The sequence below is a fragment of the Nonomuraea sp. MTCD27 genome (genome assembly GCF_041950495.1).
Taxonomy (GTDB): Bacteria; Actinomycetota; Actinomycetes; order Streptosporangiales; family Streptosporangiaceae; genus Nonomuraea.
The window spans coordinates 1-56,341 of sequence record NZ_JBGNUW010000031.1 but is presented as its reverse complement, the minus strand read 5'-3'; the positions used below and the strand labels follow the sequence as shown (position 1 = coordinate 56,341).

The window sequence follows — 56,341 nt, the reverse complement described above, 5'->3', positions numbered from 1 at the left end:
GTCCTGACGGGACTTGAACCCGCGACCTCCACCTTGACAGGGTGGCGAGCACTCCAAACTGCTCTACAGGACCTTGCTTGTCTTGCGTTTCGTGCTGTTTGCGCTCGCTTAGCTTACCAGCTCTTCGGTGGTCTTGGACCAGCCGTTTTGCGGGTGCGCCAAGCGCTCGCAGTGCCCCCAACGGGATTCGAACCCGTGCCGCCGCCTTGAAAGGGCGGTGTCCTAGGCCGCTAGACGATGGGGGCTCAGGATTCCCTGTCGCCTTCCGTCGGAGACCTCTGAAGCATAGGGGACGATTGCCCTTGATGCCAAAGTGGCGGACCGGCGGCCGGCGATGGTGGTGTGCCGCCGATCGTTCCCGTTGGCGACGGGGCGCTCGTTGGCTCTGGGGAAATCATACGTTGTGGGTCGGGCTCCACGTGACGCTGGATGTACACCGACTGCTCCCCCAGCCCGCCCAGCGTGATGTCGTCCCAGGCCTGCAGGCGCTTGGTCTCCTTGTCGAAGTACAGGACGGACGCCTGGACGGGGGTGGGCTGGGCGTGTTCGAGGGCGCGCAGGCCGGCCCCGCCGGTCGAGCCCTGGATGAGCATGCGGGTGCCCGTCGGGAGCATGGTCGTCTTTCGCTCGTGCGTGTGGCCGGCGAGGATCATGGGAGCCGCGCCCGAGAAGCCGCGCCCGATGTCCGGGTCGTGTACGGCGATCAGGTCCGCCTTGCCGACCTTGGCCAGGTGGGAGCGGGCGAAGCGGCCGAGGGCCGCCGGGTCGGAGTCGACGGTGACGGATTTGTCCGGGGTGAAGCGCGGGTCGCCGAGGCCGTAGATGTTCAGGCCGGCCACCTTCTGGGCCCTGTTGTCCAGGACTATGGCGTTCTTCTGCTTCTCCACGGCCTTCTGGGTGGTCATCGAGTCGTGGTTGCCGCGGACGAACACGTACGGGATCTTGAGGGTGCTGATCTCGTCGACGAACTTGTTCTCGGCCTTGGTGCCATGGTCGGAAATGTCGCCCGTGTCGACGATCACGTCCACGGCGAACTGGTCCTTGAGCGAGCGGATGACGTTCCAGGCGATGGGATTGATGTGGATGTCGGAGATGTGCAGCACCCGGATGCTCTTGGGGTCGGCGTCGTAGAGAGGCAGGGTCGAGACCGTGTCGTACAGCTTCGAGACGTTCGTGACGAGTTTGGTGAGCTGAGACCGGTACGACTCGAACTTCGTGACGATCGACTCCGCGCTGCCGACAAGTGACGGCGCCGCGGCCACCAGCCCCGAATAGCGCGGCTCGACGAGCGAGCTCGGGCGGAAGGTGAGAGCGGCCAGGACTCCGGTGCCCGCGAGGGCCACAGAGGCCGCCAGGAGCCCCAGGAGAGCCACTCTCGGGCGCCTGAAGACCATCAGGACGGCGATCAGGGCCCCGGCCCCGGCACAGAGCAGCGAGCGGATGACGAGGGCGCGGACGCCGTCCAGGAGGTCGCTCTCGATCACGTCCGGCAGGCGGTCGGCCAGGCGCGGGTCCTCCAGGAGCGCTTTGGCGCGGTCCTGGTCGATGTTCTCCAGCGTGATGCGCAGCCTGAGCGGCGCGTCGTGGGTGCGGAAGGTGAGGGTGCCGAGCGGGCTGGCGTCCACCACGGTCTCGCCGTTCCAGGCCGGTCGGAGGGACATCCCGGTCTCCACCGGCCCCACCTGGGAACGTACGGTGCCGCTGAAGAAAATGCCCAGCCAGGCGCCCACCGCGGCCACGAGGAGCACAGCCGCGATCCTCGCACCGCGCGATCGAAGGATTGCCTTTGACCTGTGTACGAACTTCATACAGCTTCTTGCTTACCTGACTGAGGGGGCAGAATGGCAACTGTGATCGAGGTCTCGCGGGAGAAGTTCGAGGAACTCGTGGCCGAGGCGTTGGACACGATTCCTCCGGAGCTCACGCGCGCCATGAGTAACGTCGTCGTCACTGTCGTCGATGATCCGCCGGAGCCCCACCTGCTCGGCCTGTACACCGGTGTCCCCCTCACGGAACGCGGCGACTGGTACTCAGCAGTCCTGCCCGACCGCATCGAGATCTACCGCAATCCGATATGCCAAATTTGCGACACCGAGGACGACGTGGTCGACGAGGTACGCATCACGGTGGTCCATGAAGTCGGGCATCACTTCGGCATCGACGACGCCAGGCTTCACGAATTGGGCTGGTAACCCTTTGCTTTTGGTTGGCTGCTTTGGGTTGCGGCCCGCCCCGTCGGTCGGGCACCTTAGGTGACATAGCGAGCACCCTGAGTCAGGCACAGCGGAGTCCAATGGGGGCCATGCGGGCGCGACGGCCGCCGGGACGGCATCGCCGTGCCGGAGAAGCACCACAAGTCACATATCGCGAAGTCATCGCCGTCAGGGAGTTCCGGGCGCTCTGGTACGGCCAGGGCCTCTCGCTCCTCGGTGATCAGCTCGCGCAGGTGGCGCTCGCCGTGCTCGTCTACGACCGCACGCGTTCGCCCCTGGCCACGGCTGCGGTGTACGCGCTGACCTACCTCCCCTCCATCGTCGGCGGACCGCTGCTGGCCGGGCTGGCGGACCGGTTCGCGCGCAGGGGCGTCATGCTGACCTGCGACCTCCTCCGGGCCGTGCTGGTGGGCGCGATGGCGATGCCGGGCATGCCGTTCCCGGTGCTGTGCGCGCTGGTGTTCCTGGTGGTGCTGCTCAGCGCGCCGTTCTCGGCCGCCAGGGCCGCGTTGCTGCCGGAGGTGCTCGAAGGCGACGCGTACGTCATGGGCTCGGCTCTCCAGAACATGACGAACCAGGCCGTTCAGATGCTCGGTTTCGCGGCGGGCGGAGCGTTGATCGCCACCATGGGCCCGTACCGCGCCCTGGCTCTGGACGCCGCCACGTTCCTCGGATCGGCGCTGATCCTGATCTCCGGCGTGCGCCGCCGCCCCGCCGCCCACCGCGACGGCACCAGGCCGTCCATGTGGGCGATGACCAGGGGCGGGGCCCGGCTGGTCCTCCGGTCGCGGAAGTTGCGCACGCTGGTGCTCTTCGCGTGGCTCTGCGGCTTCTACATCCTGCCTGAGGGCATCGCCGCGCCCTACGCGGCCAAGCTGTACACGGGCGGGCTGCCGGTGCCGGTGATCACCGGGCTGCTGATGGCGGCGATGCCGGCCGGGACGGTGGTGGGGGCGTTCCTGTTCAGCAGGTTCGTGCCGCCGGCACGGCGGCTGCGGCTCATGGGGTGGATGGCCATGCTGAGCTGCGCGCCGCTGATCGTGACCGCGATCCGGCCGCCGCTGGCCGTGGTACTCGCGGCGTGGGTCCTGTCGGGGATCGGCGGGGCGTACCAGCTCGCGGCGAATGCCGCCTTCGTGCAGTGCGTACCGGCCGAACGTCGCGCCCAGGCGTTCGGCCTCGTGCAGTCAGGATTGATGGCCGTGCAGGGGATCGGCATCCTGGTGGGCGGTTTCGCGGCGGAGAGACTCGGCCCCGAGCCGGTGGTCGCGCTGGCGGGGATCGCCGGGGTGATCAGCGCGGCCGTGCTCGCCATGATCTGGACCGAGTCTCGCGACAAGCCCGCCCGGGTGCGTGCCCAGGCCGCCGCCTGATCACTGCTGCGGCTTCTGCTCGCCGCTCCAGTCCGTCGCCGCCTTGTTGGCCTGCTGCTTGTTGATCAGGTCCTGGACGATCGAGGTGTCGTGCTCCTCGTCGGGCATGAGGAGCCAGCCGATCGCGTAGATCCCGACGCCGACCCCGCCGAACAGCGTCGCGATCGCCAGCGCGATCCGCACCAGGTTGGCGTCGATGCCCACGTACTCGCCGACACCGGAGCAGACGCCCGCGATGATCCTGCCCTTGTGGGTCCGACGCAGCTTCTTGACGTTGTATTCGCTCATGCCTCAAGACTGCCCGCCGCCCCGGTGTTCGCACATCAGGATTGCCCCTGGTAGAACCCTGGTAGTCCCCTATATGAGGAGAGGACCCGCGATGGACGACCTGCTGCGCCTGGACGACCGGCTCAACCCCGACCAGCGGCTCATCCGCGACACGGTCCGGTCGTTCGTCACCGACCGCATCCTGCCGCACGTCGGGGACTGGTTCGAGGAGGCGGTCTTCCCGGCGCGCGAGCTGGCGCCCGCGCTCGGCTCGCTCGGGCTGCTGGGGATGCACCTGGAGGGGTACGGCTGCGCGGGGACGGACGCGATCTCGTACGGGGTGGCCTGCCGCGAGCTCGAGGCCGGCGACTCCGGCCTGCGCTCCTTCGTGTCGGTCCAGGGATCGCTGGCCATGTTCCCCATCTGGCGTTACGGCTCCGACGAGCAGAAGGACGAGTGGCTGCCCCGGATGGCCGCCGGCGAGGCGATCGGTTGCTTCGGCCTGACGGAGCCGGACCACGGTTCGGACCCGGCCAACATGCGGACTTATGCCAAGAAAGACGGATCCGACTGGATCCTCAACGGCTCCAAGATGTGGATCACCAACGGCTCCATCGCCGACGTCGCCGTGGTGTGGGCCCAGACCGACGAGGGCATCCGCGGCTTCGTCGTACCGACCGCCACGCCCGGCTTCTCCGCCCCTGAGATCCACAAGAAGCTGTCCCTTAGGGCCTCGATCACCTCGTCCCTCTACTTCGACGACGTACGCCTGCCCGCCTCCGCCGTCCTCCCCGGCGTCACCGGCCTGCGCGGCCCGCTCTCCTGCCTCTCGGAAGCCCGCTTCGGCATCATCTGGGGCGTCGTCGGCGCCGCCCGAGCCTGCCTGGAGGCGGCCGTCGACTACTCGAAGACCCGCGTCCAGTTCGACAAGCCGATCGGCGCCTTCCAGCTCACGCAGGAGAAGCTCGCCTGGATGTACGTCGGCACCGCCCAGGCCGGCCTGACCGCGCTGCACCTGGGAGAGCTCAAGGACGCCGGGCAACTGGATCCGAGGCAGATCAGCTTCGGGAAACTGGCCAACGTACGCGCGGCCCTGGACATCGCCCGCCAGGCTCGCACCATCTTGGGGGGTAACGGGATCACGCTGGAGTACCCTGTGATCAGGCACATGAACAACCTGGAGAGCGTGCTGACGTACGAAGGCACCCAGGAAGTCCATACGCTGGTGCTGGGGGAGGCGCTGACGGGCCTGGCGGCTTACCGGTGATGGAGGCGTCGCGGACAGGGCGGTAATCTCTGTACCCTTGCTGGTGCGAGGGGCGTTAGCTCAATTGGCAGAGCTGCGGACTTTTAATCCGTAGGTTCCGGGTTCGAGCCCCGGGCGCCCTACCACTCTCCACCTCGAATCCCGCTTCTGAGCTGGGGTTTCGCCTTGCGGTGGGCTGGGTGCCGGGTGCAGTCACAGGCCACCGGAAGCAGCCGTGTGCCACCCTTCGCGGAATATACGCGGAATCGATCTTGACGCGTTTCCCCTGGTCGGGATAGGCATTCGGATGAGTACTTCGGGGACTCCGCGACAACGACAAAGGACCCCGAGATGTCCCGGGGTCCTTCTGGCCAGAGGCCCTGTCACGCGGCATCGAGGGCAGTCAGGATGCGCTGGTTCGCGATCTCCCGTTGACCGTCGATGCACTTGGCGTAGACGCGCAGGAGGACGTCCACGCCGTGCCCTGCCCGTTCGGCCGCCTCAGGGGCGTGAACACCGGCATTGAGCCACAGCGACACGGCCGCGTGACGCAGGTCGTAGGGACGGGCCGCCAGCGGTGAGGCGACCTGGTCGGGTGTGAGCGCGTAGGTACGGGCCTCGCGCCAGACCTTCGACACCGTCGAGCCGGGGAACGGCTTACCCGTGCTGGTCCGGAACAGCCGACCATCCTTGGACACCCCGTGGTGTTCGATATGGCGACGAAGGATCTCCACCAGTTCAGGCGGGATCGCTATCGGGCGAGTCTCCTTGTCGCGATGCTTCAAGCCGCGTTCGTCGTGGCTCTCGCCCGAGTCGGTGTAGCGGCTGTTGCTCTCCGGCCGGGTCTTCTCCAGCGTGAGCAGGCCCCATCCCTTCTCGGGCAGGTAGCAGTCCTTCTTACGCAGGCCCGCAGCCTCACCGGGACGAAGGCCGCCGAAGTACATGCACGCGAACATCGCCGCCATCATCGGTCCCCGACTCTTGCCCACGTAGGTAACCGCGACCAGCAGCTCGCGGGCCTGATGCGGGTTGACCACCGAACGACGGTCCACTTCGCCATTGACCTTGGCCTTGCGGAACTTGACCTTGTGCAGCGGGTTGGCCGACAGCTCCTCCAGCTCTACGGCGTATTCCAGGACGTGATGGAAGACCGCCCGCTTGCGCCGGTAGGTCAAGCGGCGGCGCGGCGCGCCGCCGTACCTCCAGCCCTCCGCCCGCCCGCCGTCCGGGCGTGCGGCCTGGGGGCCGGTCCCGGACGGCGGCGGGACGCCGGGCCGGGCACCGCACGCCGGCCCCGCCGCACTTCCCGAACGCGCCGACCGGGGTTGCCACACCGCCGCACAGATGCAGCCCTACGATCGCCACTGCATGGCTGGACGCCGCACATGGTTGGGGGCGATCGACGATCCAGGGTTCGTTCCTCGGCCTGGCTCACCGAGGAACGTGGCTGATCACCGCGTGCAGTCGCCCGGCTCAGCCCGCTGGGCCACGCCCACGTGAATTTCCTGGGCCGCTATGCCATCGCTTCGTCCGGGCCTTCCGAGGGACTGCGCGAACTCGGCGAGATCCCGGATCTTCCCGAGATCAACAGCGGCGCGGTGCGAAGGGAGAGCTGACGGACAGCCTTCCCCGTGGGAGCCGATCAGCGAGTCAGGTCTGTGTCGCGTTCAACGAGGTAGACGTTCGTCAGCTCAGGCAGAACTCGTTGCCCTCGATGTCCTGCATCACGAGGCACGACTCGTTTTCTTCATCGGCGGGCAGGAGCCGCACGCGTTTCGCGCCGAGAGGGATCAATCGTGCGCATTCGGCCTCGAGGGCTGCCAGGCGCTCTGCACCGACGAGTCCGGTGCCGACCCGCACGTCAAGGTGCAGCCGATTCTTGACGACCTTGCTTTCGGGGACGCGCTGGAAGTACAGCCGCGGACCGACACCCGAGGGGTCGCTGCATGCGAACCATGAGTCCCGCTGCTCGGGCGGCAGCGTGCGATTGAAGTCGTCCCAACTGGCGAACCCCTCAGGCGGTGCCGGCGCGACGTACCCCAACACCTCGCACCAGAAGCGACCGACACGCTCAGGCGAAGCGCAATCGAAGGCGACTTGAATCTGCTTAACGGATACCATGGGAAAATCCTTCCATAGATCACTATGCATACCGTAATCGCCCACCGTGCACCCCGGCCGGATTGGCGAAGTCCTGAAAAGATCCACAGCGCCAGTCTGAACGCCTCGCCCGTCGAAGGGTTGCGAGATAACCTTCGTTATCTGGCAAGACCAAGATCGAATGGCCATGGTGAGCAGGGAATCATCCCTCGCCTTGCGCGATCCTGACGCCGACGACTCCGACGACGAGGATTGATGGGATGCCCCCGCGCCGGGTCCCGAACATCTCCGCGCCCAGGGGGTGCCCGTCAAGGACGAGGACGTATGGGCGGTTCCATCAGGGTCGGGTGCGCGCTGAAGGCGGTCGTCCAGGTAAGCAAGATCCGGAACATGTGCGGATTATGACCAGCAGTCGACCAGGACTACGGCGCGAAACCCAAGGTCATAGCCGCAGCGGCCCGAAGATGGACCTTCCACAGGCACAACGCTTGGCGGCGGGGGACGCGCCAGCGATCGTGAGCCCGCCCCTGAGTTACAGATGAGCCGGGTCGGCAACCGGAGTCGTCCCGCTTACGGGGACGGTCAGCGCGCCTCCGTGCGCCTGATCACGGCGTTCGGTACGGCCCGGCCTTCGGATTCGCCCGCTTCCTCCAAAGGGAGCCTGCCAACGGCATCATCCCGGGTCGGCTCAGTGCCGCACGCGTACCGCACACGCACGGCCGGCGGGCAGGCGTAGAAACCGCTGCGAGAAAGGCGTCTCGCAGGCGAAATTTCTCGCCCTCCAACGGCATGCTTGTCAGCGATTGGGAACCGGCGCTTGAGTCGACCCGAGCTATAAGGATATTGCCAGTAAGACATCGCCCGCGCGGCGTGAACAAGTCTCCGAACGTGAAACACGGATACGCGGGTGGATCTACGCGCAATAGCGCAGCAGGCCCTTTCGGTATGGCGGCAGAGCGAGGGTTTCCAGGGTGCCTTATCGGAGGTGTCGAGGGGCTATGCGGAGAGCAAGTTGCCCTCGTCGGTCGCAGGCCATCGCCATCGCAGCCGGCGGGAGGTCTTGCGTGCGGCCGCCAGCACCAGTTTCGCGCTCGCATCCGCCGCCGCCTCGCGGCACACCGTGGGCAGGACCGAGGTGTAGGTGCCGGCCGTGAGCACGATGCTGGAATGGCCCAGCATGCCCTGCACCATCTTCAGGTCGGTGTACGCGGCCGGGGACAGGCTGGCCGCACCGTGCCGTAGATCGTGCAACCGGATCGGTGGCAGGCCGCTGGCCACGACGAGAGCGTGGAACCGGGCCGTCAGGTAGACAGACAAGACGGTCCAGCGGCCGTTCATGACGCGAGCCCGGCCGATGGTCCAAGGCTGGGTGAATTATTCGAACTCAGGAAGCTATCCGGGCCAAGGCCCGGCCCAGCAGACGGCTAGGTATCCGAGGACAGGCACGCTTTCGCAGTCTTGTTCCCCTCGAATCCGGAAGCAGGGATCTTGGCTGACGGTTTTGGAAGAGGTGGTGTGGAAGCGGCCTGAGGTTTCTTACCGTCACTGAGATATCGGATTGGCGATGGCCCACGGATAGCAGATCAACACGGTTAAGTGGGTTCGCGAGTCTGGTCTTCTGTGTCGGGAGGACGGCCGTTGCGAACGCTGAGGTCTGTTGGGCGCGTCTTCGTGGGCGCGTCGCTGACGGTCGCTGCAGGGATAGCGATCAACCAGATCCTGGCCGACGGGACTCTGAGCTGGAGCTGGGGATATCTGGCTCTGGTGTTCACAGTCCTGGGCGCCCTGATCCAGGCGGGAGCAACTCCTGTAGCGTCCGGGGACGGCACTAGGGTACGGCGTGGAAGAGGGTCGCAGCGCGATTATCTGCGGCGGGTGCAGGCATCGGTTGACCAGATGGAGACGATCGGACTCCTTACCCAAGCGGAGTTCGTACTGCAGGCCCGGCAGGTCTACGTCGACGTGATGCTGCAGCCCCGAACCGTGGCCGATGCCGTGACTGACAGTGGTATCGGCCCCACCACTCCAGCGGACGGGGCTGCCGCCACAGCTCGGCGGGCGTCGCTGGAGTCGTTCCTGGTCAAGGGACGCGCACTGGCGGTGCTGGGCGCCGCCGGATCAGGGAAGACCACGCTAGCGCGCTATACCGCATTGGAGTTGACCGAACGACGGTGGCCGTGGCAGAGAGAGTTCTGGCGTCGTCGGCGGATCCCAGTCCTGCTGTACCTGCGTGACCATGCCGAGGCCGTCACGGACGGCCGGCCGCGGGACCTGGCTCAGGTGGCGGTCCGTGCCCGATGGCTGGATGGCGTGATCCCGGCCGAGTGGCTGGAACGGTATTTGTCGCGTGGGCGGTGCGTGGTGCTCCTGGACGGGCTAGATGAGGTTGTTGACGCCGGGGACCGAGGCCGCGTGACACAGTGGGTGGAGGCGCAGATCGGCCGCTATCCCGGCAACTCCTTCGTCATCACCTCTCGTCCGCTGGGATATGACACCAATCGGCTGGCCAGGGCCGATGTCTTGGCGGTGCAGCGGCTCACCAGTGACCAGATCCAGGGGTTCCTGCACGACTGGTATCGGTCCATCGAGCAGCGCGCTCGCCAGGGCGATCCGCACGAGATCGACCGGGTCGCTGTCCAGGCCGCCGACGACCTTTTGCGCCGCATCAGAGGCCTTCCCGCGCTCTACGATCTGGCCGCCAACCCACTGCTCCTCACCATGATCGCCAACGTGCACCGATATCGCGGCAGCCTGCCCAGCAGTCGCGCTGCCCTCTATGAGGAGATGTGCCAGGTCCTGCTCCACCGCCGCCAGGAAGCCAAGAACCTCACTGACGAACTCGCCAGCCTCGACGGTGACAAGAAGGAACGCATCGTCCAGGAACTCGCCTTGCACATGATGCGCCGAAAACTTCGTGACATCTCCATCGAAGACGCCCAGCGCGCGATTCGCCCCGTCCTGGAACGCACCGCTCCCACCCTCACCCCAGCGGCGTTCCTCACTCATGCCCGACGCAGCGGCCTGCTCCTGGAACGCCGGCACAAGCGCTACGGCTTCGTTCACCAAACGCTGCAGGAGTACTTGGCCGCCGCTCTGATTTCCGATCATCGCTCCCGCCGCAAGCTCCTGAGCGACAACGTCAGCGACCCCTGGTGGCGCGAAACCACGTTGCTGTGGGCCGCCCGCGCTGATGCCAGCCGCGTCGTCCAGGCATGCCTAGCCGCCCGCACCGTTCCCGCGCTGCACCTCGCCTACGCTTGCGCAGCCGAGGCCCGCGAACTCGACCCCACCCTGCGCGCCCAGCTCGACCAGTTACTAACCATCACGCCTACCGATCCCGAACAGATCCGACTCCTAGACGGTGTCGCTGCCGCCCGCGCCCTGCAGGACACCCACGTCCTCGACGACGGCACCCGCATCTGCGCCCATCCTGTCACCGCCGATCTATGGAACCGCTACGCCGCCCGTATCTCCACCAGATCTGCCGGCTCGACGACTGGACCCGCCGTCGGCCCATGGACCGCCGACATCACCGACTTTCTTACCTGGCTTCACACCCTGTTCACCGACGGCACCAATTATCGGCTGCCCACTACCGACGAAGCCCGACAGGCCATCAGCAGCGAGCTCTACTCACCGACAATCAGCCTGTGGGCCAAAGACACTGGGACCGATGACTACCCTCGCCTCATATCTCCCGCTGTAGATCTTCACCCCCATCGGCCCACCCCTCAGCAGATCAGCGCTTACCCCGATCTGATTCTCGATCACACTCATCTCTTCCTCCGCCTCTTGTTCCCACGCTCCGCTCTCACCTTCACCCAACTGGTCGCCTACAGCCGCTCTCGAGAGCTGACCCGCCCTCAACGCCAACTTCTCCACAAGCTCGATATCGAGATCGCCCTTGCCCTCGCCCGCGACCCTCCACTTAGCGCGGTCCGCGCCCTCGCCCAGGACTTCTACCGCGCGTCCGGCCTCGACTTCACCCATAACTTCGACCGCACCCGCGCTCGCACCCTCGCCCGTGATCGCACCAGCACTCTCGCCCTCGCCTTTACCCGTGACCGCGCCCTTGCTCTCGACCTGAACCTCGACCTAGACCCTGCCCTTGCCCGTGCCCTTGATCGTGACCTCGATCTCGACCTGGACCGTAGCCTTGATCGTGACCTCGGTCTCGACCTCGCTTTCGCTCGTGCGGCTGCCGCAAGCGATCTGGGATTCCTGGATGTAGGCACTGTTGTAGTCCTCGGCCGGGCATGCCTTCAATTGATTCGCAGCCGCACCACACACGCGGCCGCGACCGGCGCGAGAATGCGTAGGCGTAAGGCAGGAGGAGCATCCCTCACAGAGTTCCTCCGTAACGAATTAGGAGCGGTCTCTACTTGGTCTCCAGCCGATGACCCAGCTGCGGCCTTGAAGGACGCCTTGTCCGTCGCGACGAGGATCGGTGCGGCGGAAACGAGGGCTTTGGTCGAAAACGCGTTGCACCTTGCTAGTCCACTGTGGGATCGAAGTCGCCCAATTCGCCAGAGCGACATGGTCCTCGCGGCCACTTTGGTCCTGGCGGCCCTGACCAAGAGCGCGCAAACAGCGCCGGATTCACGGCTGCCCCGAAGCCTGCGTGGTGTGCTGTCCACGCTGATCGCGCTGACCCCAAACGCCGACCTTACGGACACGACAGTACGAGACAAGCTACTGGTCCTGGTACGAACCTGAAGGCCTCGGCAGGCACCCTCATCCTCACGCGGCGGTTGAGAAGTTCGCGGCGGTACGACTGCACCCACTTCCACGATCGATTTCACACCCGGCTCTCAGCTTGATGTGCAACCCTTCCTGTTCTGGTGCTCGGTGAGCGTTTCGGCGCGTTTGGTGGTCTTGCCCACGTCGTGGTGACGGGCTCGTATCCGGGCGCGCGGCACGCCCGAATTACTTAACCGAAGTCAGGGGAATTTCTTTTCTGCGGCGATCGTCTCGTACGCCCGGGTTGGTTCACCGACGTTGTCGTCGTCTCGAACTCATCGGGCGAACCAGCCACACGGGCCGCCTACTCTGAGAAGAGGACACAGCGAGGCGTGTCAGCGGGAGGCGATCCGCATGCCGAGCCAGAGGGACGAACTGGCCGAACGCCGCTTCGCCAAGCTCGTCGAACAGGTCAGGGTGATGATGTCCGCCCGCCTCAGACCGGAGTACCGCGGCTTCTACGGTCAGCTCGTTCTTGCCCGTGAGGCGGTGGCGGAGTTGGGCGAGCCGGCCGACGTACGGCGGGCGGCACGGGCGGCGGGACACCGGCTCGGCTGGAAGGTCCGCACCTATGTCGCGCACGAGGGGACGCTCGTCGTCATCGACGATCGCGACCCGCCGCAGGAGGTGCGCGAGCTGGCGTCCCGCCGTTCAGCCGAGGCGGTGTCGGCCGTCATCGCCGGCGCCCAAGCCGAGGTCCGCATGCTCCGCACCAGCGCGCCCGGCGATCCCTCCACCGGCCCGGGCGACCCGGGCGACGTGGGCGACCCGGGCGAGGGCCGCTGAACGACCGCCCGTTAAGGCCGGGCCGGGCCAGGCCGAGCCGGGCCGGGCCGGCAGTCGCCACGGGTTCGAGCTTCGGGTGCCCTACGGAGCGCCGAATCGGTCACGCATCGATGCCGGGTATCCGGAGTGTGGTGCGGGTGTTCGGCTACTGCGCACGTCGGCGGGCGGGGTGCAGCGCGGTCGGCCGTCACGCGCCGCAGCCGGTGCCTTCCAGGGGTTCTTCAGCGGGTCGACGTCGGTGGCTGCCTGGTCAGCGCAGCTTCCGGAAGGTTTCCCGGATGTCGCCGGTGAAGGCTTCGGGGTTCTCGTAGTGGACGAAGTGGCCGCCCTTCATGTGGGCGTTGACGTTGATCACGTTGAAGGCGTCGCGGGTGGGGCCGTGCTCGAAGGCGGCGATGCGCTCCTCGACGGTGTTGACGCCGGGCGGGTAGGCGTCGCCGAGGAGGAAGGTGAAGCCGGCCGGTGCCTCGACGGTGGGCCGGCGGTCGTGGGAGGGCACCCACGGGTAGCGCACCGCGTTGCGGTACATGCGGATGGAGGAGCCGATGGCCTGGTTCACCCAGAAGGTGGTGGCCTCGGTGAGGATGAAGTCACGGGGGAAGTTCGCCTCGAAGTCGCCGCGCTTGTCGCTCCACTTCTTCCACCGCCGCAGCAGCCAGGCGAGCATGCCGATGGGCGAGTCGTTCAGGCCGTGGGTGAGGGTGGAGGCGTCGAGCATGTGGACCGCGACGTGGGAGGCGTAGGTGTTGACGAAGTTCTCCAGGCCCGCGCGCAGCTCCGGTGTGGCGTCCTCGGGGATCTTGGCGCCGTCGGTCAGGTCCCAGAAGCGCTCGTTGGCGAACATGCCGGGCGGCAGGTCCTGGCCGTAGTGCAGGCCGATGATGCTGTCGGCGTACTTGTGGCCGAGCGCGCTGGTGACGAGGGCACCGTAGTCGGTGCCCGCCGCGGCGTACTTGTCGTAGCCGAGCACCTCGGTCATGAGCTTGTGCATGATGTCGGCGATCTTCCAGTAGTTCAGGTCGCCCCTGCCGACGGGGGTGGACCAGGCGAACCCGGGCAGGTCGGGGATGATGACGTCGAAGGAGTCGGCCGGGTCGCCGCCGTGGGCGGCGGGGTCCGTCAGCGGGCCGACGAGCGGGAGGCTGAACCCGCTGGACCACGGCCAGCCGGAATGAACGGCGAGCGGGATCGGGTTCGGGCCTTTGCCGCGCACGTGGTAGAAGTGCACGGGCGTGCCGTCGATCTCGACCTTGTACTGGTCGTAGGTGTTCAGCCGCTGCTCCTGCGCCCGCCAGTCGAAGCCGTCCGCCCAGTACTCCACGAGCGGCTTGAGGTAGGCGGTGCTGATCCCGTAGTACGCCTCCTCGTTGTCCAGGTCGTCGAAGAAGCGAGTTCTCCTCAGACGGTCCTCGAGGTCGTCCAGGACCTCCTGGGGGACGGCGATCTTGTACGGCTCCAGCGCGCTGGGCCTGTTGTTGTTGCTGCTCATGGCAAGGCTGCTTTCGCGTAGCGGTGGAAGTGAAGGTGCTGTCCGGCAGGCGGAGCACCTGCCGGCGTTCTGGTCGTGCCGTGGCCGGGTGCGACCGATGTGGGTGGCGTCAGCCGGTGAAGTCCAGGCGGACCCGGGTCTGCTTGAGCTCGGCGATGTACCAGGAGCCGTTCGTCCTGACGAAGCGCGCGTGGTAGTGGCCGAAGCCGTGCATGCCCCTGAAAGGGATGTCCTCCGACACGTCGGCGTCCTCGGGCCGGGTGATGATGTCCTCCATCGCCCATACGCCGTGGGCGGCGGTCGCCGAGTCGACGTCGATCTCGTCGGAGAACAGGTGGTGGACCAGGGTGACGCCGGGGCCGCCGCCGGCGCCTACCGTGGCGGCGATCCCTGCCCGGCCCTCCATGTGCAACCAGACCGACCCGTCCGGCTTGTGCGGGGTGAACGTGCCGTCCGGCGTGAACAGGTTCGCCAGGTCCTGCCAGCGCTGAAGATCCGCGTACCGGACGTAGCGCGCCATCAGACGACGAAGCTCCTCGGTGATGCTCAGACGCTCAATGGCATCCACAATCGATCATCCCATCGTTCGACTTCCGTTCTGGACCAAGTGGTCCACTCATCATCGGCAGCACAGAATGGACTGGCAAGTCCAGAAATCGAGGGCGGCACGGCCCTGCGTCATGCCTGCTCAGCCACCGATGCGGGACGATCACCGCACATCTGCTCATATGAGCAAAATCCGGCTCAAGTGTTGCACGGAGGTTAATACGCGACTTACGGTGCGTTACCTACGTCACATACGGAGGCCCCAATGCGCGCATTCCGGTCGCTCACAATTCCCGCTCTCCTCCTGATCACCGCCCTTTCCGCCTGCTCGGTGTCCACCAACCCGGGCGGCTCCACCGAGGGCCCGCAGCCGGACGGTCCGGTCACCATCGGCTTCAGCCAGGCCACCCAGCAGTCCCCCTTCTACGTCCAGCTCCGCGAAGGGGCCGAGGCAGCCGCCAAGAAGGCCGGCGCCACGCTCTACTTCGCCGACGCGGGCGGCGATGTCACCAAGCAGAACAACGACATCCAGGACCTCCTCACCCGCCAGGTCGACGTCCTGCTCATCAACCCCGTGGACCCGCAGGGCGTACAGCCGGGCATCGCCGCGGCCAAGGCGGCCGGCGTCTCGGTCGTGACCGTGGACCGGCCGGTGCCCGAGGGCGCGGTCGCGCATGTCGGGCGGGACAACAAGGCGATGGGCGCGCTCGTCGGCAAGCGGCTCAGCGAGCAGCTCGGGGCCAAGGGCGGCAAGGTCATCGAGATCCGCGGCGATGCCGGTGGCGCCGTGGCGCGCGACCGCAGCGCCGGGTTCCACGAGGCGGTGGCGGCCAACCCCAAGATCAAGATCGTCGAGGGCCCGTACTCGGACTACGTCCGCTCCAAGGCGGTCACCGCGATGCAGGACCTGCTCCAGGTTCACCCCGACGTGGCCGCCGTCTACGCGCACAACGACGACATGGCGCTCGGCGCGTTGCAGGTGCTCAAGGAGAACGGCAAGGACAAGGTCCTGGTCTCCGGGGTGGACGGGCTCATGGAGGCGGTCAAGCAGATCCCCTCCGGCCAGTACGTCGCCACCGCGCTCAACGACCCCATCTCGCTCGGCTCGAAGGCCGTGGAGACGGTGCTCAAGGTCCAGAAGAAGGAGCAGGTCGAGCCCTCCATCGACGCCGGCACCGCACTGATCGACACGGACAACGCGGCCCAGTACGCCGGGACCGGCGAATTCGCCGAGGCCTCCAAGTAATCCAAGGAGAGAGAAGGATGTCGGAAACCATGCAGGCCGCGGTGCTCCACTCCCCTGGCGACATCAGGGTCGAACAGGTACCCGTGCCCGAACCGGGCCCCGGCGAGGCGCTCGTCCGTGTGGCGGCCTGCGGGGTGTGCGGCTCTGACATTCCACGCATGCTGCGCGCGGGGGCCTACCACTTCCCGATCATCTGCGGCCACGAGTTCTCGGGGCACGTGGTCGCGCTCGGCGACCGCCTGGCCGCCACCGGCCGGGTCCGCGAGGGCGACCTGGTCACCGTGCCTCCGCTCATCCCCTGCCACGCCTGCGCCCCCTGCAGCCAGGGCCACTTCAGCCTGTGCAAGGACTACGGCTACTTCGGCAGCCGCAGGGACGGGGCGTACGCGCAGTACGTCACCGTGCCGGACGAGAACCTGATGGTGCTGCCCCCCGACCTCGACCCGCGCGCCGCGGCCATGCTCGACCCGGCCGCGATCGCGCTGCACGCCCTGTGGCGCACCCGGATGCGCGGCGGCCGGCGGGTGGCCGTGGTGGGCGCCGGCCCGATCGGGCTGTTCGCCGTGCAGTGGGCCAGGATCGCCGGGGCGTCCGAGGTGCTGGTCATCGAGCTGAACGAGCGGAAGGCCGCCATGGCCGCCGAGGCCGGCGCCACGCATACCGCGACCAGCGCGGAGGAGGCGGCCGAGCGGGCCGGCGACGGGTACGACGTGGTCATCGAGTCCGCGGGCGTGCCCGCCACGGTCGACCAGGCCGTGGCCCTGGCGGCCCGGCACGGCGAGGCGGTGTTCATCGGCATCCCGCACGACCCGGTGGTGCTGCCGAAGGCCACCTTCAGCTCCTTCCTCCGCCGCGAGGTCACCTTGCACGGCGCCTGGAACTCCTTCTCGGCGCCGTTCCCCGGGGAGGAGTGGCGGGTCGCCGCCAGGGCGCTGGCCTCGGGCGACCTCGCGTGGAAGTTCATGATCACGCATGAGCTGGGGCTGGACGCGCTGCCCGAGACGATGGTCAGCCTCGGTGACCGGTCGATCTTCAGCTCCAAGGTCCTCTTCCTGCCGAACGAGGAGTGACGATGACGGCTTTCCTCGCTCTCGATCTGGGGACCGAAGGCGCGCGGGCCGCGGTCTACAGCGTCGAGGGTTCGCCGATGGGGGCGGGCGACGCCTCGTACCCGACGAGTTTTCCGCGGCCCGGATGGGCCGAGCAGGACCCGGACGACTGGTGGCGGGCGAGCGTGCACGCCGCCCGCCAGGCGCTCGCCGAGGCGGGTCACCCGCCCATCGCCGGCGTCGCGGTGGCGACCACGGCCTCGACGGTGGCCGTCCTGGACCGGCAGGGTCGCCCCCTGCGGCCGGCTCTGCTGTGGATGGACGGCCGGGCGGGCGAGGAGTCGGCGCTGACCGCCGCGACCGGCCATCCGGTCCTGCGCTACTCCGGCGGCTGCGACGCGGTGGAGTGGCTGGTGCCCAAGGCCATGTGGCTGGCCCGCCACGAGCCCGGCACCTACCGCGCCGCCGCGCGCATCGCCGAGGCGGTGGACTACATGGTGTGGCGGCTGACCGGGCGGTGGGTGGCTTCGCGGATGAACGCCGTCTGCAAGAGCAACTACGACCCGCGCGGCGCGGGCTCCCCGCACGACCTGTACGCCTCGCTCGGCATCGGCGACCTGGCCGGCAAGCTGCCGGACGAGGTCGTGCCCGTCGGTGACCCGGTCGGGCCGCTCGGCGCGCCGGCCCGCGAGGAGCTCGGCGTCACCGGTCCCGCCGTCGTCGTGTCGGGCGGCATCGACGCGCACCTGTCGCTGCTGGCCATCGGCGGCGCCCCGGCCGGGCGGGTGTCGATCGTGTGCGGCACGTCCAACGCGTTCGTCACGGAGATCGACGAACCGGTCTTCCCGCCCACCGTCTGGGGGCCGTACCCGGACGCGCTGCACACGGGCCGCTGGCTCGTGGAGGGCGGCCAGGTGAGCGCGGGATCCGTGCTGGCCTGGGCGGGCGAACGGCTCATCGGGCGGCCGCGGGCCGAGCTCGGCGGGCTCATCAAGGCCGCGGCGGCGCTGCCGCCGGTCGAGCACGGGCTGATCGTCCTGGACTACTTCATGGGCAACCGCACGCCGCTGCGCGATCCCCGGCTCCGGGGCGCGGTGCTCGGGCTGACCCTGGCCAGCTCTCCCGAGCAGGTCTACCGGGCGGCCGTGGAAGGCGTCGCGTACGGCACCCGCCAGGTCATCGACTCCTTCACCGACGGGGGGATCGCCGTGGACGAGGTCTACCTGTCCGGCGGCATCCGGCACAACGAGCTGTGGCTCCAGACGACCGCCGACGTGCTCGGCCGGCCGGTCCACCTCGTCACCGGCGACAACCTGACGCTGCGCGCCTGCTCGGTGCTGGCCGCGGCCGGCACCGGCCGGCACGCCTCGCTGGCGGAGGCGGCGGCACAGTACGCGCCGCGCGTCCGCACGGTGGAGCCCGTCGCCGGACACGTGGCGGCCTACCGCGGCGGCTACGCCGACTACCGCGCGGCGACCGCCGCCACGACGGAGATCTCCCACCGGCTGAGCGAACCGGGAAGGGGGGCCGGCTCATGAGCGACGACGACCAGCTCTACCAGGTGGCCGTCCGCTACTACGAGAGCGGCGAGACCCAGGAGCAGATCGCCCACGCGATGCACCTCACCCGCTGGAAGGTGGGACGGATGCTGGCCGAGGCGCGCGAGGTCGGCATCGTGCGGATCGAGGTGCTGCATCCGCGCTCCCGGGTGGGCGCCCTGGAGCGGGCGCTGCGGGAGCGGTTCGGGCTGCGGGAGGCCATCGTGGTGGCGGGCGGCGGCAGCGACGACGACGAGCAGGTCCGTGACCGGGTGGCCGCGGCGGGCGCCGACCACCTGGCGGCGATGCGGCCCGTACCCCGGCTGATCGGTGTCTCCTGGGGACGGACGCTCGACCGGCTGGCCGGCGGGCTCACCCCCGGCTGGGCGACGGGCGTCAACATCGTGCAGATCAACGGCGCGCTCAGCCGGTCGCGGCGGCCCACCAGCGCCCAGAGCATGGCGAGCCTGATCGCTCACCACGGTGGCGGCACCGCGACGCTGCTGGCCGCGCCGGCGATCCTGGAGCAGCAGAGCACCCGGGAGGTGCTGGAGAGCGACCGATCCGTCTCGGACGTGCTCGCGCTGGCCGCCCGGGCGGACCTGTTCCTGTTCAGTCCGGGCGGCATGGGCAGCGACTCGGTGCTGGTGGACTCGGGTCAGGTCGACGCGGACGACCTGGCCAGGCTCGCCCGCGCCGGTGCGGTCGGCGACGTGCTGGGCCGTTTCATCGACGCCCGCGGCCGGATCGTCGATCCCGCCCTGGACGGGCGCACGCTCGGCCTGTCCCTGGACGTCCTGCGCTCGGCCGCCGCCTCGGTCGCGCTGGTCAGCGGCAGGGCGAAGCGGGCGGTGTGCCGGGCCGTCGTCACCAGCGGCCTGTGCGACGTGCTGGTGACCGACGACCAGAACGCGACCCATCTGCTGGAGGAGTCATGACAGAGCGGCTGCGCATGACCGGGATCGTCAAGCGTTTCCCCGGCACCGTCGCGCTGGACGGCGTGGAGCTGAGCGTCCGCCCCGGCGAGGTCCACTGCCTGCTGGGCGAGAACGGGGCCGGCAAGAGCACCCTCATGAAGATCCTGGCCGGCTCCTACCGGCCCGACGAGGGCACGATCCTGCTGGACGGGCAGCCCTTCAGCCCCGCCACCCCGCACGCGGGCCTGGCGGCCGGCATCGCGGTCATCTACCAGGAGCTGGACCTGCTGCCCGACCTCACCGTCGCGCAGAACCTGCTGCTGGGCCGCTCCCCGCGGCTGGGCCCGTTCGTACGCCGGGCACGGCGCGCGCGGCTGGCCCGCGAGGCGCTGGACCGGGTCGGCGCCTCCTTCCCGGTCACCACGCCGGTCAGGGCGCTGCCGATCGCCGCCCAGCAGCTCACCGCCATCGCCAAGGCGCTGACCGCCGACGCGCGGGTCATCGTCATGGACGAGCCGTCGGCCACGCTCGGCGAGAGCGAGCTGCTCGCGGTGTTCGAGGTCATCCGGTCCCTCACCGCGGAAGGACGCTCGGTGATCTTCATCTCGCACCGCATGGACGAGGTGACGGAGATCGGCGACCGCGCCACGGTGCTGCGCGACGGCCGCACGGCCGGGGTCTACGACCTGGCCTCCACCGGGCCGGACGAGCTCGTGGCCGCGATGATCGGTGAAGCGGGCGAGCTCGTGGGCGCCACGGACCGGCCCCTGCCCGAGGGCGAGCCGCTGCTGCGCGTCGAGCGGGCCCACGTGCCGGGACTCCTCGACGTACGCGGCGTCGAGGTGCGGCCCGGCGAGGTCGTCGGGCTCGCCGGGCTCGGCGGCGCGGGCCGGTCCACGCTGCTGCGCGCCCTGTTCGGCGATCTGAAGGCGCAGGTCACGGCCCATCTGGACGGCCGCCCGCTCAACGTCGCCAGCCCGGCCGCCGCCGTGCGCGCGGGCCTGGCGCTGGTGCCGGAGAGCAGGAAGGAGCAGGGCCTGATGCTCGGGCTGTCCGTCAGCCGCAACGCCGCGATCGGCGCGCTCGGCCGCCCGCCATGGCTGCTGCCGGGCCGGCTCGGGCGGCGTCTGACCCGTCCCGCGCTCACCGACCTCGGCGTCAAGGCGGCCGGGCCCGGCCAGCTCGTCGGCCAGCTCTCCGGCGGCAACCAGCAGAAGATCGTGCTGGCCAAGTGGATCACCCGGGGCGGGATCCGGGTGCTGCTGCTGGACGAGCCCACGCGCGGCCTGGACGTCGGCGCCAAGGCCGACCTCTACCGCCAGGTGCGCCACCTGGCCGACCAGGGCGTCGCGGTCCTGCTCGCCAGCAGCGAGCTCAACGAGCTGACCGCCAACGCCGACCGTATCCAGGTCCTGTACGAGGGCCGCAACGTCGCCGCCTTCGACCCCCGCGTCAGCCCGGAAAGCGTCATCGCGCACACCGTCATCACAGGAGCCACACCATGACCGCATCCCTCGGGTCCACGGTGACCTCGACCGCCGGGCCGGAACGCGGCGGCCGATCGCGCCGCGGCGCCGACCTGATCGTCAAGTCCAATCTGCTGCTGGTCTTCCTCGCCTTGTGCGTGGTGGCGTCGCTGCTGGCGCCGCAGTTCCTGACCGGCCGCAACATCGCCAACCTGCTGCAGCAGTCGTCGCTGACCGGGATCGTGGCCATCGGGATGACCATGGTGGTGCTGACGGCGGGCATCGACCTGTCGGTCGGGAGCGTCGCCGCGTTCGGCGGGATGACCATCGCCCTGCTCATGGCCGCGGGCGTGCCGGTGCTGCCGGCGATCCTGCTCAGCGTGGCGGTCGGCGCGGTGTTCGGGGCGACGATGGGCGGGCTGTCGGCCTACCTGTCGCTGCCGTCGTTCATGACCACGCTGGCCGGGCTCACGGCCATCCGCGGCCTCACCTACCTGCTGACGGACGGCAAGCCGGCGCAGGCCGGGGGCTCGGAGGCGTTCCAGCTCCTCGGGGGCGGGTTCATCGGTTACGTGCCGATCGTCGGGATCATCTTCGTGGTGGTCACCCTCCTCGCCGCCGCGGTGCTGCGCGGCACCACGTTCGGCGAGTACGTCTACGCCGTCGGCAGCAACAAGGAGGCCGCCCGGCTGTCCGGCCTGCCCGTGCGGGGCGTGATCACCGCGGTGTTCGCCGTGTCCGGCGCGCTGGCGGCGCTGGCCGGGGTGCTGCTGACCTCCCGCCTGACCGTGGGCCAGCCGACCGCCTTCAGCGGGCTGGAACTGGACGCGATCGCGGCCGTGGTGCTCGGCGGCACCAACCTGTTCGGCGGCCGGGGCGGCGTGTTCGGCACGTTCGTGGCGGTGCTGCTGCTGTCGGTGCTGCGCAACCTCTGCAACCTGCTCGGCCTGGGCTCCTTCTTCCAGATGGTGGTGACCGGCCTCATCCTGCTGGTCGCCCTGGTCCTCAACATGCTCATCGAAAGGCGGGGGGCTCGTGCCTGACTCCGTTCCCGGCTCGTTGCGGGCCTACCTGCACGGGCTGCCCGGCGTGGACGAGGTCGGCGTCCGGCGGCGGGCCGCCGACCTGGCCACCCGGTCGATCAAGACCACGGCCAAGCGGTACGCGATCGACCTGGCCATCAGGATGGTCGACCTGACCACCCTCGAAGGGGCGGACACCCCGGGCAAGGTACGCGCGCTGGCCGCCAAGGCCGTGCGGCCCGACCCGGCCGACGCCACCGCTCCCCCGGTCGCCGCGCTCTGCGTGTACCCCGACCTGGTCGCGGTGGCCGCCGAGGCCCTGCGGGGCAGCGGCGTCGGTCTCGCCTCGGTCGCCACGGGCTTCCCCGCCGGGCGCACGTCGCCGGAGGTGAAGCTGGCCGACACGGCCGCGGCGGTGGCCGCCGGAGCCACCGAGGTCGACATGGTCATCGACCGCGGAGCGTTCCTGGCGGGCGACTACCGCAAGGTCTTCGACGAGATCGCGGCCGTCAAAGAGCGGTGCGGCCCGGCCCACCTGAAGGTCATCCTGGAGACCGGCGAGCTGGTCACCTACGACAACGTGCGCCGGGCGTCCTGGCTGGCGCTGCACGCCGGGGCCGACTTCATCAAGACCTCCACCGGCAAGGTCGCGCCCGCCGCCACCCTGCCGGTCACGCTGATCATGCTGGAGGCCGTCAGGGACTACCGGGCCGCCACCGGGCGGCAGGCCGGGGTCAAACCGGCCGGCGGCATCCGTACCACCAAGGACGCCCTCCGCTACCTGGTGCTGGTCAAGGAGATCGCCGGAGGCGACTGGCTGGACCCCGCGTGGTTCCGGCTCGGCGCCTCGACGCTGCTGAACGACCTGCTCATGCAGCGCACCAAACTCGCCACCGGCCACTACGGCGGGCCCGACTACTACACCATCGACTAGGGAGAGGCGTGGAGACCTTCGAGTACGCGCCGGCGCCGGAATCACGATCCGTCGTGGCCATCCGGCCGTCGTACGACCTGTTCATCGACGGCGACTTCGTGGCGGCCAAGAGCGGCGAGCGCATCGTCACCGTCAACCCGGCCGACGAGGAGCCGCTGGCCGAGGTGGCCGCCGCCGGCGACGCCGACGTGGAGCGCGCCTTCGCCGCGGCGCGGCGGGCCTTCGAGCGGGTGTGGTCGCCCCTGCCGGGCGCCGAGCGCGGCAAGTACCTGTTCAGGATCGCGCGCATCATCCAGGAACGCGCCCGCGAGCTGGCGGTGCTGGAGTCGCTGGACAACGGCAAGCCGATCAAGGAGACCAGGGACGTCGACCTGCCGCTGGTCGCCGCCCACTTCTTCTACTACGCCGGCTGGGCCGACAAGCTGGCGCACGCGGGGCTCGGCACCCGGCCCCTGGGCGTGGCCGCGCAGGTCATCCCGTGGAACTTCCCGCTGCTGATGCTCGCGTGGAAGGTCGCGCCGGCGCTGGCCACCGGGAACACCGTCGTGCTCAAACCCGCCGAGACCACCCCGCTGACCGCCCTCGCCTTCGCCGAGATCTGCCAGGAGGCCGAGCTGCCGCCGGGCGTGGTGAACATCGTCACCGGGGCCGGCGACACCGGCCGGGCCGTGGTCGCCCACCCCGGTGCCGACAAGGTGGCCTTCACCGGCTCCACCGAGGTCGGCAAGGAGATCGCCCGCGCCGTCGCCGGCACGGGCAAGCGGCTCACCCTGGAGCTGGGCGGCAAGGGCGCCAACATCGTCTACGACGACGCGGCGATCGACCAGGCCGTCGAGGGCGTCGTCAGCGGGATCTTCTTCAACCAGGGCCACGTGTGCTGCGCGGGCTCGCGGCTGCTGGTCCAGGAGTCGATCGCGGACGAGCTGCTGGCCCGGCTGCGCGCCCGCATCGAACGGCTGCGCCTGGGCGACCCGCTGGACAAGAACACCGACATCGGCGCCATCAACTCCGCGGCACAGCTCGCCAGGATCCGCGAGCTGGCCGCCGCCGGGGAGGCGGAGGGCGCCACGGGCTGGTCACCGCCGTGCCCGCTGCCGGAGCGCGGCTACTGGTTCCCGCCCACCGTGTTCACCGGCGTCACGCAGGCGCACCGGATCGCCCGCGAGGAGATCTTCGGTCCCGTGCTGTCGGTGCTCACCTTCCGCACCCCGGAGGAGGCCGTGGCCAAGGCCAACAACACGCCGTACGGGCTGTCCGCGGGGGTGTGGACGGAGAAGGGCTCCCTGATGCTCTGGACCGCGAGCCGGCTGCGCGCCGGCGTGGTGTGGTCCAACACCTTCAACGTGTTCGATCCCGCCAGCCCGTTCGGCGGCTACAAGGAGTCCGGGTACGGCCGCGAGGGCGGGCTGCTCGGGTTGGAGGCGTATCTCGATGTCTGAGCGGATCACGGTGACGCTGGAGGCGTACCTTGGCTGACATTTCCCCGCGCGTCGCTGTGCGCAGGACGTACAAGCTCTATGTCGGCGGCGCGTTCCCGCGCTCGGAATCAGGCAGGTCCTATCCCGTGACGTCCCCGGCAGGAGACCATCTCGCCAACGCCGCCCTCGCCTCGCGCAAGGACGTGCGCGACGCCGTGGTGGCGGCGCGCAAGGCCTTCCCCGGCTGGTCGGGCCGCACCGCCTACAACCGCGGCCAGATCCTCTACCGGATCGCCGAGATGATGGAGGGGCGGCGGGACCAGTTCGCCGACGAGGTCGCCGCGGCGGACGGGCTGGGCCGGGGCCGGGCGCAGGCCGTGGTCTCGGCGGCCGTCGACCGCTGGGTCTACTACGCCGGGTGGGCCGACAAGATCGGTCAGGTGCTGGGCGGGGCCAACGCCGTGTCGGGGCCGTACTTCAACCTTTCCGAGCCCGAGCCGACGGGCGTCGTGGGCGTTCTCGCCCCGGCCGGCTCCTCGCTGCTCGGGCTGGTCTCGGTGCTCGCGCCCGTGATCGCCGCCGGCAACACGGCGGTGCTGGTGGCGAGCGAACGCGCCCCGCTGCCCGCGGTCACGCTGGCCGAGGCGCTGGCCACCTCGGACCTGCCGGCGGGTGTGGCGAACGTCCTGACCGGTCGCCTGTCGGAGCTCGCCCCGCCGCTGGCCGGGCACGCCGACGTGAACGCCCTGGACCTGGCGGGCGCGGGAGAGCTCGCGGCCGAGCTGGAGGCCCTGGCGGCGACCACGCTCAAGCGGGTCCTGCGGCCCACCGGCGACGACTGGACCGACCCCGATCCCGGCCTGTCCCGCATCAGGCCGTTCCTGGAGGTCAAGACGGTCTGGCACCCCATCGGCCGGTGAGCCGCGGGAACGTCGAGAGCCGGCCGGAAGCAGGAGACGCACCCTAGGACAGCAGCCCGCGCAGGCCCTTGGCGAGGAACAGCATGCCGAAGATCAGGATCAGGAGCAGCGTGAGGGCGCCGTTGTGCTGGATCAGCCAGCCGCGCATGCGCTGGAGTCGCTGTTCGCCGCCGCCGCTGAGCGCGGTGGCATAGGGGGCGAGCACGCCGATGCTGCCGATGGCGACGAACACGGCGGCCAGGACCAGTTGCCGGCCGAGGGGCAGGGGCTCGTGGGCGGCGGCGATGGCGCCGCCGGCCAGGGAGGCCAGGTTGACCGGGTTGGCCACGATGAGCAGCGCCGCCACGCCGATGATCTTGGGGGTGGTCATGGTGTCCATGGCGGCGATCCAGCGGGGCACCTCGGGGGCCTTGCCCTCCTTGCGGCGGGCGGTCCTGCGGATGCCGGCGATGGCCAGCATGAGCAGGAGTACGCCGACGATCAGGGCGAGCCAGGCGACCCAGGTGGGCCTGGCGTGTCCCGTGGCGCCGGCGGCGCCCAGCAGGGCGATGAGGACGAGCAGCACGACCCAGCTGATGACCAGCCAGGTGGCCTCGAACAGCAGGGCCTTGGCGCGGCCGTTCGCACTGATCAGCAGGGCGATGACGGCCACGACCGGGAACGGTGAGACGATCAGGCCCAGGGTGTAGGGCAACATGTCGGCGAACGCCTTACCCATGGTCACTCTCCCGGTAGGCGGCGGCTGCCGCCTCGTTGGAGTCGTAGTAGGTGAGCTCGGTCAGGCCGTAGTGGGTCAGCAGGTGGCGCAGGGGGGTGGTGGCGCGGGCGACGGCGAAGGTGACGCCGCGTTCGCGGAGCACGTCGGCGGTTTCGCGGAGGGCCTGGGCGCCGGTGGTGTCGACGTCGGCGATGGCCTCGGCGTCCAGGACGATCCATCGGGCTCCGTGGTCGGCCAGGCGGGCGACCTCGGCCTTGAAGGTGCCGGCGTTGGCGAAGAAGAGCTGGCTCTCGAAGCGGTAGACGGCGAGCGGGCCTTCGGCCGGGCCTGTGACGTAGCGGCCGTGTTCGCCCGGTCGCAGGGTGGCGGTGCTGGGGCGGGAGGCCCGCCGTACGACGTCCACCGCCGACAGCAGGAAGGCGATGACGACGGCGGTGAGCGAGCCGAGCACGGGCACGCCGAGCAGGCACACCACGGCGATCCAGAACTCCGAGCGGCGCAACCGCCACAGCTCGGCCAGCTTGCGCACGTCGATGAGCCGGATGACGGCGACCGCGACGATGCCGGCCAGGGCCGTGTTCGGCAGGTAGGCCAGCACTCCGGAGAAGAACGCGACCAGGACGGCGACCACGATCGCGCAGACGGCGCTGGGGATCTGCGAGCGGGAGCCGGCGGCGTCCATGGCCGCGGTACGCGAAGCGCTGGAGCCGATGGTCATCGACTGGGTGAGCCCGGCGGCGATGTTGGCCAGGCCGAAGGCGCGCAGCTCCTGATTGGCGTCGAGGGCGTACCCGTGCTGTTCGGCGTAGCGGCGGGCGGTGAGCAGGCCGTCGGCCAGGGTGACGGCGCAGATGGCGATGGCACCGGGGATGAGCGCGGCCCACTGGCCGAGCGTGATCGACGGCCAGTGCGGGACCGGCAGCCCGGAGGGGACGTGGCCGAGCACCGACACGCCGCGCTGGTCGAGCCCGGCCCAGGCGACGACCGCGGTGGCGGCGACGAGCGCGATCAGCGGGCCCGGTAGCGCGGGGGCGAGCCTGCGCAGCGCGACGATCACCAGCATGGTCGCGACGCCGACGACGATGCTCCACAGGTGTGCGTGCGGGATCTTGGTGATGATCTCCCACAGTTCCGGGAAGAACCGGTCGGCGGTGGCGTGGATGCCGAGGATCTTCTCGACCTGGCTGGTGAGGATCTCGACGGCCAGTCCGGCGATGAAGCCGACCAGGACGGGCTCGGACAGGAAGTCGGCCAGGAAGCCCAGCTTGAAGGCGTAGAACAGCAGGAACACGACCGCGCAGACGAGCGCTTGGGCGTAGGCCAGCTCGACGTACTGCGGGCTGCCGGGGCGGGTGCCGATCGCCACCAGCAGGGAGGCGATGAGCGCGGCGATGGGCGCGTCCGGGCTGGCGACGAGCTGGCGGGAGGAACAGAGCAGTGCGAACACCAGCATCGGCACGATGGAGGTGTACAGGCCGACGATCGGCGGCAGCCCGGCGATCTGCGCGTAACCGATGTTGAGCGGGATCGCCAGCGCCGCCAGCGTGACGCCCGCCGTGATCTCCCGGGGCCGGCTCAGCGGGCCTCGCATGCCCGCGGCGAACCAGGTCACGGCACCACTCCCCCCGTTGAGACCGGCTTACCCCCTTTGAGCAGGGATGATGCTCGGCACCGGCGAGCGGAGGTCAGGCGTGTACATGCGGATAGAGTGATGCCGGCTTCCCCTCGCTCTGGAGTAGTTCGATGCACAAGATCGTTCATGTGCGCCCCGTTGACGACAGCGTGAGGCATGAGGAATCCCCTCAGTGCGCATGCGGCCCGGCGGGGCAGGAGGTCCACCTCAGGGCGAGCGGGCAGGTCATCGGGATCATGTACCGCCACCACCCCCTCGTGGCCTGCCGCGAATGGGAAGCGTCCACGTCATAGCCTCACGCCCGACATGTGATTTCTTGAGGCTTTCGTTGCCCTTGCTGAAGGCTGCTACGGGCACGACCGTCCTATGGCAGACCTTCCCTTTCACGATCGGGCCGACTTCGACAACGCCGAGCGCGGCTTCATCGCGAAATTGACACCCGCGGTGATCAAGGCGGCCGACGGCAGGGTCGTGTGGGACAACGATTCCTACGATTTCCTCCAGGGCGACTGCCCGGAGACCGCGCACCCGAGCCTGTGGCGCCAGGCGCAGCTCTGCGCCAAGCAGGGGTTGTTCGAGGTGACGGACGGCATCTACCAGGTACGCGGCCTCGACCTGTCCAACATGACCCTCGTCGAAGGCGAACGCGGCGTCATCGTCATCGACCCGCTCATCTCCACCGAGTGCGCCGCCGCCGCGCTGCGGCTCTACCGCGACCACCGGGGAGACCGCCCGGTCACCGGCCTGATCTACACCCACTCCCACGCCGACCACTTCGGCGGCGCCCGAGGCGTCACCGACGGGACGGACATCCCGATCATCGCCCCGGCCCACTTCATGGAGCACGCCGTCTCCGAGAACGTCTACGCCGGCACCGCCATGAACCGCCGGGCCCTGTACATGTACGGCCAGCTCCTGCCCCACTCCCCCGAAGGCCAGCTCGGCTGCGGCCTGGGCATGGGCACCTCGGCCGGGACCGCCTCCCTCATCCCGCCCACCGTCGACATCACCCGGACCGGCCAGGAGGAGACGGTCGACGGCGTACGCATCGTCTTCCAGCTCACTCCCGGCACCGAGGCGCCGGCGGAGATGAACTTCCTCTTCCCCGACCACCGCGCCCTGTGCATGGCCGAGAACGCCACCCACAACCTGCACAACGTGCTCACCCTGCGCGGCGCGCTGGTCCGCGACACGCGCGTCTGGGCCCGCTACCTCACCGAGGCCATCGCGCTGTTCGCCGACCGCGCGGACGTGGCCTTCGCCTCCCACCACTGGCCCACCTGGGGCACCGGCGACATCGTCACCTTCCTGACCCAGCAGCGCGACATGTACGCCTACCTGCACGACCAGACCGTACGCATGCTGAACCGCGGCATGACCGGCAACGAGATCGCCGAAGCCATGCAGATGCCGCCCGCCCTGGAACAGGCGTGGCACACCCACGGCTACTACGGCTCGGTCAGCCACAACGTCAAGGCCGTCTACCAGCGCTACCTCGGCTGGTTCGACGGCAACCCCGCCCACCTGTGGGAGCATCCGCCCGTCCAGCAGGCGCGCCGCTACGTCGAATGCCTCGGCGGCACGTCCGCCGTGGTCGCGCTGGCCGACCGCTACGTCAAGGAAGGCGACCTGCGCTTCGCGGCCACCCTGCTCAACCACGCGGTCTTCGCCGACGAGGGCGACTCCATGGCCCGCAGGCTCCTGGCCCAGGTCTACACGCGGATGGGCCACGGTGCCGAGAACGCCACCTGGCGCAACTTCTACCTCACCGCCGCCACCGAGCTGACCGGCCGGCCCTCACCCGGCACGACCAGCACCACCTCTCCCGACGTGCTCAGCGCGCTCACCGCGGAGCAGATCTTCGACTCCCTCGCCATCCGCGTCCACGGACCGGACGCCTGGAACGAGCGGTTCGCCATCGACTGGCACCTCACCGACCTGGACGAACACCACCGCACCACCATGTCCAACGGCGTTCTGATCCACCAGAGCACGCCACCCGGCGACGGCGCCGACCTGACGCTACGGCTGACCAAACAGCGCCTGCTCGGCCTGGTCGACGGAGCCGGCGCCGACGGCATCGACCACGACGGCGACATGGACGTCCTGCGACGGCTGACCGCCGTCCTGGAGGAGCCCACGCCGGACTTCCCCATCGTCACACCCTGACCGCACCGCAAGGAGGCACCGTCCATGAGTCACCTGATCGCCATCGCCTACCCCGACGTCCGTACGGCCATGTCCGTACGCGACCGCCTGGCACAGATGCAGAAGGAGAACCTCATCACGCTGGAGGACGCCGCCGTCGTCGAACGCGAGCAGGCCGGCAAGATCAAGCTGCACCAGTCGACCAGCATGGTGGGCATGGGCGCGGCCGGCGGGGCGCTGTCCGACGCCGGCGTGGACGACGACTTCATGCGCCAGTTGGCCACGAAGCTCGAACCCGGCACCGCCGCCCTGTTCCTGCTGGTCGTGCAGAGCACCCCGGACAAGGTCATCCCGCAGATCGCCGAGTACGGCGGCCACATCATCCAGACCACACTCAGCCACGAGGAGGAAGAGCAGCTACGCGCCACCGCCCAGGCCGCCACCAGGACCCGCACATCTTGAAGGCTCTGCCAGGAAGCAGTCGCATGCATGGCTCCCAGTCAGATACGCAGGAGCACGTCATCGAGACGGCTACTCGTCTGTTCGCCTCTCTCGGGTATGACGCGACCCCGTTCCACATGATCGCCGACGCGGCCGGGCTCGACGTCGGCACCGTCACCGATCTCGTGGGTGACAAGCGCGACATCTACCTCGCGGTGATGGAGCGGACATACCTGAGCTTGAAGGCCTGTCACGATACGGCGTTCGCCGAGTTCACCCACGACCGGGCAGGCGTCCACCTGCTCGCGGATCACCAGCTGAACTTCTGCCTGGATCACCCCGAGGTCCCCGAGCTGTGGATACACCGATGGTTGTCGGACGCCGCCGACGTCACCGGGGTGGAGGCCCTCTACCTCAAGCCGCTGATCGACCGCGTCATCGACGAGCTTCAGGACCTCGTCGACCCCCACGTCGACCTCGACGGGGCATTGTGGACCCTGGTCTGGTGCATCCGCGGCTTCGTCGTCGGCGGCGTGCTCGCCCGGAACGGGCGGGTCGAGGGCCCGCGCAACGCCGCGGCGCTGCGGCGGTTCCGTGCACACCTGCACCTGCTCGTGGACCGGATGTTCGAGCCGAACGGCTGACAGCGGGTGGTCCGGCGCCCCTACCCGGCGGGCTCTCGCAGCTTCGCGGGACCCGCCTCCACGGACGAGGGTCGGTCCCGGCGCAGGATCGCCTCTTCGACATCAGCCGCCGGCGGTGCCGCCCCAGAGAGACGGCCGCCGCCCAGCGCGGCGCGCTCATCCGCGACGGGAACGTTCGAGCGGCGGCGAGCACGCTCCGCACGGTGACGGTGTCGAGGCGGTTGGCGGGCCGGTTGTCAGGGGTCCAGGCCATGGTCAGCATGCCGCCCAGCAGGCCCAGGATCATGCCGATCAGGAAGCCGCCCAGGTTGGAGTAGATGAAGGAGGCCATGGACAGCAGCACGGCGATCAGTCCGAGGAACACCCGCTGACCGGGCTGGAGCCAGACGAGCACCCCCGCGATCACCATGACCAGGGCGATCAGGTAGCTCGCTCCGACCGTGCCGAACATGACGGCCACGGGCAGTGCGTTGACGGCGAGCGGGACGGAGAGCAGCTCCAGCCCCGCCGCCACGATGAACAGCCCGCCCCAGAACGGCCGGGAACGCCGCCACGACTTCATGATCTTGCGCCCTTTCGTCTCGCACCGTGCCCGCCCGCTCTCCGCCGGGCCGGGGCCGGCTCCGCCTCAGTAGCACTCGTGCTCGCCGCGCGACAGCTTGAGGCCGAGGTCCGGCAGGCTGAACGTGGCGGCCGTGACAGCCCTGGCGCCCAGCCTGACGTTGCGCAGGGTGACCACTCTGGCCTGGCCGCCGAAGGTGCCGGCCGGCCCCCTGCCGTCGGGAACCTCGTCCAGGGTGCTGGCGTCCCGGCCCAGCTCGAGGTCGCGGATGGAGGCCGCGGTCTGTCCTATCGACACATCGATCACCAGATCGTCGATGGTGACCTCGTTGCCGCCCTGGCCGCCGGTCAGCCGGAGCGTCACCGTGCCCACCGGTGTCTTCACCAGCGCGCTCGAACACAACTCGCTGACCGAGGCCCGCCGCACGCCGGCCACGATGACGGGGATCAGCCGGCCCTTCCTGGTCCGGTCCACGTCGGTGGCCAAGGTGAAGCCCTGACCGCGCAGCTCACCGGCGAACAATTTGAAGCCGTTGGCGGAGACCACGAACGTGGCGCCGATGACCCCCTGGGCCGTGGCGCCGACCAGCAGCGACGTCATCGCCGCGACAGGGGCGAGGATCAAGGCGAAGCGCTTCCATCGCACGCGTCCCTGCTCGGCCATGATTCCGCTCCACATCACGTTGTTCAGGATCAACCCGGCGTTCTGCTACGGAGAGTGACATGCCGGGCTGTTGCGAGCATGCGTGACGTCTACCGAGTTTGTCGACGTACGCGCCGGGCGTCGCACCACTTATGGCTCGCGGCTGGACAATCTTGCCGAAGACCAGAAAGACCGCCTGTGGGCGCCGGATACTGCACCTGCGCCTCGATGAACGACACCCCGGCTGGTGGCGGTGCCGAGTGCTTCCCGGCGTACGGTGAAGGCTACGTGTCCTTCGGACGCGGGGCGGGCGGTCATGGCAGGTGGACGATGAACATGTGCTGCGCGTCTGGGCGTTGATCGGAACAGCGGCGGCGGCCCAGCAGGAGCCGGTCTCGGTCGGCGACGTGTGCGTGGCGTGCGCCGATTCGCTGGAGGTGAGCGGGGCCGGGCTGTCGGTGGTCAGTGGCGTTCCCGGGATGCGGCTGGCACCGGTGCACGCGGTCGGCCGGTTGGGGCGTGACCTGCTGGAGGCGGAGCTGACCAGCGGGGACGGGCCTTGCGTGGACGCGGTCAACGATCGCGAGCCGGTGCTGGTGGCCGATCTGCGCACACAGGAGGCGCAGGCGCACTGGCCGCTGTTCACCGCGCTGACCCAGACGGCGCGGGTGCGGGCGGTGTTCGCCTTCCCGCTGCTGGCCGGCCCGGACAGCGTGGGCGTGCTGGTGCTGTGCCAGGACCGGCCGCGGATGCTGGAGGAGGCCGAGCAGCGGACGGCCCGGCACTTCGCCGACGCGGCGCTGCTGCTGTTGCTGAACCTGGTCACGGTCAATGCGGCAGGCGAGTCACTGCCGGCGCGGACGCTGGCCCTGGGGCCGGAGATCCACCAGGCCAGCGGGGTCGTGGCGGTGCAGGCCGACTGCACGGTGGAGGAGGCGCTGGTCCGGCTGCGCGCCTACGCGCTGGCCGCCGACGAGCCGCTGACCCGGGTGGCACGGCAGGTGCTCGCGCACACGCTGCGGTTCTCCGGGCAAGAAGGCTGACTCCGGCCGGCCGGCGCTCTCGCCCCAGAGCCCTGACCGGCCATCCCACGCGGCCCTGACCCGGCACTATGGCTGAGCCCTGCCCACGGGCGACGAGCGGGCGTAGGCTGCCGAAGGTGGACACTCCCCCGTCCCGCGAGCCGGAACGCCGGCTGGCCGAGGCGTTCGTAGCGCTGGCTGACACGCTGGTGACCGGGTTCGACCTCATCGACTTCATGCACGGCCTGACCGAGCAGTGCGTCGAGCTGCTCGGGGTGGACGCCGCCGGCCTGCTGATCACCGACCAGCACGGCAGCCTGCAACTGGTGGGCGCCTCCAGCGAGCAGACCCGGCTGCTGGAGCTGTTCCAGCTGCAAAGCGACCGAGGGCCCTGCCTGGACTGCTTCCGCTCCGGCCGGCCGGTGCACTGTCCAGACCTGAGCGGCACCCCGGCCACCTCCTCGTGGCCGCGGTTCGCCCAGCAGGCTCACGAGGCGGGCTTTCACGCGGTCAGCGCGCTGCCGATGCGGCTGCGCGATCAGGTCATCGGCGCGATGAACCTGTTCCGCTCCGAACCCGGCGAGCTGGACGGCGTCACGGCCGCGCTGGCCCAGGCGATGGCCGACATCGCCACCATCGGGCTGCTCCAGGAACGCGCCCTTCGCGAGAGCCAGGTACTCGTCGAGCAACTGCAGCACGCGCTGAGCAGCCGGGTGGTCATCGAGCAGGCCAAGGGCATGCTCGGCGAACGGCATGCCCTGCCCGTCGAGGAGGCTTTCGGCCTGCTGCGCCGGCACGCCCGCAGCCAGAACCAGAACCTCACCGAGTTGGCCCGCGAGGTGGTGGCACGCACCAGCGACGTCCCGCCGGAGCGGCCGGGCCCCGGGCCCGCCACACCCTCGACCGGTGGCTGATCCCGCCCGGACCCGGTGCGGGCGGGATCAGCCCGGCAGACGGAAGGCGATCGACAACATGGTGCCGTCCGTGCCGCTGGTGAAGGTGACCTCGTCGGACAGCTGGCGGATCAGCCACAGCCCACGCCCGCCGATGCCGTTCAGCCGGGGCAGCGCGGCCCCGTTCAGCCTGCCCGGTACGGCCCCCGGCCCGTCGTCGCTGATCTGGCAGCACAACATCGTCCCGCTCCGCCACAGCCGCAGCTCGCCCGCGCCGCCCCCATGGTCGACCGCGTTGACCGCCGCCTCGTGCACCGCCAGGACGAAATCGTCCCAGCGCATACCGGTCAGTCCGGCCCGGGCCGCCTGAGTGGCCACCGCGTGCCGCAGCCGGGGCAACTCGGCGTGGCCGAACTGACACGCCAGCAACGGGCGCCGGTCACCGTTCAGGAAGCCGGTCATCGGCCCGGCCCTCCGCTCGCGGCCAGGAGGTCGCCGGTGATCAGCCGCGGGCCGGTCCGTGCCGACACGGCCACCCGGATGCGCCACATGCGCGCAGGCCGACCGATCGGTTCGCCTTCGGGCGTGGTGTTCGCTCGCCCGGATGCGGTGCCCGCGGACAGGAGCGATGGGTGTCTTCCGACCGCCGTGCCGCGGTCAGTCTCCAGGGCTGTCTCAGCCGCTGAACCCCTGAACGGTCGTCGGCCGGCCACCGCTATCACGGTCCTTCGCAACGGAACGGAACCGCCGGGGTCTGGGGCAGCCAGTGCTTGCCCTTCACCATGCCCCTGGCCGGGGTCGTCAACCCACCGCCAACGCTGGTTTGCTGGGCCGGGGAGAAAGACGGAGCTGTCCTGCCGTTGCCTGCACGGCGCGGGCGCGGGCCGGTGCGTGCCGCCCGCCGCGATGCGGCGGGCGGCTGCCGCGGACGTCAGGGCCGGGCGTGCCGTCCCACATGGGCCAGCAGCCGGACGAACAACGAGGCCGTGGGCAGGACGGGGATCGCCTCGGCGAACTGGCCGGCGCGCCGGTGGGCGTCGCCGACACCGGTTTCGGCGTACTGCCACGCTGCCCGCACAACGTCGTCATCGGCGGCGTAGGGGAGGTGGGCACCGGTGGCGATGTCCCAGCCGTGGATCAGCGATTCGTACAGGCTGATCGAGGCCAGCACGGCGCCGGGCACGGTGGTGCCCATGAAGGCGTACCGGCGTTCCAGAGTGCCGGGCGCGGCGAAGGCCGCCACCGACCGGTCGGCGATCGCGCGGAACGAGGCGGCGGGATCGGTGCCGAGGTGGTCGGTGTCGGCCTGACGCTGGGCGTCGAGTTCCTGGGGCTCCACCTGCTCGCCCTCGGCGAAGCGGGCGAGCAGCAGCAGGGCGCCCGCCAGGTGGTTGGCGGTCTGGCGGACGGTCCATTTCTCGCACGTACCGCCGCCGTCCAGCCCGACGCGCTGATCCGGCCGAGCACCTGAGTGACCTGGGCGTGGCTGCGTTCCAGCAGGTCAGTGATGCCGGGCGGCTGGGCGGCGGTCATCGCGCGGCGCAGGTCTTCGGCGTCGTGGATCAGCTCGCCGGAGACGATCTCGCCGTCGCGGACACGCAGCAGTTCGGCGGCGGTCAGGGTGCCGGGCAGCGGGTCCATCTCCCAGTCGATGATGGAGCAGACCAGGTCGCCGTCGGTGAACTGGTGACGCACGCGGAAGTCGCGGACCGCGGCGCCGGCCTGGAGGGCCATGGCGCGATAGCCGGCACTGCCGGCGAAACTCGCGACGGGTCCGGTGAAGGCGAAGTCGTCGGCCAGCGGCACCTGGCTCATGTCGCCGGCCCGGTCTTGCCAGGCGCGGTAATAGGGCTCGACGGTGGTGCGAGGATCCATGGGTTTCTCCTGATGCGTGGTCGCGGCGCGACCGTTCACCCCGACAGATCCGGCCCGTCACGCCGACTCATCGGATACGGCGGGATTTCCACTTCGGGCGGGCACGACGCAGGAGGCGGGGTACAGCGTTGCCGGCCGGGATGCGGATGCCGGAGCCGTACGGCATCGTGACGGATATGAGCCACCCCAGCATCGAAGAGATACGCGAGCGCAAGCGATGGGTCTTGTCCGTGATGGCGACACAGGGCGGAACCTTCCTCCGGCTGCCGCCACGCGATCAGCCGTACACGTGTCCGTGCTGATTCCACCCCACCCTTCGGTACCGCGGCGGTTTCGGGTACTGCGAGGAATGCGATTGGGAGGACGACGGACAGGATGATCACAACGCCGATGTCGTCCTGGGCGGCCCCAACGGGTCGGATAGCTTGACGGCAGCACGGCGACGCTACCGCGATTTGCGGGGACTACCGCCGCTGGAGCTGTGACGGCAAGCGGTCACGAACGGAGGCTGGTCACCCCAGACGTCGGAACCGGCGTTCTACGTTACGGAAGCCGTACGACCTGCCCGTACTTCCGACGGCAGGACCTGAAGGTGGGTGCCGTACGGCTTCGGGTTCCGGAGCCATCGCCGAGGGGCACCTGAGCGGGATCACCGAAGTCGCACAGCGCATCACCGCCGCCCAGGAAATCATCGACAACCTTCTCCATGGCATCGGAGCGTGGCCGGCACGACGCGGGACGTCGGAGAGCGGGGGCGCGGGGGCTGCATCCCCCGGGTTCCGGTGAGGGCGGTATGCGGAGGGTATGTCGAGGCGGGGTTCGCGGCACCGATTCCTTGACGGGTGAGCGGGCGGCTGGCGGAATGGGCGTCCGCAGCTTTGGAAGGAAGTCCGTGCGTCTCGCTCGCCCTCTCACCGCCACCATGCTCGTGGCCGCCGCCCTGTCCGTACCGCAGGCCGCGCAGGCCGCTCAGCCCGCGAAGGCCGCGCAGGCCGCCGGGTTCAAGCATCCTGGCGTCCTGGTCAGCCGGGCTCAGCTTGACTTCGTCAGGGTCAACCTCGGCAACGAGCCGTGGAAGTCGGCCTGGAACTCCATGCGGAGCAGTTCCTACGCCTCCCTGTCCTACGTGGCCAAGCCCCGCTCCGTCGTCGAGTGCGGCCCGGTGTCGAATCCCGACCACGGCTGCTCGGACGAGCGCAAGGACGCCATGGCGGCCTACACGCATGCCCTGCAGTGGTACCTCACCAAGGACGCCCGCTACGCGGAGAAGGCGATCCAGATCATGGACGCCTGGTCGGCCGTGATCACCAAGCACACCGGGGACAACGCGCCGCTGCAGACCGGATGGGCGGGCGCCAACTTCTCGCGCGCCGCCGAGCTCATCAAGCACACCTACACCGGCTGGGCGGGGGCCGGCCGGTTCGCCGGCAAGCTGCGTACGGTGTACCTCCCGACCGTGATCGCCGGGCGGCCGAACAACAACGGCAACTGGGAACTGATCATGACCGATGCCGCCATCGGCATCGCCGTGCACCTGGACGACCGCGCCTCGTTCGACCGGGCGGTCGCGATCTGGCGCGGCAGGCTGCCCGCCTACATCTACCTCGCGACGGACGGCGCGGTGCCCAAGGCGCCTCCGGGCAGCAAGTACGACACCAGAGCCGAGATCGTCGACTACTGGCACGGGCAGACGAAGTTCGTGGACGGCCTGACCCAGGAGACGTGCCGTGACTTCTGGCACACCGGATGGGGCCTGGCGGCCATCTCCCACGTCGCCGAGACGGCCGGTCACCAGGGCGTGGACCTGTACGCCACGGCCAAGCACCGGCTGCGCTTCGCGATGGACCTGCACGCCCGCCTGCAACTGGGCGGGACGGTGCCGTCGTGGCTGTGCGGCGGCAAGGTCACCCTCGACCTCGGGAAGCACTTCGAGGTCGGCTTCAACGCGCTGCACCACCGGCTCGGGTACGACGACGTCCCGTACGCCGAGAAGTGGGTCGAGCAGAGCCGCCCCGTCGGGGTGTCGCACTTCCTGGGCTGGGAGACCCTCACCCACGCGCAGAACCCGCAGTACGCCGGGATGGGCACGTCCGCCATGCCGGACTTCGACGCCGACGGCGTGGGCGACCTCTTCTCGACCGCCACCGGAACGCTGACCATCTGGAACGGCGAAGGCGGCAACAAGTTCGGCCCCGGCACCGCGGTCGACTCCGGCTGGAGCGCCTTCAGCCGGCCGGTCGCCGGCGACTTCAACGGTGACGGGCTCACCGACCTGATGGCGGCCGGGAAGGACAGCGGCACGTTGCACGTGTGGAACGGCAAGGGCGCCAACAACTTCACCGCTCCCGTCGAGCTCGGGCCCGGCTGGACGCCGTACGCGGGCACGCTGATGTCGCTCGGCGACATCAACCAGGACGGCAGCACCGACATCGGCGCCGTGCACAGCGAGACCGGCGTCTTCTCCTACTGGAACGGCAGGGGCGGCAACAAGTTCGGCCCCGGCACCGCGGTCGGGGGCGGCTGGGCCGCCTTCAGCCGGCCGGTCGCCGGCGACTTCAACGGTGACGGCATCGGCGACCTGCTGGCGGTCAGGAAGGACGGCAACACGCTGCACGTGTGGAACGGCAGGGGCGCCAACAACTTCACCGGCGCCGCCGAGCTCGGCCCCGGCTGGGCGCCGTACGCGGGCACGCTGATGTCGCTCGGCGACGTCAACCAGGACGGCAACACCGACATCGGCGCCGTGCACAGCGAGACCGGCACCCTGTACGTCTGGAACGGCAAGGGCGGCAACAGGTTCGGCTCCGCCATCGCGGTCGGGCCCGGCTGGAAATCCTCCTTCTGAGGGGTCAGGTGCTGGTGGGAGCGGGCTCGGGCATGTGACGGGCGGCCTGCTCGCGGGCGTAGAGGCGGATCAGGTCGTGCATCCGGTAGCGGCCGGGGCCGGTGGCTTCGAGCAGGCGGACGTCCAGGAGCTGGTTGAGCGCCGCTTCCGCGCGGCGTTCCGGCCAGCCGGCGAGCGCGGACAGGGCGGCCGCCGTGTGGACCGGGGTTTCCTGGAGGCCGAGCAGGAAGAACGCGTGGGCGGCGTCGTGGCCCGCGGGCTCCTCGGGAAGGTGCTGGAGGCCGACCGCGATGGTGTCCCGCATCGACAGGTCGGCGTGTTCGAGGGCATCGAGGCGGCGGCTGGGGTCGGCGAGCTGGTCGGCCAGACGGGACAGCGTACGGCCGGGCCGTGCGGCCAGGTGTGCCGCCGCGATGCGGAGCGCCAGGGGAAGGCCGCCACACCGCCGGACGATCCGGTGCGCCGCTTCCGGCTCGGCGCGGAGGCGGCCCGGATCCGCGAGGCGGGCGAACAGCGCGGCCGCCTCGGCGTGGCCGAGGCCGCCCAGGTGCAGGTGGCTCGGCAGGTCGGGTGCGGCCATGATGCGGCGGCTGGTGACGATGACCGCGCACTCGGGTCCGGCGGGGATGAGCGGCCGGACCTGGCCCGGGTCCAGCGCGTCGTCGAGGATGACCAGCAGGTTGCGCGCCGAGGTGAGGGAGCGGTAGCGGGCGGCGGCCTCGTCCAGGGTGGACGGTAGGGCGGTGGCGTCGAGCCCGAGCGAGCGCAGCAGCCGGCGCAGGGCCTCGACCGGCGACAGCGGCCGGCGGCCGGCGGTGGCGGCGCGCAGATCGACGTGCAGGACGCCGTCGGCGAAGTCGCCGGCCACGGCGTGCGCGGCGTGGACGGCCAGCGCGGACTTGCCGACCCCGCCGGCGCCGTGGATCGCGGCGATGGCCGGCGATCCGCGTACGGTGTCGGTGAGCGCCCTGCGCACCCAGGCGACTTCGGCGGTGCGCGCGGTGAACGCCCGGATGCCGGCGGGGAGCTCGGCCGGGATGACGGGCCTGGTGAGCGTCGTTCGCTGGGCCGGGGAGGGGAGATCGAGCACGGGGTCCCGGCGGAGCACCGCCTGCTGCAGCCGGCGTAACCCCGTTCCCGGTTCGATGCCCAGTTCGTCGACCATGGTGCGGCGCGTCTCCTGGTACACCGCGAGGGCTTCGGACGACCGGGAGGCCCGGTACAGCGCCAGCATCAGCTGCGCGCGGGGGCGTTCGCGCAGCGGGTGGGCCTCGGCGTGCGCCGTGAGCACCGGCACCACCGCGTGATGGTCGCCGGCCGACAGGCGGAGGTCGACATGGTCCTCCAGCACGGCCAGCCGCTCCTCGTCCAGGCGCGCGGCCTCGACCTGGGCCCATGAGGCGGTCAGGTCGGCCAGCGCCCTGCCCCGCCACAGGGCCAGCGCCCGCTGGAAGAGCGCGTCCGCCCGCGTGATCTCGCCCTGGGCCCGGGCGGCACGCGCCTGGTGGGCCAGGAGCGTGAACAGGTGGGCGTCGATGCGCTCGCACGCGAGATTCAGCTGGTAGCCGCCGGAAACGGTCGCGATGATGTCGTCGTCCTGGTGCGGCGAGAGCAGGCTGCGCAGCTTCGACACCACGATGTGCAGTTGTTTGTCGGCCGTCGTCGCTGTGCTCTGGCTCCATACCTGGGTGAGGAGTTCCTCGTTGAGAACGGGCTGCCCGGCGCTCAACGCCAGCCTGGTCAGGACCCCGAGCCGCCGCTCACCGGCCACCTTCACCGGCTCGCCGTTCGCCGTGGCCTCCCATGGCCCCAGGAATTTGATCTCCAGTCCCATCAGGCTCTTTCTGTCCTCTCGGATGACCGACGCGAACGGAAGGAGACAGCCGCTGGTAGACGCAGGAACAACCGGTCCGTGCCGTCGGCTCTCCTGCCCGGTGACCCCGACGCAGGGCACGAACGATCCCGGCACCCCCGCCGGAGCATGGCCCCGGCCCTCGATGACGCCGCCCCCGACCTCTGGTCGTCACCTTACGAGGGTGCGGGGCGCGCCGGTGTCGGGTGAACGCCCTACAACGGGGCGCTTCCGGTCCGCGCTTCCGGTCCGCGCTTCCCGCCTGACCGGTCAGTACGAACCAGGAGAAGTCAGTCGAGCCAGATCACGATCCCGGTCAGGCCGTGGAGCACGGCCGAGACCCCGGCCCGGACGGCCCGCCCGGCGCGCTCGGGGGTGAAGGTGGCCGGATCGTACGCCGAGGACATGCCCAGCCCCTCGCCGCGGAACGACGCGCCGGTCCAGTCGGCGGCGGTGACGTTCGCCGTGGGCTCGGCCAGTTCGGCGCCGATCACGAGGAACTGCTGGTCGAGGTGGTTGGCGGAGACCAGCGCCAGGGGGTCGACGAGGTCGTTGCCGGCGCTGATGACGAGGTCGGGCGCCAGGTCGATGGCGTCGCTGATGCGCGCGACGTACTCCGCCGGCGCCGCGGCCGTGACCGTCTTGAGGCTGACGTCCTCCGCCCGCGCCCACTCCGTCACGGCGGTCACCAGCGTCCTGGTCTGGGCGTCCTTCCCGGCGGTGAGCAGCACCACGCGGTAACCCTCCGACGGGTGGACCCCGTCCCACGAGCGGGGCCGTGGCGTGATCGTGGCCTCCGGCGAGGGCGGGGTGGCGGGGTCGTGGAACCCGGGGCCGAGGGTGCCGACGGCCGTGGGCTTGTCGTGCGGCCGGGACCAGTCGTCACCCGGGGAGCATCCGCTGACCAGGACGGCCGTCGCGACTGCCACGGCCAGCGGGCCGGCGGGCAGAAGCCGAAAGCGCATGGGGGATCGTTCCTCCGAGGTGACGGGAAAGTGCGTCTATTTCCTACCTCATTGCGACCTATGTTCAGAGATGGGAGTTATTTTCGCCCGACGTGGTTCATCGATGATTCGCGCACGAGTTGACGTTCGTTCATCTGGGCCGAGCAGATTGCGGTCGTTAACCGTAGAGGAGTCACATGTTCCACGCCGCTCGGCGTCGTGTCTGTGCCGTCGTCGCCGCCGTCGCCGTGGCCGTCCTGCTCAGTGCCGTCCCCGCCCTTGCCCACGGGTTCACCTCGACCGTGTACGTGGACCTCACCTCGGCCCGGACCGGGCACGTCCGCTCCGCGCTCGGGCTGGAGTACGACCTGCTCGTCGTCTCGGCCGCGGACGCCCGGAAGGACGATCCGCTCTTCCGGGCGGGCACCGCGGCGTTCGAGTCCGGCGACGCGGCGGAGCAGGCGGCGGCGCTCGACGCCCACGCCGACTCGGTCGTCGCGTACGTGACCGAGCGCTTCGCCGTCACGGCCGAGGGCCGGGCGTGCACCCCGGTCCGGGAGGGCGGGTTCACGATCGAGCAACGCGACGGCGTGCCGTACGCGCTGCTGGTCCTCGACCAGCGGTGCCCGGACTCCGCCGAGGCGCACGAGGTACGCAGCGGGCTGTTCCCGGACTCCGAGGAATACGTGCGCGACACCAAGACGGTGGTCACCTACGATCTCGACCTGACCTCCGGCAGCGCCGCCCTCGACGCCGAGCGGCCGTCGTTCTCCACGCAACAGTCGTGGGCCGAGCGGTTCTGGGAGTTCTTCCGGCTCGGGGCCGAGCACCTGCTCACCGGGCTCGACCACATCCTGTTCCTGCTGGCGCTCATCGCGGGATCACGCCGGCTGCGCGAGATCGTGCTGGCGGCGACGACCTTCACGCTGGCCCACTCGGTGACCTTCATCCTCGCCGCCCTCGGCCTCGTGCACGTTCCCGCGTCGTTCGTGGAGCCGGTCATCGCCCTGTCGATCGCGGTCGTCGCGGGCTGGCATCTGTGGCGGCTCCGGCGGCGGCGATCGCACGCCACGGACCTGGGGCAGACCGGCCTGGATCGCGCGGGCCGGGCGCGGCTCGCGGTGGTCTTCTGCTTCGGCCTCGTGCACGGTCTCGGCTTCGCCGCGGCCCTGGGGATCGACCAGCCCCTGTCGTGGACGCTGCTGTGGTCGCTGCTGGTGTTCAACGTAGGCATCGAGGCCGTCCAGCTGGCGATCATCGTCGTCGTCTTCCCGCTGCTCGCCGTGCTGCGCCACCGGCGGCCGGTCGCGGGCCTGTGGACGACCGGGGCGATCGCGGCGGGAGTGACCGTGATGGGCCTCGTGTGGTTCGTGCAGCGGATCTTCGGCGGCTGAATGCATCACATCTTCCGTCAAGCGCAACGACGTGCCCGTCCAGGGTTCACCTCCAGGACATCCACCCCAGAAACCGTGACAAAGCTCTTTAACACCCCTTAATGGACGGAACCCCGATGAAGTTCGAAAATCGGACACAGGGCCTCGGGCCGGTCCGGCGCCGGGTGGCCGTGGGCGCCACCGCCGCTGCCATGGGCATCACCGCGATGCTCGGCAGCGGCCTGGCGACCGCGGCCCACGCTACCGACACCGCCAAGCTCACCGGCATCGTTCTCGGTGTGGGCGCCGGCGAGTCGCAGCGTGCCGTGTCCTGGTACTCCTCGACCGACACACCCCAGATGGTCCAGGTCGTACCGACCGCCAAGCTGAAGCACGGCGAGTTCGACAAGCACGCCGCCACCTTCCCGGCCACCATCACCGCGAACAAGGTCAACGGCGGCTACAACGCCCACGTCACCATCGACGGCCTGAAGAAGAAGACCAAGTACTCCTACCGCGTCGGCTTCGAGGGCAACTGGTCCCCGACGTACTCCTTCGAGACGCAGGACTTCAAGGGCGACTTCGACTTCCTGTTCTTCGGCGACCCGCAGATCGGCGCCTCCGGCAACGTGGCCAAGGACGCCGCCGGATGGGCGGACACCCTGAACGTCGCCCTCGCCGCCAACCCGAAGACCGCGCTCCTGGTCTCGGGCGGCGACCAGGTCGAGACCGCCAACACCGAGACGCAGTGGGACGCGTTCCTCGCGCCCGACAAGCTGCGCCAGTACCCGTGGGCCGCCACCATCGGCAACCACGACGTCGGCGGCAAGGCCTACGAGCAGCACTTCTGGACCCCGAACACCGACCGTTCCGCGCCCTACTACAACGGCGACGCGACGACCCGGTCGGGCGGTGACTACTGGTACGAGTACAACGACGTCCTGTTCATCGACCTGAACAGCAACGCCTACGCCAACGGCGCCGACGCCGCGCACATCCAGTACGTCACCGACGTCGTCAAGGAGCACGGCGACGACGCCAAGTACACGGTGCTCGTCTACCACCACTCGATCTACTCGCCGGCCAGCCACGCCAACGACGGCGACAACCAGCAGCGCCGCAAGGACTTCCCGACCGCCTTCTCGAACCTCGGCGTCGACCTGGTCCTGCAGGGTCACGACCACGCCTACACCCGCAGCTACGAGATCAAGAACGGCCAGAAGGCGAACCCGAAGGAGCAGCCCGGCGCCGCCGAGGTGGTCCAGGGGCCGGGCGGCGTCATCTACGTGACGGCGAACTCCGCGTCCGGTTCCAAGTACTACAACCTGACCGCCCCGGACACGACCAAGGACCCGAACTACGGCCCCGACCCGCTGAACCCCAAGAGCCACTGGGCCAACTCGGTCGAGAACCAGGAGCACGTCCGTACGTACGTGAAGGTGCAGGTCCGCGACGACAAGCTGGTCGTCGAGAACCTGCGCAGCGGCACCTGCGCCGCCCCCAACGCCGCGGTCGAGCTGGGCCAGGAGGACTGGTGCGGCCCTGACAGCGGTGCCACCGCCGCTCAGCCGGTCGGCTCCACCGTCGACAAGGTGGTCATCCACCCGTACGACGGCAAGGGCGACCACGGCAAGTCCGACGAGCACAAGCCGGCCGCGGACGAGTCCGCCTGGCTCCAGTAGATGAACCGGGTGGCGCCGGAGCCCCCTTCCGGCGTCACCCCTCACCACTTCCAGAGGATCACCCGATGCGTACGACCATGATCTGCCGGGCCGCCGCCGTGGCGCTGCTCGCCGCGCTCGGTCTCGCGGGCGCGCAGGCCGGACCCGCCGCGGCGGACACCTCCTGGACGGTGCGTACGGCGGCCAACGACTTCGGCTCCGACCGGCAGAACTACGGCTACACCATCGACCCGGGCGGGCAGGTCACGGACGGTCTCGTGGTCGACAACCCCGGCACCGCGCCGCTCCGCCTCGCGGTGTACGCCGCCGACGCCTTCACCGCCGGGAACGGCCGGCTCGACCTGGTCGCCAGGGAAACGAAGCCGGCGGCCGTGGGCGCGTGGGTCCACCCGGCCCGGCCCGAGGTGACGGTCCCGCCGGGCGGGTCGGCCGAGGTGCCGTTCACGGTGACGCTGCCGCAGGACGCCGCGCCCGGCGAGTACATGGGCGGCATCGTCACCTCGCTCGCCGGGGCCGGCGAGGCGGACGGGACCGGCGCGGGCGGGCGGCTCGGCATCCGGATCCGGCTGCGGGTGGGCGGCGCGCTGAAGCCCGGCCTGTCGGTGGAGGACCCGCGGGTGCGCTACTCGGGCAGTCCGCTGGGCAAGGGTGACGCCACCGTCACGTACACGATCCGCAACACCGGCAACGCCATCCTCGCCGCCCGGCAGACGGTGTCCGTGTCGGGCCCGTTCGGGGGCTCGGGCGTACCCGCCGGGCGGATCGGCGACTCGCCCCAGCTCCTCCCCGGCGACACCTGGAAGGTCTCCGTGCCGGTGCACGGCGTGGCTCCCCTGCTGCGCCTGACGGGGACGATCAACCTCGTCCCGCTGCTCACGGACGCGTCGAACTCGGTCGCCCCGCTCGCCGCCGTCGAGACCACGGCGGACACCTGGACCGCCCCCTGGGCACTGCCGCTCCTCCTCGCCGCCCTCTGCGTGGTCGCGGCCCTGGTCCTCCGCCGCCGGCGGCGTCACTCGTAGCGGGCCCGGCGGGCGATCACCTCGAATCCGAGGCCGCGGAAGAGGGCGGCCGAGGCCGGGTTGTCGACGTTGACGTCCAGGAAGACCTCCGTCGCGCCGCGCGTGCGCATGCGGTCGAGCGCGGCGGCCGCGAGCGCCCGCGCCAGGCCGCGCCGCCGCCACCCGGGCACGGCGCCGACCTGGATCAGGAACCCTTCCGCGCACGCCACGAAGCCGGCGGCCCGGCCCGCCTCCCGCGCCACCAGCGAGCAGCCGGGCAGGAACTCGTCGTCGACCAGCCAGTCCACCCACTCCTCCGGCGACCAGCCGGGGAAGCCGGGGCGGTCGGCGAAGGAGGCGGAGTAGGCCTCGTAGAAGGCGGCTTCGGTGCCCTCCGACCACTCCTCGATCTCCAGCTCCGGCGGGAGGGGGACGGCCGGGAGCGGCCGGGTCAGGTCGCGGCGGTAGACGTCCTCGGCGAACGTCTGCCGGAAGCCACGCGAGCGGAAGAGCGCGTCGGCCTCCGGGGTCAGCGACTCGGTCTCCAGCCGAACCGGCCCCGCCCGCTCGACCAGCTGGTCCAGGAGGCTCGACCCCAATCCCCCTCCCCGGTGGCCCGGGTCGACCAGGCCGGTCGCCGCCGACGCGGCGCCCACCGGGCGCACGCCGCCGCAGGCGACCAGGCGGCCGTCGACGAACGCGCCCAGCGCCGTCCCAGCGCCGTACCTGCGCTCCAGGAAGGGCGGGGACGCGGTCGCGGGGAGCCCGCCGTCGCGGGCCACGCACCGCCGGGCGAGCTCGGCGATCGCCGGGATGTCCGCGGGGGACAGCGCGACCCATTCGACGGTCACTGTCGGCTCCTTGCTCCTGATGCGCGAAGGCCGGCGATCACCGGCCTTCCCGCCCCAGGATAAGGAGGCGTTGCGGTCTCTGTGCCGGGGTGAAGTTACGTCGGTCGGGCCTCCCGCCCGTGGACGATGAGCGCGTACAGCACGAGCACGTCGATCGCGATGACGGCGAGCGACCACCAGGGATTCACCGCGATCCAGGTCAGCTGGGTCAGGGCGTTCAGCATCACCAGCACGACGCCGACGATCCTGGCCCAGTCCAGCCCCATGGTGACGCCGATACCCGTGGCCAGGACGAGGACGCCCAGGATGAAGTGGAGCCAGCCCCACGTGGTGATGTCGAAGAGCAGGAGGCGGGCGGGGGTCTGTACGTAGACGCGGTTGGCGAAGACGGCGGCCAGGCCGGTGATGATGTTGAACAGCCCGGCCATGACCATCATTGCGCCGCCGAACCAGACCCAGCCGACCCAACCGGTTACCCGAGGTGTGTGATGGTAGATCATCGGAGATTTCCCTCCCCTATGTCGTCCTGCGCTCCATGGCCTGCCCCGGCAGACATCACAAAAAGCGACATTCATCCATAAATGGGGATAAGGTGGCGGCGGATTTCCCCCGTCTTGGCGAAAGGCGGCGCGCACGAGACTGTATGGCGCGCACGAGCCGTACAGTCCCGGCCGGCGACCCGCTGACCGAAGCCGCCGGCCGGTAGGACCCCGGTCAGAGCCGGGCCCCGCCGTCGACCCTGAGGACCGCGCCGGTGACGAAGGAGGCACGGTCGCTGAGCAGCCACGCGGCCGCCTGGGCGATCTCGCCGGGGTCGGCCGAGCGGCCCAGCGGGGTGTGCGCCTTGAGCCGATCGACGAGGCCGGGCGAATCTTGCTCCCACGTACGGATCATCTCGGTCAGGGTGCCGCCGGGGGCGATGGCGTTGACGCGGATGCCCTCGGGGCCGTACGTGACGGCGGCCGACTCGGTGAGGCTGTTGACCGCCCGCTTCATCGCCCCGTAGGCCGGCAACTCGGGGTTGGCCCCCAGGCTGCCGACGCTGGAGTTGTTGACGATGGCCCCCGTGCCGGCGGTCGCCCGAATGGCGGCGACCTCGGCGACCATGGCCAGCCACGGGCCCCTGAGGTTCACGGCGTAGACGTGGTCGAAGTCGTCCTGCGCCACCTGGTCCATCGGGCCGGGCGGCACGAACGCCGCGCCGTTGTTGAAGGCCACGTCGAGCCGACCGTACAGGTCCACGGCGCGCTCGACGGCGGCCCGCACGCCGGCCGCGTCGGCCAGGTCGCACACCACGTGGTCGGCGGTGCCGCCCGCCGCCCTGACCTCCTCGGTCACGGCCTTCAGCTGGGCCTCGGTCCGGGCCGCGAGCAGCAGCCGGGCGCCCTCCCGGGCGAACAGCCGCGCCGCGGCGGCGCCGATGCCGCGCCCGGCGCCGGTGATGAAGGCGACCTTGCCGGCCAGCAGGCCCAAGCCGGCGGAGGTGTTCGGTGTCGTGTTCATGGTTACGAGCTTGCGCGGGTCCGCCGAGCCCATCCAGGTACCGCCGGTACCTGCATGAACGGCCCGGACCGGCACACACTGGAGGTATGGACAGACGAGAACTGGCGGCCTTCCTGCGCAGCAGGCGTGAGCGGATCACGCCCTCCGACGTGGGTCTGCCGGCCGGGCCGCGGCGCCGTACGCCCGGGGTTGCGCCGTGAGGAGGCGGCGCAGCTGGCGTACATCTCGACCGAGTACTACACGCGGCTGGAGCAGGCCCGTGGCCCGCGCCCGTCGCGGGAGGTGCTGGCCGGGCTGGCCCGGGCGCTGCGCCTGTCGGACGCCGAGCGCGTCCACCTCCACCACCTCGCCGGCGCCCCGCCCGGCCCCCCGCCGGGGCCCTCGCGCGAGGTGCGGCAGAGCATCCTCGACCTGCTGCGGCGGCTGCCGCTGGCCGCCGCGACCGTGACGTCCGCGACGCACGAGGTGATCGCCTGGAACGACCTGGCGGCCGCCCTCATGGAGGACTTCTCCGCCGTGCCGCGACGCGACCGCAACCTCCTGCGCCGCGCCTTCCTCGGACCGCACCCGGACGGGCGGCGGTTGTACGGGGTGTCGGACGCCGACGAGTTCGGCCGCCGCGCGACCCAGAACCTGCGCGCCGCCGCCGCCCGCTACCCGGACGATCCGGAAGTGGCCGAGCTGGTGCGCGATCTCCTGGCCGGGAGCGAGGAGTTCGCGCGCCTGTGGGCCTCCCACGACGTGAGCTCCGAGCCCACCTTGCGCAAGACCTTCCAGCACCCGCTGGTCGGCCCGGTCACCGTCAACTGCGACGTCCTCGACATCGCCGACCGGGACCAGCGGGTCGTGATCTACACCGCCACGCCCGGCTCGCCGTCGGAGGAGGCGCTGCGGCTGCTGTCGGTCATCGGCACGCAGCGCATGGACGTGCCCCGGTGAGCTCCACCCTCAGGCCCGGCTCCGGCTGCCCCGGCCAGTCGAGCCGGACCGCCGCGGCCCGTGCCCGCTCCTCCAGCTCGTACGTACGCACCGAGGAGGAGGGGCGGCGCCGCGTGTTCGCCCGCCGGTCCCGGGGGAGGTCGCCGGAGCCCCAGCCCTCTGGACAACCTCCGCGACGCAGCCGATCCTCAATCCAGTGATTCGCCCTCTTGGAGGAGGAACGTTGGTCAGGATCGGTTTCCTGCTGCTGCTCGTCGGGTTCGGCTGGGTGACCGCAGACCTGACCGGCCTGTCCCGGCTGGAGCACTCCGGCGGCTACCTGCTGCTCAGCAGTCTGCTGCTCGCGGTGGGCCTGTACGGCAGCACGCACGGCATCGACCGGACCGAGGCGCGCCGGCACACCCGGCTGATCCTGCTCGCGGTGACCGTCGGGGTGCTGCTGAAGGCGGCCTTCATCGCCGGCGTGGTCTATCTGGTGTCCGGGGACCCGCGGGCGATGATCCTGGCGGTGACCGTCGCCCAGATCGACCCGCTGTCGGTGGCCTCGACCATGGGCGGCAACCGCCTGTCGGACCGGGCCCGGACCATCCTCGGCGCGTGGTCGTCCTTCGACGATCCGGTGACCGTGATCCTGGCGTTCTACGCCGTGTCGTTCACCAAGCCGGGCCAGGACGGCCTGTCGGCGGCGTACCTGGCGGATCTGGGGCTGAACGCGCTGTTCGTCGCGGTCGCGTACGGGGTGTGGCGGCTGATCAGGAACGCGCCGCCGGTGCTGAGCTACCTCGCGGCGATCAGCGCGGTCCTGTCCGCGGCGTGGAGCTCGCTCATGCTCGGCGTGGCGGCCGCCGGGCTCTACCTGCGGCTGCCGGACCCGCGATGGCTGGCGCGGGCGGTGAGCGTAGCGTTCGCCCTGTCGGCGTTCCTGATGGGGCTGTTGCTGGTCGGCGGGGCGAACCTGATGATGGGCGTCCTGCTGGGGCTGGCGGCGTTCGCCGCGCAGATGCTCGCGGCACTCGTCCTCACGCGTGGGCTGCCCGCCGCCGACCGGGTGCACCTCGGGCTGGCCCAGCAGAACGGCATCACCGCGGTGATCCTGGCCCTGGCCTTCGAGCGCGACTTCCCGGGCTTCGTGGCGGTGATCGCCCCCGCGATCCTGACCGTCAACCTGGTCTACGTCGCCGCCAACCGCATCGCCGACGCCTGCCGCGTCCGCCGCGACCTGTCCGCTCAGCAGGAGTAGCGGAGGATCAGCGCAGGGTCAGTGACGCAGCAGGGTCAGGTCCGCGTCCGTGCCGGTGACGGTGAGCCGGGCCTGGCCGCCGATCGGGAAGGTGGCCAGCGGATAGGTGTGGCCGACGTCGATGTTGGCCAGGACGGGGAGGCCCGCCAGCGCCGGCTGGGTGGCGACGATCTGCTCCAGCAGCGGGCGGGACATGCGGCTGGCCTGCTGGAACCGGCCGATCGCCAGCCCACGGACCCGCGCGCCGTCGGGAAGCTGCAGCAGGGAGGTCAGGTCGCGGGCGAAGGTCGCCGGGTGCGACTCCAGGTCGTCCTCGAGGATCAGGATCGCGCCGTCGAGTGAGGGCATGTACGGGGTGCCCTGCAGCAGGTTCAGCGTGGCCAGGTTGCCGCCGACGAGGTGCCCCTCCGCGGCGCCCGGCCGGATCCGCCACCACCCGTCGTTGGGGATGAGCTCGCGCTTGTCCTGGTCGAGGAACCAGAGGTCGTCGCTCCAGTGCGCCGCCGGCGACAGGGCGACGGGGGCGGTGCCGAACATGACCGAGGTGAACCAGCCGAGCGTCTGCTCGAAGTGATCCCGCATCCCGAACGTCGACCAGTGCGGCCCCGAGTAGGTGACCAGCCCGGCGCGGGCGAGGATGGCGTTCTGCAGGGCGGAGATGTCGGAGTAGCCGCACAGGATCTTCGGGTTGGCCCGGATCAGCTCCCAGTCCAGGAACGGCAGGAGCTCGTTGCAGTTGTAGCCGCCGATGACCGTCAGGATCGCCGCCACCGACGGGTCCGCGAAGGCTTCGTGCAGGTCGGCGACCCGTGAGGCGACGCCGGCGGAGTCGAACGCGTCCCGCTCGTCGACGTGGTCGCCGTACGAGAGCGTCAGGCCGAGCTCGGCGAACCGGGAGTCGATGAGGCCGGTGTGGTCGTGCTCCATCACCATCGCGCGGGACCTGGCCGGCGCCACCACGCGCACGCCGTCGCCTGCCTTCAGCTTGGGCGGGAACATCACATCCATCACCCCGGAAGCCTATCGGCACCGCCGCCCTCCCTTAAGGACGAAGGACATCCGCAGCTCAGCGAAGCGGGACCCGCGCGCCGGAATGGCGGTTGAAACGAAATCGCAACGGCTCCTGTGACCCTGGGCAAAGGGACGACGGATTCGCTCGTGAATTCGTGTCCCCGGGTGCATGAAAGGAGGTGGACAACGATGAAGGTTCAGATCCGGCGCCTCGAGAAGATCGAGACGACTGCTGCCTGTAACGCTTGCTGCTGCTGCGGCGACTGCTGATGCCCTATTACCCGGCCCCGGCATCGGCAGCGGTGCGGGGCCGGGCCCCGGGCCGCCTTGTCCGATGAGGAACACGCCGAGGAACACGGAGAAAAGAAGATATGCAACGCCCACGGATGAAATTAGTCTTCCCGCCGATTCCCATCGGTGCCGGACGCATCCGGATCGCCAGCATGGACCTGGGCATCGCCTCCGAACTGGAGGACGACGAGCAGGGCAACACCTGGCGGCTGATGGAGCTCATGGACGGCACGCGTACCGTGCCGGAGCTGCTCGCCGGCATGCGGGGCGAGAACCGTGACGTCACCCTGACCGACGTCGAGGACGCGGTCGCCGCGCTCGGAGACGCCGGCTTCGCGGAGGACGCCGCGATCCCGCCGCCGGACAGCCTCTCCCCCGCCGAGCTGGAGCGTTACCGGCGCAACCTCGAGTTCTTCTCCTACTTCCACCGCCCGCCGGCCACGTCGTACGACTTCCAGCGCCGGCTGCAGGGAGCGAGGGTCACCCTGCTCGGGCTCGGCGGGCTCGGCTCGTTCGTCGCGATGAGCCTGGCCGCGATCGGCGTGGGCGACATCCTGCTGGTGGACTACGACCGGGTCGAGCTGATGAATCTCAACCGCCAGATCCTCTACACCGACCGCGACATAGGCCGGTTGAAGACCGACGCCTCGGCCGACCGGCTGAGCCTGATCAACCCGCACGTCACCATCACCACCCTGAACACGATGGTGGACGGCGTGGACGCGGCGCGGGCCATCATGGCGGGCCGCGATCTCATCATCTGCGCCGCGGATCGGCCGCGAATCCAGCTTTACCAGTGGCTCAACGAGGCGGCGCTGGCCGAGGGAATCGCGTGGGTGCGGGGCTCGCAGAGCGGGCTCACGGTGAATCTCATGATGCATATTCCGCAGGAAAGCGCCTGTTTCCAGTGCGCGGAGCAGGACGCGCTCGCCAAATTCCCCTGGTACGGCCCGTCACAACGTTATTTCATGGACGTCATCGGGGACCGCACGGTCAATCCCTGCATGGCCCCGCTCGCCGGGATGATCGGCAATCTGGCCGCTCTGGAGGCGGTGAAATATCTCACCGGAATGGCGGAGCCGGTCATTCGCGGCCGCATGCTCTTCATCGACCTGCTGCGCATGAACACCGAGTTCGCCGAGCCCGGCCGGCTCGCTGATTGCACGGCCTGTGGATCAGCGGTCGCCCCCGCGGTGAGCGCATGAACGACGACAGCGTCGTCACCCTGCACGAGCTGCACTTCGGCGTCGAGGAGGACGGCGAGTGGGAGGTCGGCAGGCCGGAGACCGGGCAGTTCGTGCGGTTGCCGGTCGAGGGAGTCGCGTTGCTGGAGTCGCTCGCGCTCGGGCTGCGGCTCGCGGAGGTGCGCGAGCGCTTCGCCGACCGGTTCGGCGCCGAGCCCGAGCTCGACGAGTTCCTCGAGGGAATCGGTGAGTGCGGCTTCGTCGCGTCCGTGGACGGCCAGGTGCTCGACGACCCGCTCGGCCCCGCCGCGCCGCGCAGGGGGCTGACCCTGCTGGCGAACGTCCGGCAGGAGCGGGTCGCCTGGCTGGTCACCCGGCCGATGCTCGCCCTCTACCTGGCCGTCTGGGTCGCCGTGCCGGTGCTGCTGCTGGCCTACCCGCAGCTGCTGCCCCGGCCGTCGGACGCGCTGCCGTTCGACGGGGCCCTCGTCAACGCCGTCACGCTGGGCTTCGTCGGCTGGGGACTCGTCCTGCTGCACGAGTGCGCGCACGCCATCATCGCGCGGGCCCTCGGCTGCACCGGCTCGCTCTCGCTGAGCCGCCGGCTGTACTTCCTGGTCGCGCAGACCGACGTGAGCGGGGTGCGGTCCGCCCCCCGCCGCCGCCGGTACGCCGTCTTCCTCGCCGGGATGACCTGGGACCTGGCCGTCATGCTCGGTTGCCTCGCCGGTCAGCTCCTCGGCCTGAGCGGTCCCGCCGGGCAGCTGGCCCGCGCGGTCGCGTACGCGCTGGCCCTTTCGGTGATCTTCCAGTTCCAGGTGTTCATGCGTACGGACATGTACTACGTGCTCGTCAACTGGCTGCGGCTCGGCAACTTGATGGAGGACACCCGGCACTGGCTCGCCGATGCCGTGCGGTCGCTGGTCAACCGGCCGCCGCGGCACGACATGAGCCTGGTGCCCGCGCGCGAGCTGCGCATCGTCCGCTGGTACGCGCCCTTCTACCTGCTCGGCTCGGCCGCGGCGTTCGCCGTGCTGGGCCTGCTGACGGTCCCCGCGCTGAGTCAGATGGTCGACCTCGCGCTGCGGGGTATCGGCGGCGGCCCGTCCTCCTCCCACTTCTGGGACGGCCTCGGCTTCCTGCTGCTGGTCGCGTTCCAGCTCGCCGCGCTCGCCTGGGTGCTCGTCGTCGAACGACGGGACCGCCGGGGCGGCGAGTTATCCGTCGGCTCTCCTTAGGTTGCAGATGAAGAAATCGACACGCGGCGCCCTGGCCCTGGCCTTGACCGGCACGGCGCTGAGCACACTGATACTGCCCGCGGATCCCGCCGCGGCGCGGGCAGGCGGCACGATCGAGGTGGTGGCCGAAGGGCTGGACACCCCGCGCGGGCTCATCTATGACGCGGGCAACCGCCGGGTGCTGGTCGCCGAGGCCGGCGAGGGCGGGCCGTCGGGACCCGACGGCGGCACCTGCGGGCAGACCGGTCTCGGCGCGGTCTGGTGCTACGGGCCGACCGGGGCGATCTTCCAGTACTCCGAGCGCCGCCGGTCCGGGCGCCGGATCGTCACCGGCCTGCCCTCCACCGGGATCTACGACGACAGCGGGGCCCAGCGGTTCAGCGTGCTCGGCGTGCACGACCTGAGCCTGAGCCCGGCCGGCCACCTGCGCGCCGTCTTCGGGCTCGCCGGCGAACGGCCGTTCCGCGACCAGCTCGGCCCGGGGGCGGTGCCGCTCGGGCAGCTCGCCCGGGTCACCGGTCACTCGGGCGGCCTCGTTCCCGAGGCCGACCTCGCCACGTACGAGCAGCGGCACGACCCGCATCCGGGCGACACCGAGTCCAACCTCTACGGCCTGGATTCCGGCCCGTACGGGACCGTCGTCGTGGACGCGTCCGGCAACGACGTGCTGCTGGTCCGGCCGGACGGCGGCATCAAGGTGCTCGCCGTGCTCCCGGCCAGGGCCCCGGCCGCCGATCCGGGCGGGCTCGTCGAATCCGTGCCGACGGCGGTGGTCCGGGGCCCCGGCGGCGCGTTCTACGTCGGCGAGCTCAGCGGTTTCCCGTACCACAAGGGCGAGGCCAAGGTCTGGCGGCTGGTCCCCGGCCGGGCCCCCACGGTGTACGCCGACGGCTTCACCAACATCGCCGACCTCACCTTCGACGAGCGCGGCCGGCTGATCGTGCTGGAGATGGCGAAGGACGGCCTCTTCGACGGCAATCCCGGGCACGGCGGGGACACCGTGACCGGCCGGCTGGTGCGGGTGAACGCCGACGGGTCACGGACCGACCTGGCCACCACCGGCCTGGAGAACCCGGGCGGGGTGGCGTACGCCGGGGACGGCGTGTTCTACGTGACCAACCGCAGCACGGGCGCCGGCGACACGGGGCAGCTCCTGCGCGTCAAGGTGCCCCGCGGCTGACGCCCCCGCGGCTCAGTAGCCGGGGAAGACCCGGCGCAGCAGGTCGAGCTCGGCGGCGCCGGTGGTGACGACGTCGCCGGGGGTGTGGCGCGGCGCCAGCCGGCCGGCCACCAGCCGCAACCAGGCTTCGGCGGGCAGTTCGAGCGTGCCGTCGGGCTTGTCGGGGAGGTCGAAGTCCACGCTGATCCGTTCGCCCAGGCGCAGGGCGAACTCCGACGCGGGCTCGGTCGTGGTGACCTGGACGACCGCCTGCCGGCCCTCGAGCTGCTCGGGCTTGCCGGTCCAGCCGATGAGGTCGGGCGAGCCGTGCAGGAGCTGGTGGGTGGCGGCCGGGGTGAGCACGGCGTGCTCGTCGAAGGCGACGCGTACGTCCCACGAGTGCAGGGCCAGCTCGCTGAGCCGCATCCGCGCCGCCGTGGCCAGGTCCACCGGGGCGGGCAGGAAGCCCAGATCGATGCGCAGGTTGGTCCGGGTGGGCGCGTCGAGGGATTCGTACAGCGCGGTCAGGCTCTCGTTCGCCTGGAGGAAGCCGTCGGCGCGCTGGCGGCGCGTCATGGCGTTCCACCGGTCCCAGACGCTGTGCATGAAGTCCTGGCCCGGAGCCGGCTCTCCGTCCAGAGCGGCCCGGAGGGTGGCCCGCGTGATCTCGGCGCCGCTGCCGAGATGGCTCAGCACCTCCGAGACATCCCATTCGGCCGCGCCCGAGGGCCCGGCCAGGTCGTCCTCGCCGAATGAGGACACTGCTTCGGTGAGCACGCCGTATTCGGTACGGAGTGCGGCGATCACCGCGTCGGAGCCTGTCATACGTTCTCCCGAGGTGTGTCGGCGGCTGCGAGGGCGGGCGTCGTCGCCCGCCCTCACAGCGAACGTATCGTGGCCGTCAGACACCGAAGGCGGGCAGGGTTCCGGACGTCTGAGGCAGGCGGGCGGTGGCGGAGTTGTTCCGGATGAAGCCGATCCTGAGCCGCTGCCCCGGCGAGAGGCCGAGGCTGGTCAGGGGGACGGCCGCCTCGACGACACCGTCGTTGCGGGCGAAGGTGGCCTGGCCGCGCGGGGTCCACGACCAGCCGCTGCCGCCGTGGCGGTAGAGGTTCGCGTTCTCCAGCATCAACTCGGCGCCCGACGGGTTCGTCCAGCCGGCCGCCGCGTAACCGGTCGCGGGATTGTTGTCGGTGTCGAGGAAGAACTGCTCCAGGACGTTGAGGCCGGTGCCGCGGGCGAGCAGGTACAGGTGGACGCCGTCGCTGGCCGCCGAGATCGACTGCACGTCACCGGTGCCGGTCATCAGCGGCACCGTCCCGGCCCAGTCGGACGCCGACCCGTCGATGGTGAAGCCCTGCCCGGGGGTGGGGGTGGGGG

At 70.3% G+C, this 56,341-nt stretch carries 48 protein-coding genes, 3 tRNA genes and 3 pseudogenes (1 of these 54 cut by a window edge); 30 read left to right on the top strand and 24 right to left on the bottom strand.

All coding sequences use genetic code 11. The features are described from left to right. The 3 genes from ACBJ59_RS54915 to ACBJ59_RS54905 all read right to left on the bottom strand — a co-directional run. Positions 1 to 73, bottom strand: a tRNA-Asp gene (locus ACBJ59_RS54915); it reaches 2 nt to the left of the window's first position. A 99-nt stretch (positions 74 to 172) separates the two neighbouring features. After that, positions 173 to 245, bottom strand: a tRNA-Glu gene (locus ACBJ59_RS54910). Next, positions 246 to 1,748: a metallophosphoesterase gene (locus tag ACBJ59_RS54905; RefSeq protein ID WP_375117952.1), complete on the bottom strand. Its 1,503-nt coding sequence runs from the start codon at positions 1,746 to 1,748 to the stop codon at positions 246 to 248. Between the two features lie 93 nt (positions 1,749 to 1,841). On the opposite strand from ACBJ59_RS54905, the gene ACBJ59_RS54900 reads away from it, so the two are divergent. Continuing rightward, positions 1,842 to 2,192 carry a metallopeptidase family protein gene (locus ACBJ59_RS54900; RefSeq protein WP_375117951.1) on the top strand — a complete coding sequence of 117 codons (351 nt, stop codon included), beginning with the start codon at positions 1,842 to 1,844 and terminating at the stop codon, positions 2,190 to 2,192. 110 nt (positions 2,193 to 2,302) lie between these two features. Next, positions 2,303 to 3,586, top strand: coding sequence for an MFS transporter (locus ACBJ59_RS54895; RefSeq protein WP_375117950.1), 1,284 nt, complete (start codon positions 2,303 to 2,305; stop codon positions 3,584 to 3,586). On the opposite strand, the gene ACBJ59_RS54890 is transcribed toward ACBJ59_RS54895, so the two are convergent. Further along, the gene (locus tag ACBJ59_RS54890) at positions 3,587 to 3,874 is read right to left on the bottom strand and encodes a PspC domain-containing protein (protein ID WP_364124575.1); all 288 of its coding nucleotides are present in this window, start codon (positions 3,872 to 3,874) and stop codon (positions 3,587 to 3,589) included. A gap of 91 nt (positions 3,875 to 3,965) precedes the next feature. Between ACBJ59_RS54890 and ACBJ59_RS54885 the strand changes: the two genes are divergently transcribed. Further along, complete coding sequence (locus tag ACBJ59_RS54885) at positions 3,966 to 5,120, top strand: acyl-CoA dehydrogenase family protein (RefSeq protein WP_375117949.1); 1,155 nt, start codon at positions 3,966 to 3,968, stop codon at positions 5,118 to 5,120. Positions 5,121 to 5,169: 49 nt separating this feature from the next. Beyond that, positions 5,170 to 5,245: transfer RNA gene (locus ACBJ59_RS54880), tRNA-Lys, on the top strand. Positions 5,246 to 5,482: 237 nt separating this feature from the next. On the opposite strand, the gene ACBJ59_RS54875 is transcribed toward ACBJ59_RS54880, so the two are convergent. From ACBJ59_RS54875 to ACBJ59_RS54865, 3 genes are all read right to left on the bottom strand, one after another. After that, a complete protein-coding gene (locus ACBJ59_RS54875) occupies positions 5,483 to 6,274 on the bottom strand; it encodes a tyrosine-type recombinase/integrase (protein WP_375117948.1) in 792 nt (263 codons plus the stop codon). Positions 6,275 to 6,785: 511 nt separating this feature from the next. Beyond that, the gene (locus ACBJ59_RS54870; RefSeq protein WP_375117947.1) at positions 6,786 to 7,220 is read right to left on the bottom strand and encodes a VOC family protein; all 435 of its coding nucleotides are present in this window, start codon (positions 7,218 to 7,220) and stop codon (positions 6,786 to 6,788) included. A gap of 975 nt (positions 7,221 to 8,195) precedes the next feature. Further along, positions 8,196 to 8,537, bottom strand: coding sequence for a tyrosine-type recombinase/integrase (locus ACBJ59_RS54865; protein WP_375117946.1), 342 nt, complete (start codon positions 8,535 to 8,537; stop codon positions 8,196 to 8,198). 333 nt (positions 8,538 to 8,870) lie between these two features. Here ACBJ59_RS54865 and ACBJ59_RS54860 point away from each other — a divergent pair, with 333 nt between their 5' ends. Continuing rightward, positions 8,871 to 11,915: an NACHT domain-containing protein gene (locus tag ACBJ59_RS54860; protein WP_375117945.1), complete on the top strand. Its 3,045-nt coding sequence runs from the start codon at positions 8,871 to 8,873 to the stop codon at positions 11,913 to 11,915. 378 nt (positions 11,916 to 12,293) lie between these two features. After that, positions 12,294 to 12,725 (top strand): hypothetical protein, encoded by a 432-nt coding sequence (locus ACBJ59_RS54855; RefSeq protein WP_375117944.1) that lies wholly within the window; start codon positions 12,294 to 12,296, stop codon positions 12,723 to 12,725. 250 nt (positions 12,726 to 12,975) lie between these two features. Here ACBJ59_RS54855 and ACBJ59_RS54850 read toward each other — a convergent pair whose 3' ends face one another. Both ACBJ59_RS54850 and ACBJ59_RS54845 read right to left on the bottom strand, forming a co-directional pair. After that, positions 12,976 to 14,214, bottom strand: a complete 1,239-nt coding sequence (locus ACBJ59_RS54850) for an epoxide hydrolase family protein (RefSeq protein WP_375117943.1) — start codon at positions 14,212 to 14,214, stop codon at positions 12,976 to 12,978. A gap of 109 nt (positions 14,215 to 14,323) precedes the next feature. Further along, entirely contained in the window at positions 14,324 to 14,782 is a 459-nt protein-coding gene (locus ACBJ59_RS54845) for a nuclear transport factor 2 family protein (RefSeq protein ID WP_375117942.1), read from the bottom strand. A 243-nt stretch (positions 14,783 to 15,025) separates the two neighbouring features. On the opposite strand from ACBJ59_RS54845, the gene ACBJ59_RS54840 reads away from it, so the two are divergent. Genes ACBJ59_RS54840 through ACBJ59_RS54800 form a run of 9 tightly spaced genes read left to right on the top strand, consistent with a single transcriptional unit; the run spans position 15,026 to position 25,270 of the window. Beyond that, on the top strand, positions 15,026 to 16,006 hold the full coding sequence (locus ACBJ59_RS54840) for a substrate-binding domain-containing protein (protein WP_375117941.1): 981 nt from the start codon (positions 15,026 to 15,028) through the stop codon (positions 16,004 to 16,006). Between the two features lie 17 nt (positions 16,007 to 16,023). Further along, positions 16,024 to 17,076 carry a galactitol-1-phosphate 5-dehydrogenase gene (locus ACBJ59_RS54835; RefSeq protein WP_375117940.1) on the top strand — a complete coding sequence of 351 codons (1,053 nt, stop codon included), beginning with the start codon at positions 16,024 to 16,026 and terminating at the stop codon, positions 17,074 to 17,076. Positions 17,077 to 17,078: 2 nt separating this feature from the next. Next, complete coding sequence (locus ACBJ59_RS54830; RefSeq protein WP_375117939.1) at positions 17,079 to 18,593, top strand: ribulokinase; 1,515 nt, start codon at positions 17,079 to 17,081, stop codon at positions 18,591 to 18,593. After that, the gene (locus ACBJ59_RS54825; RefSeq protein ID WP_364133765.1) at positions 18,590 to 19,531 is read left to right on the top strand and encodes a sugar-binding domain-containing protein; all 942 of its coding nucleotides are present in this window, start codon (positions 18,590 to 18,592) and stop codon (positions 19,529 to 19,531) included. The genes ACBJ59_RS54830 and ACBJ59_RS54825 overlap by 4 nt, the downstream gene beginning before the upstream one ends. After that, complete coding sequence (locus ACBJ59_RS54820; protein WP_375117938.1) at positions 19,528 to 21,015, top strand: sugar ABC transporter ATP-binding protein; 1,488 nt, start codon at positions 19,528 to 19,530, stop codon at positions 21,013 to 21,015. Before ACBJ59_RS54825 ends, ACBJ59_RS54820 begins: the two co-directional genes overlap by 4 nt. Further along, positions 21,012 to 22,019 (top strand): ABC transporter permease, encoded by a 1,008-nt coding sequence (locus ACBJ59_RS54815; protein ID WP_375117937.1) that lies wholly within the window; start codon positions 21,012 to 21,014, stop codon positions 22,017 to 22,019. The genes ACBJ59_RS54820 and ACBJ59_RS54815 overlap by 4 nt, the downstream gene beginning before the upstream one ends. Further along, positions 22,012 to 22,932, top strand: a complete 921-nt coding sequence (gene deoC / locus ACBJ59_RS54810) for a deoxyribose-phosphate aldolase (protein ID WP_375117936.1) — start codon at positions 22,012 to 22,014, stop codon at positions 22,930 to 22,932. Before ACBJ59_RS54815 ends, deoC begins: the two co-directional genes overlap by 8 nt. An 8-nt stretch (positions 22,933 to 22,940) precedes the next feature. Then, complete coding sequence (locus tag ACBJ59_RS54805; RefSeq protein ID WP_375117935.1) at positions 22,941 to 24,371, top strand: aldehyde dehydrogenase family protein; 1,431 nt, start codon at positions 22,941 to 22,943, stop codon at positions 24,369 to 24,371. A 29-nt stretch (positions 24,372 to 24,400) separates the two neighbouring features. Beyond that, the gene (locus tag ACBJ59_RS54800; RefSeq protein WP_375117934.1) at positions 24,401 to 25,270 is read left to right on the top strand and encodes an aldehyde dehydrogenase family protein; all 870 of its coding nucleotides are present in this window, start codon (positions 24,401 to 24,403) and stop codon (positions 25,268 to 25,270) included. 43 nt (positions 25,271 to 25,313) lie between these two features. Here ACBJ59_RS54800 and ACBJ59_RS54795 read toward each other — a convergent pair whose 3' ends face one another. Next, the gene (locus tag ACBJ59_RS54795; protein WP_375117933.1) at positions 25,314 to 25,988 is read right to left on the bottom strand and encodes a GAP family protein; all 675 of its coding nucleotides are present in this window, start codon (positions 25,986 to 25,988) and stop codon (positions 25,314 to 25,316) included. Then, positions 25,981 to 27,600 (bottom strand): SulP family inorganic anion transporter, encoded by a 1,620-nt coding sequence (locus ACBJ59_RS54790; RefSeq protein WP_375117932.1) that lies wholly within the window; start codon positions 27,598 to 27,600, stop codon positions 25,981 to 25,983. The genes ACBJ59_RS54795 and ACBJ59_RS54790 overlap by 8 nt, the downstream gene beginning before the upstream one ends. A 387-nt stretch (positions 27,601 to 27,987) precedes the next feature. Here ACBJ59_RS54790 and ACBJ59_RS54785 point away from each other — a divergent pair, with 387 nt between their 5' ends. The 3 genes from ACBJ59_RS54785 to ACBJ59_RS54775 are packed head-to-tail and all read left to right on the top strand — an operon-like array spanning position 27,988 to position 30,854. Then, positions 27,988 to 29,790 (top strand): alkyl/aryl-sulfatase, encoded by a 1,803-nt coding sequence (locus tag ACBJ59_RS54785; RefSeq protein ID WP_375117931.1) that lies wholly within the window; start codon positions 27,988 to 27,990, stop codon positions 29,788 to 29,790. A 24-nt stretch (positions 29,791 to 29,814) separates the two neighbouring features. Beyond that, complete coding sequence (locus ACBJ59_RS54780; protein WP_375117930.1) at positions 29,815 to 30,231, top strand: DUF1269 domain-containing protein; 417 nt, start codon at positions 29,815 to 29,817, stop codon at positions 30,229 to 30,231. Positions 30,232 to 30,254: 23 nt separating this feature from the next. After that, positions 30,255 to 30,854, top strand: a complete 600-nt coding sequence (locus ACBJ59_RS54775) for a TetR/AcrR family transcriptional regulator (RefSeq protein WP_375117929.1) — start codon at positions 30,255 to 30,257, stop codon at positions 30,852 to 30,854. A 253-nt stretch (positions 30,855 to 31,107) separates the two neighbouring features. On the opposite strand, the pseudogene ACBJ59_RS54770 reads toward ACBJ59_RS54775, so the two are convergent. Further along, a pseudogene (locus ACBJ59_RS54770) lies at positions 31,108 to 31,416 on the bottom strand (DUF6114 domain-containing protein); the annotation flags it as partial. Between the two features lie 66 nt (positions 31,417 to 31,482). Continuing rightward, positions 31,483 to 32,079, bottom strand: coding sequence for a DUF6230 family protein (locus ACBJ59_RS54765; protein WP_375117928.1), 597 nt, complete (start codon positions 32,077 to 32,079; stop codon positions 31,483 to 31,485). Positions 32,080 to 32,381: 302 nt separating this feature from the next. Here ACBJ59_RS54765 and ACBJ59_RS54760 point away from each other — a divergent pair, with 302 nt between their 5' ends. Both ACBJ59_RS54760 and ACBJ59_RS54755 read left to right on the top strand, forming a co-directional pair. After that, positions 32,382 to 33,101, top strand: coding sequence for a GAF and ANTAR domain-containing protein (locus ACBJ59_RS54760; RefSeq protein WP_375117927.1), 720 nt, complete (start codon positions 32,382 to 32,384; stop codon positions 33,099 to 33,101). A gap of 116 nt (positions 33,102 to 33,217) precedes the next feature. Then, complete coding sequence (locus ACBJ59_RS54755) at positions 33,218 to 33,994, top strand: ANTAR domain-containing protein (protein WP_375117926.1); 777 nt, start codon at positions 33,218 to 33,220, stop codon at positions 33,992 to 33,994. A gap of 27 nt (positions 33,995 to 34,021) precedes the next feature. Here the strand turns inward: ACBJ59_RS54755 and ACBJ59_RS54750 are convergent, their stop codons facing one another. From ACBJ59_RS54750 to ACBJ59_RS54740, 3 genes and pseudogenes are all read right to left on the bottom strand, one after another. Beyond that, the gene (locus ACBJ59_RS54750) at positions 34,022 to 34,435 is read right to left on the bottom strand and encodes an ATP-binding protein (RefSeq protein WP_375117925.1); all 414 of its coding nucleotides are present in this window, start codon (positions 34,433 to 34,435) and stop codon (positions 34,022 to 34,024) included. Between the two features lie 469 nt (positions 34,436 to 34,904). Next, positions 34,905 to 35,414, bottom strand: a complete 510-nt coding sequence (locus ACBJ59_RS54745) for a TIGR03086 family metal-binding protein (protein ID WP_375118011.1) — start codon at positions 35,412 to 35,414, stop codon at positions 34,905 to 34,907. 191 nt (positions 35,415 to 35,605) lie between these two features. After that, a pseudogene (locus ACBJ59_RS54740) lies at positions 35,606 to 35,788 on the bottom strand (nuclear transport factor 2 family protein); the annotation flags it as partial. A gap of 389 nt (positions 35,789 to 36,177) precedes the next feature. On the opposite strand from ACBJ59_RS54740, the pseudogene ACBJ59_RS54735 reads away from it, so the two are divergent. Together ACBJ59_RS54735 and ACBJ59_RS54730 are read left to right on the top strand one after the other, a co-directional pair. Next, positions 36,178 to 36,333: pseudogene (locus tag ACBJ59_RS54735) on the top strand (CPCC family cysteine-rich protein); the annotation flags it as partial. Between the two features lie 407 nt (positions 36,334 to 36,740). Next, complete coding sequence (locus ACBJ59_RS54730; protein WP_375117924.1) at positions 36,741 to 38,693, top strand: FG-GAP-like repeat-containing protein; 1,953 nt, start codon at positions 36,741 to 36,743, stop codon at positions 38,691 to 38,693. A gap of 4 nt (positions 38,694 to 38,697) precedes the next feature. Here ACBJ59_RS54730 and ACBJ59_RS54725 read toward each other — a convergent pair whose 3' ends face one another. Both ACBJ59_RS54725 and ACBJ59_RS54720 read right to left on the bottom strand, forming a co-directional pair. After that, a complete protein-coding gene (locus tag ACBJ59_RS54725; RefSeq protein WP_375117923.1) occupies positions 38,698 to 40,527 on the bottom strand; it encodes a BTAD domain-containing putative transcriptional regulator in 1,830 nt (609 codons plus the stop codon). A 308-nt stretch (positions 40,528 to 40,835) separates the two neighbouring features. Beyond that, complete coding sequence (locus ACBJ59_RS54720; RefSeq protein WP_375117922.1) at positions 40,836 to 41,510, bottom strand: hypothetical protein; 675 nt, start codon at positions 41,508 to 41,510, stop codon at positions 40,836 to 40,838. Positions 41,511 to 41,686: 176 nt separating this feature from the next. Between ACBJ59_RS54720 and ACBJ59_RS54715 the strand changes: the two genes are divergently transcribed. The 3 genes from ACBJ59_RS54715 (at position 41,687) to ACBJ59_RS54705 (ending at position 45,566) form a co-directional block, all read left to right on the top strand. Next, complete coding sequence (locus tag ACBJ59_RS54715) at positions 41,687 to 42,883, top strand: HupE/UreJ family protein (RefSeq protein WP_375117921.1); 1,197 nt, start codon at positions 41,687 to 41,689, stop codon at positions 42,881 to 42,883. Between the two features lie 116 nt (positions 42,884 to 42,999). After that, a complete protein-coding gene (locus ACBJ59_RS54710; protein WP_375117920.1) occupies positions 43,000 to 44,544 on the top strand; it encodes a fibronectin type III domain-containing protein in 1,545 nt (514 codons plus the stop codon). 65 nt (positions 44,545 to 44,609) lie between these two features. Continuing rightward, a complete protein-coding gene (locus ACBJ59_RS54705) occupies positions 44,610 to 45,566 on the top strand; it encodes a WxL protein peptidoglycan domain-containing protein (RefSeq protein ID WP_375117919.1) in 957 nt (318 codons plus the stop codon). Here the strand turns inward: ACBJ59_RS54705 and ACBJ59_RS54700 are convergent. The 3 genes from ACBJ59_RS54700 to ACBJ59_RS54690 all read right to left on the bottom strand — a co-directional run bounded on the left by ACBJ59_RS54700 (position 45,557) and on the right by ACBJ59_RS54690 (position 47,899). After that, complete coding sequence (locus tag ACBJ59_RS54700; protein WP_375117918.1) at positions 45,557 to 46,396, bottom strand: GNAT family N-acetyltransferase; 840 nt, start codon at positions 46,394 to 46,396, stop codon at positions 45,557 to 45,559. The genes ACBJ59_RS54705 and ACBJ59_RS54700 overlap by 10 nt on opposite strands. A gap of 95 nt (positions 46,397 to 46,491) precedes the next feature. Further along, positions 46,492 to 46,896 carry a hypothetical protein gene (locus ACBJ59_RS54695; RefSeq protein ID WP_375117917.1) on the bottom strand — a complete coding sequence of 135 codons (405 nt, stop codon included), beginning with the start codon at positions 46,894 to 46,896 and terminating at the stop codon, positions 46,492 to 46,494. 214 nt (positions 46,897 to 47,110) lie between these two features. Next, complete coding sequence (locus ACBJ59_RS54690; protein ID WP_375117916.1) at positions 47,111 to 47,899, bottom strand: SDR family NAD(P)-dependent oxidoreductase; 789 nt, start codon at positions 47,897 to 47,899, stop codon at positions 47,111 to 47,113. 126 nt (positions 47,900 to 48,025) lie between these two features. Here ACBJ59_RS54690 and ACBJ59_RS54685 point away from each other — a divergent pair, with 126 nt between their 5' ends. Both ACBJ59_RS54685 and ACBJ59_RS54680 read left to right on the top strand, forming a co-directional pair. Further along, positions 48,026 to 48,838: a helix-turn-helix transcriptional regulator gene (locus tag ACBJ59_RS54685; RefSeq protein ID WP_375117915.1), complete on the top strand. Its 813-nt coding sequence runs from the start codon at positions 48,026 to 48,028 to the stop codon at positions 48,836 to 48,838. Positions 48,839 to 49,061: 223 nt separating this feature from the next. Next, a complete protein-coding gene (locus ACBJ59_RS54680; protein ID WP_375117914.1) occupies positions 49,062 to 50,078 on the top strand; it encodes a hypothetical protein in 1,017 nt (338 codons plus the stop codon). Between the two features lie 18 nt (positions 50,079 to 50,096). On the opposite strand, the gene ACBJ59_RS54675 is transcribed toward ACBJ59_RS54680, so the two are convergent. Further along, positions 50,097 to 51,086 (bottom strand): S66 peptidase family protein, encoded by a 990-nt coding sequence (locus ACBJ59_RS54675; RefSeq protein ID WP_375118010.1) that lies wholly within the window; start codon positions 51,084 to 51,086, stop codon positions 50,097 to 50,099. A 389-nt stretch (positions 51,087 to 51,475) separates the two neighbouring features. Here ACBJ59_RS54675 and ACBJ59_RS54670 point away from each other — a divergent pair, with 389 nt between their 5' ends. From ACBJ59_RS54670 to ACBJ59_RS54660, 3 genes are read left to right on the top strand one after another with little or no spacing between them, the layout of a single operon-like run. Next, positions 51,476 to 52,585 (top strand): ThiF family adenylyltransferase, encoded by a 1,110-nt coding sequence (locus ACBJ59_RS54670; RefSeq protein ID WP_375117913.1) that lies wholly within the window; start codon positions 51,476 to 51,478, stop codon positions 52,583 to 52,585. Next, on the top strand, positions 52,582 to 53,802 hold the full coding sequence (locus ACBJ59_RS54665) for a hypothetical protein (protein WP_375117912.1): 1,221 nt from the start codon (positions 52,582 to 52,584) through the stop codon (positions 53,800 to 53,802). The genes ACBJ59_RS54670 and ACBJ59_RS54665 overlap by 4 nt, the downstream gene beginning before the upstream one ends. Before the next feature lie 7 nt (positions 53,803 to 53,809). Beyond that, entirely contained in the window at positions 53,810 to 54,982 is a 1,173-nt protein-coding gene (locus tag ACBJ59_RS54660; RefSeq protein ID WP_375117911.1) for a ScyD/ScyE family protein, read from the top strand. Between the two features lie 12 nt (positions 54,983 to 54,994). On the opposite strand, the gene ACBJ59_RS54655 is transcribed toward ACBJ59_RS54660, so the two are convergent. Together ACBJ59_RS54655 and ACBJ59_RS54650 are read right to left on the bottom strand one after the other, a co-directional pair. Continuing rightward, complete coding sequence (locus ACBJ59_RS54655; protein WP_375117910.1) at positions 54,995 to 55,786, bottom strand: maleylpyruvate isomerase family mycothiol-dependent enzyme; 792 nt, start codon at positions 55,784 to 55,786, stop codon at positions 54,995 to 54,997. Between the two features lie 76 nt (positions 55,787 to 55,862). Beyond that, on the bottom strand, positions 55,863 to 56,341 hold a 479-nt coding region (locus ACBJ59_RS54650), incomplete at its 5' end, for a hypothetical protein (protein ID WP_375117909.1).

What these genes read in the sequence shown, in the direction of transcription:
- ACBJ59_RS54710 (WP_375117920.1), top strand. Translation starts at nt 43,000, where the DNA reads ATGAAGTTCGAAAATCGGACACAGGGCCTCGGGCCGGTCCGGCGCCGG.
- ACBJ59_RS54695 (WP_375117917.1), bottom strand. Translation starts at nt 46,896, where the DNA reads ATGATCTACCATCACACACCTCGGGTAACCGGTTGGGTCGGCTGGGTC.
- ACBJ59_RS54820 (WP_375117938.1), top strand. Translation starts at nt 19,528, where the DNA reads ATGACAGAGCGGCTGCGCATGACCGGGATCGTCAAGCGTTTCCCCGGC.
- ACBJ59_RS54665 (WP_375117912.1), top strand. Translation starts at nt 52,582, where the DNA reads ATGAACGACGACAGCGTCGTCACCCTGCACGAGCTGCACTTCGGCGTC.
- ACBJ59_RS54900 (WP_375117951.1), top strand. Translation starts at nt 1,842, where the DNA reads ATGGCAACTGTGATCGAGGTCTCGCGGGAGAAGTTCGAGGAACTCGTG.
- ACBJ59_RS54865 (WP_375117946.1), bottom strand. Translation starts at nt 8,537, where the DNA reads ATGAACGGCCGCTGGACCGTCTTGTCTGTCTACCTGACGGCCCGGTTC.
- ACBJ59_RS54775 (WP_375117929.1), top strand. Translation starts at nt 30,255, where the DNA reads ATGCATGGCTCCCAGTCAGATACGCAGGAGCACGTCATCGAGACGGCT.
- ACBJ59_RS54660 (WP_375117911.1), top strand. Translation starts at nt 53,810, where the DNA reads ATGAAGAAATCGACACGCGGCGCCCTGGCCCTGGCCTTGACCGGCACG.
- ACBJ59_RS54720 (WP_375117922.1), bottom strand. Translation starts at nt 41,510, where the DNA reads ATGCGCTTTCGGCTTCTGCCCGCCGGCCCGCTGGCCGTGGCAGTCGCG.
- ACBJ59_RS54895 (WP_375117950.1), top strand. Translation starts at nt 2,303, where the DNA reads ATGCGGGCGCGACGGCCGCCGGGACGGCATCGCCGTGCCGGAGAAGCA.
- ACBJ59_RS54870 (WP_375117947.1), bottom strand. Translation starts at nt 7,220, where the DNA reads ATGGTATCCGTTAAGCAGATTCAAGTCGCCTTCGATTGCGCTTCGCCT.
- ACBJ59_RS54840 (WP_375117941.1), top strand. Translation starts at nt 15,026, where the DNA reads ATGCGCGCATTCCGGTCGCTCACAATTCCCGCTCTCCTCCTGATCACC.
- ACBJ59_RS54825 (WP_364133765.1), top strand. Translation starts at nt 18,590, where the DNA reads ATGAGCGACGACGACCAGCTCTACCAGGTGGCCGTCCGCTACTACGAG.
- ACBJ59_RS54815 (WP_375117937.1), top strand. Translation starts at nt 21,012, where the DNA reads ATGACCGCATCCCTCGGGTCCACGGTGACCTCGACCGCCGGGCCGGAA.
- ACBJ59_RS54675 (WP_375118010.1), bottom strand. Translation starts at nt 51,086, where the DNA reads ATGGATGTGATGTTCCCGCCCAAGCTGAAGGCAGGCGACGGCGTGCGC.
- ACBJ59_RS54885 (WP_375117949.1), top strand. Translation starts at nt 3,966, where the DNA reads ATGGACGACCTGCTGCGCCTGGACGACCGGCTCAACCCCGACCAGCGG.
- ACBJ59_RS54765 (WP_375117928.1), bottom strand. Translation starts at nt 32,079, where the DNA reads ATGGCCGAGCAGGGACGCGTGCGATGGAAGCGCTTCGCCTTGATCCTC.
- ACBJ59_RS54690 (WP_375117916.1), bottom strand. Translation starts at nt 47,899, where the DNA reads ATGAACACGACACCGAACACCTCCGCCGGCTTGGGCCTGCTGGCCGGC.
- ACBJ59_RS54785 (WP_375117931.1), top strand. Translation starts at nt 27,988, where the DNA reads ATGGCAGACCTTCCCTTTCACGATCGGGCCGACTTCGACAACGCCGAG.
- ACBJ59_RS54670 (WP_375117913.1), top strand. Translation starts at nt 51,476, where the DNA reads ATGAAATTAGTCTTCCCGCCGATTCCCATCGGTGCCGGACGCATCCGG.
- ACBJ59_RS54655 (WP_375117910.1), bottom strand. Translation starts at nt 55,786, where the DNA reads ATGACAGGCTCCGACGCGGTGATCGCCGCACTCCGTACCGAATACGGC.
- ACBJ59_RS54830 (WP_375117939.1), top strand. Translation starts at nt 17,079, where the DNA reads ATGACGGCTTTCCTCGCTCTCGATCTGGGGACCGAAGGCGCGCGGGCC.
- ACBJ59_RS54750 (WP_375117925.1), bottom strand. Translation starts at nt 34,435, where the DNA reads ATGACCGGCTTCCTGAACGGTGACCGGCGCCCGTTGCTGGCGTGTCAG.
- ACBJ59_RS54705 (WP_375117919.1), top strand. Translation starts at nt 44,610, where the DNA reads ATGCGTACGACCATGATCTGCCGGGCCGCCGCCGTGGCGCTGCTCGCC.
- ACBJ59_RS54795 (WP_375117933.1), bottom strand. Translation starts at nt 25,988, where the DNA reads ATGGGTAAGGCGTTCGCCGACATGTTGCCCTACACCCTGGGCCTGATC.
- ACBJ59_RS54850 (WP_375117943.1), bottom strand. Translation starts at nt 14,214, where the DNA reads ATGAGCAGCAACAACAACAGGCCCAGCGCGCTGGAGCCGTACAAGATC.
- ACBJ59_RS54835 (WP_375117940.1), top strand. Translation starts at nt 16,024, where the DNA reads ATGTCGGAAACCATGCAGGCCGCGGTGCTCCACTCCCCTGGCGACATC.
- ACBJ59_RS54780 (WP_375117930.1), top strand. Translation starts at nt 29,815, where the DNA reads ATGAGTCACCTGATCGCCATCGCCTACCCCGACGTCCGTACGGCCATG.
- ACBJ59_RS54890 (WP_364124575.1), bottom strand. Translation starts at nt 3,874, where the DNA reads ATGAGCGAATACAACGTCAAGAAGCTGCGTCGGACCCACAAGGGCAGG.
- ACBJ59_RS54855 (WP_375117944.1), top strand. Translation starts at nt 12,294, where the DNA reads ATGCCGAGCCAGAGGGACGAACTGGCCGAACGCCGCTTCGCCAAGCTC.
- ACBJ59_RS54715 (WP_375117921.1), top strand. Translation starts at nt 41,687, where the DNA reads ATGTTCCACGCCGCTCGGCGTCGTGTCTGTGCCGTCGTCGCCGCCGTC.
- ACBJ59_RS54725 (WP_375117923.1), bottom strand. Translation starts at nt 40,527, where the DNA reads ATGGGACTGGAGATCAAATTCCTGGGGCCATGGGAGGCCACGGCGAAC.